Genomic DNA, 57671 nt, shown 5'->3' on the forward strand with positions numbered 1-57671 from the left:
ACGCCATCATGGGGGAATATGATCTCAGCCGCAAACAATTTGATTGACTTCCGTAAGAGACCGTGGCTCTGGATACCGCCAGGCATGTGCATTCTTGTAACGGTTGTAGCAATCAACTTGATTGGTGACGGGCTTCGCGACGCACTTGACCCGAAAATGAAGAAGTAGGAGATGCGAATATGGCAAAAGAATTAGTTGAATTCCGTAATTTAAAAACGCATTTTCAAACCTCCGCAGGTACTGTAAAAGCCGTCGACGATGTCAGCTTCAAAATCCGTGAAGGCGAAACACTGTGCGTGGTAGGTGAATCGGGCTGTGGTAAAAGCGTGACAGCCATGTCACTCATGCGTTTAATTGATACACCTCCAGTAGGGGGCGAGATTTTTTATGATGGCAAGGACCTTCTGAAGATGAGCAAGCGCGAAATGAGCTTGATTCGTGGTAATGATATCGCCATGATCTTCCAGGAACCGATGACCTCACTCAACCCGGTATTGACGATCGGGGAACAAATTGTTGAACCGATTCTGCTTCATCAGTTGGTTAATCGTAAAGAAGCAAAAAAACGTGCAATTGACCTCATTAATCTCGTTGGGATTCCGCGTGCGGAGAAGATTTTCGACTCTTATCCGCATGAACTTAGTGGCGGTATGCGCCAGCGGATCATGATTGCCATTGCACTCAGCTGTAATCCGAAGCTCTTGATCGCTGATGAGCCAACAACAGCACTCGACGTTACGATTCAGGCCCAGATTCTGGATCTGATGCGCGATATTAAAGGGAAGCTGAACACATCCATTATGTTAATTACGCATGACCTGGGTGTGGTCGCCGAGATGGCGGATTATGTTGTAGTTATGTATGCAGGCAAAGTCATTGAAGAAGCGCCTGTAATCGAGCTCTTCAAGCATCCGAAGCATCCTTATACCAAAGGACTTCTGAAAGCTAAACCGATTATTAACCAGACGCAGGAACGTCTGTACTCAATTCCGGGACAGGTTCCAAACCCGGTGGATCTTGGAGACAACTGTCATTTCCATGATCGCTGTGAATCGTGCATGCAGATATGTACAGAGAAAACACCTCCGCTCGGTACCGATCCGAATGGCCACAAGGTCGCTTGCTGGTTGTATGAAGAGGAGGGGAAAGCACAATGAGTCAGGCACTGGTCGAAATTGATGGTTTGAAGAAATACTTTCCCATTACCGGCGGCATATTGCAGCGGACGGTGGGCAATGTAAAAGCGGTCGATGGCGTCAGCTTTTCCATTAACAAAGGCGAATCATTTGGGCTTGTAGGCGAATCAGGCTGCGGTAAGAGCACCATTGGCCGGACCATTCTTCGCTTGCTGGAAAAAACAGAAGGTAAAGTAATCTTCAATGGTCAGGATATCCATTCATTATCTAAAGAGAAATTGCGTGCACTTCGTCCGAAAATGCAAATCGTGTTTCAGGATCCATTTAGCTCGCTGAACCCAAGAATTAAAGTAGGGGAAGCGATTGGCGAGGCTCTGATTGACCACGGCTTAGTTAATCGCAGAGAACTTAAAGACCGGGTTATTGAAACGCTTGAGATCTGCGGCCTTGCCGCATATCACTATGATCGTTATCCGCATGAATTCTCTGGCGGACAACGACAACGGATCGGGATTGCCCGTGCGTTGATTCTAAATCCCGACTTTATCGTAGCGGATGAGCCCGTATCGGCATTGGATGTTTCAATCCAAGCGCAAATCATCAACTTGCTTAGTGACTTGCAGCGTGAGAAGCAGTTGACCTATCTGTTCATTTCTCATGATCTCAGCGTTGTAGAGCATTTGTGCAATCGAATTGGGGTAATGTATCTGGGATCGATGGTAGAAATGGCCAGCAAGGAAGAGCTGTTCCGCAATCCGCTGCATCCTTATACCAAAGCGTTGCTGTCAGCCGTACCCGTACCGGATCCAACGCTGAAGCGCGATCGGATCGTACTGAAAGGCGACATTCCAAGCCCGGCGAATCCGCCATCCGGCTGTAAGTTCCACACTCGCTGTCCGCTGGCTTCGGATCTGTGCAAACAGGAGATTCCAGAATACCGCAATATGGGCGATAATCATTTTGTAGCTTGTCACTACGCTTAATATGACTCTTCTTATCTAAATTTTCTGACAATTAACTTCATATGGATAAGAAGTTTAACAGAGTTACTGAAGGATTTCCTCCGTCTATGGGCGGATGGGGGTCCTTTTTTCCGTTAAACCAGTGAATGAACTTACAAATATTCCTAAATATTTTTTTTGAAAAAAAGCAGACCAAATGCCCGTTTCATCCGTCTAATAGTATGGAGGGCTAAATTCTATGAAAAAACGGTGGCTTTGGCTGGTGATGGTATTGTTAATAACCGTACCCATTGGGGCGGTGGTCATAGGAAATATAGAACGAGCGGGGTTTAGGCCCAAGGTGGACGCGCGAGCGGTTGTCTTGATGGATCTGAACACCGGGCGTATTTTGCTCAGCGAGAACGGCGATATCCCCTTACCGCCTGCAAGCATGTCCAAGCTGATGACAGAATTGGTGATACTGGATGATATCAAAACAGGAAAAAAATCCTGGGATGATGAAGTTCAGATCAGCGATACGGCAAGCGGCGTAAGTGGAATTAAGATTGCCTTAAAGTCCGGTGAATTCCTTACGGTGCGCGAGTTGTTCCAGAGCATAACGGTTTATTCGGCCAATGATGCCGCCGTCGCTCTTGCGGAGCATTTTGCAGGTTCCGAGGAGGCGTTTGTCCAGAAGATGAATGCCAAGGCTAAAGAGATCGGGATGTCCAGTTCTACGCATTTCGTGAATGCTTCGGGCGTAGAGAGCCATACGGACAACGACCAGGAATGGTCTTCGGAGAGAGAAACCGTGATGACAGCCGAAGACACTGCCAAGCTTGCCGCGCATTTGATTAAAAGCCACCCCGATATTCTCAGCACCTCCAGCAAGACTCAAACGAAAATAAGTGGACGAAATTTATATTTAAGCAACACCAACTGGATGCTGCCGTCACTGGGAGGCCCCTACTCTTATGAAGGTACAGACGGCTTAAAGACAGGATACACGGTCAACGCAGGGTACTGTTTCACGGGTACAGCCGAGAAGCAAGGCAGCCGGCTTATCGCGGTTGTCATGGGAACTGAATCCAAAGAAGCAAGATTTGAGGAGACCCGAAAGCTATTTGACTACGGATTTGCCAAAACGTTAACATGGAAAGAGCGGCTGGATGACTGGTTTCAATATTCGGGAATCGCAGCTGCTCTTTCGCATGATAAGCTTGCTCTTTCACATGATAAGCTTGCTGTTTAGCTGATAGATGAAGATTTGGTAGATTTATAGAACTGCCCGTGAAGGGTTCACAATTGATAATCATCTGGTTTACAATAGATGATGTGCTGAAGCTGGTCTTCTAAATAAAAGTGAGTCAACGGGAGGATATCCCGTTTAATAAGGAAAGGAGGGTGAGCCAAGTAGCTTTGGGTGCAATTAAGGGCCTTTAACGATCTGACTTATCCATTAATTTATTTTATAATAAAGAAGGAATCGAACTCATGAAGAGGAAATCAATATATATTACTCTCGCTGTTGTCATACTGCTGGGATCATCCGCATTTTTGTTCAGAACACAGCTTGCGGTTGTAGCCTTTGATTTGTTTATGGCAAAGGATGTAGAGGAATCATTGCAGAAATCGTATAAACCGCTGCAGAGCGACAAGACACCCGAGCCTGTAGTACTTCAAAGCGAACCGTTCTCTGTCATGCTGCTGGGCAGTGACCAGCGGGAGGATGAGCCTGCGCGTTCGGACACGTTGATCTATGCAGTTGTGCGTCCACTGGATTCCAAGGTGCTGCTCATTTCAGTTCCAAGGGACACGTATGTCGATATTATCGGTAAGGACAAGAAGGATAAGATTAACCACGCATTTGCCTTTGGTGGTCATCAGATGGCCAAAGATACGATGGAAGCATTTTTTGAGGAGGACCTCAACTATTATGCCTCCATTAATTTTCAGGGATTGAAGGACGTGGTTGACGCCATTGGCGGGGTTGAACTGCCGATTGGCAAGGATATCGTCAATAAAGGCAAAGACCACGAGAAATTTACAATCGAGGCAAACAAGCCGATTTACAACGGTGAGGAAGCCTTGAATTATGTGCGTTACCGTGAAGATAGCGACTTTAATCGGGCGAAGAGACAACAGGTGTTTCTGGATGTCGCTGCCAAGCGGGTCATGAAGCTTGATCAGATCGGCAAGGTGCCGGAGCTGATTGAGATCATGGGTGATAATTTCCAAACCGACATGCAGCCAAAGTTCATTATTGATCTGGCCAAGCAGATGCTGACTGGAGGCAAGGTGGATATGACCAGCTATACGATTATGGGCGAAGGCATGAAAATAGGCGGTGTTTATTATAATGAACCCGATATGGAAGATGTGCAGGAAGCCCGCGATCTGATTGACAGCTGGATGAATCCGAACACACCGGCCAACCAACTGCTGCAGCCAAAAGATGCAGAGAAGCAAAAACTGAAATAAATAAACACCGGTACTTCCGGATGATGGTCATAGTGCGTTGCTTCACCTCAATCAGCAGTCCGGGTTGTCTGGCTGCTGATTTTCTGCCCTATACAAGGGAATCAGAACGATGAAGCTAACGTATGTATGAGTATGGATAGGGGAAGGAGTAACCTGCATACCTAGGCTTCATAAGAGAAGGTTACTTAACATGGCTTCATGATGTTGAAGTCATAAGGAGGATAATGTTTTATGAATATCGCTTTTTTTCTATTGCCGAAGCAGGAAGTAATCTGTTTAACGCTGGATTCCACACTCAGACAGACGCTGGAACGCATGGAGTTTCATCGATATACGGCTGTGCCCGTACTCGGTAAGAACGGCGAGTATGCTGGAACGGTGACCGAAGGGGATCTGTTGTGGCATATGAAGAACTCGGATGGCAAAATCACATTTGAGAACGCTTCGAAATTTTTGCTAAAGGATGTTCCTTTCCGCATGGACATGAAGCCGGTGTCCATCGATGCCCGGATGGAGGATCTGATTAATCTAGCAAAAGTGCAGAACTTCGTGCCAGTTGTGGATGATATGAATCGCTTTATCGGGATTGTGCGCAGAAGCCTCATTATTGAGTACTGTGAACGGTTTGTTTCCAAGGAGACGATGGAGTCCCAAGGGGCGCCTCAATCCATCTAGGATTGTAAATAACAAGGGTGTGGGACCGCGATGATGACGTGGGTAACACGCCCTGTTTTTTCATAGTTATCCAAAAGATCAGAAGTCGGGGGAATAAGCTGGGCCTAATTGGAGTACAAAGAGAAGGTAGGTTATCTCTTTCCCATGGGACTAAAGGATGGACAGGGTGCCCTGGGCCTTTGTGTGGGTGGCTTTTTTTTATGCTATAATGGAGAATAAAGCTGTTTTCAGGGAGAGATGGATATGCCAAATATGCCGAAGGACTTGGATGTAGCTAAACGCGCTAAAGTGATTGAATGGCTCAAAACCGAAGTAATCGATAATGTATCCCGGTTATTCAAAGCTCTATGGGAAGGCAGCACTACAAAGGTTGGAGATAGTTTGGCAAGCCTGATGATGAGCTCGTACATACTGGGCCGAAGGCTCGGCTTGACCTATCGGGATATGGATGATCTCTTGTTAGAAAAATTGAAAAAGCATAAGCAGGAAGGACATCAGCTGGAAGATTGGTACCAGGATATTTCCGCACTCGAAGAACATTTGCGTAAGAGGTGAACATATTGAAACTGCGCTGGACTACGGCGGTATGGAGCGTTATTTATTTGCTTCTGCTGCTATCATTACTCACACCCTTTTCGATCGTAACGGCTTTCTTGTTAGTTCTGCCGGTTGCGATTCTATTTACGGCTTTGAATACAAAATCTTTTTTTATGCATGTGGTGCCGGTGTGGCTTATTGCGCTTCTGATTGATCCCATCTATCTGTTATTCGCGATTTATTTTGCGGTTCCGGGAATTATTATGGGGTATTTGTACAGGAAGCGGAAGTCGGCAATGCAAGTATTGAAGTATGGCATGGCTGTCATGCTGGTGGAGATGCTTCTGCTGCTGATGATCAGCACAGCTTTCTTCCAGTTAAACCTGTCGGATTATGTGGATGAGATCGTGAAAATGACGACCGCTCCGCTTTCGGAGATGGGCGTTGAAGGCGGGATCGGTGGTCAGTTCCTGGGAACGGAGCTTGATACGCAGCTGATTAAGGATCAGACGATGCGCTTGGTTCCATTTGCGATGATCATCAGCTCGTTTCTCATGACCGTGGTAACCCACGCGCTGGCTCGCCCTACACTCCATAGCATGGGATTGTCTGTGCCTCGGCTGAAGCCGGCTAGAGAATGGATGCTGCCGCGCTCCCTGATCTGGTACTACCTGCTTATTTTCTTCATCAATATTGCAACCATCGATTCGGACAATACCTTCATGAAGATGATTGTGGCCAATGCTACGCCATTGCTGCAGATCTGTTTCATGATTCAAGCGCTGGGGTTCTTCTATTACCTCGCTCACGAGCGGAAATGGCATCCGATTGTGCCGCTCTTGACGGCTATCCCGATTGTTCTGTTCCCGCCGGCTATGATTATCGGAATCCTGGATCTGGCGTTTCCACTTCGTCAGGCCTTTAGTAAAAACAAAAGATAGGGTGATGAGTCATGCCTAAATTTCTGCAGAAGCGCTGGCACGGCTATCATACCGTCTGGGCGTTTGCGCTAGTGCTTTTGCTTGTTATTTTCCTGTCGTTCTACAACACGATCCTGGGCCTGGTCGGGCTGCTGCTTGCGGTAACAGGCGGATACGCCATGCTGAAGACGGAGATGAAGTTCCGCCGCGAGCTGGTAGATTACATCGGTGACCTCTCATTCCGGATTCAGCGGGTAGAGGGTGAAGCCGTCAGTGTGCTGCCATTTGGCATTGTGCTGTACAGCGAGGACAGGACCTTGGAATGGCATAATCAATTCGTGGTCAACATGTTTCCGAATCAGACTCTGGTTGGCGTATCCTTGCAGGAGCTGTTTCCCCAGCTGGTGGTAGCGTTGCAGGAGTCCCAAGAGAAGAAGGAACACAAGGAGAAAATGCCGAAGGAAATCAGGCTGGAGATCTCTCACGAGGATAAGTTCTACGGAGCCACGGTCATTCCGGATGAACGACTGATTTATCTGGATGAGATCACCGAGCTGGCGGTGCTAAGGCAGCGTTATGAGGATGAGCGTCTGGCCCTGGGCATCATCATGTTGGATAACATCGATGAGGCTTCGCAGGGCATGGATGATCAGCAGCGGACCGCGCTGATTGCAAAGGTAACCAGCGAGATCACGGATTGGGCACGTGAATTTAACGTTTATCTGCGGAGACTTTCGTCGGATCGTTATCTAATGATGCTGAACCACAGATCTCTGGAAGCACTGGAGAACAGCCGGTTTCTGATCCTGGATGAAGTCCGGGAGATGACGGCTGATTTGAAGGTGCCATTAACCTTAAGTGTCGGCCTTGCCTTCGGCTCTGATGACATCACGGAGCTCGGTCAGCTGGCGCAATCCAGTCTGGATATGGCTCTTGGCCGTGGCGGAGACCAGGCCGCAGTCAAAGCGGGCCAGCGTCTTTCCTTCTACGGCGGTAAATCCAATGCGGTGGAGAAGCGGACGCGGGTAAGAGCGCGCGTCATCTCCCATGCGCTGCGTGATTTGATGCAGGAGAGCGACAAAGTCATCATTATGGGGCATAAGCTGCCGGATATGGATGTGATCGGAGCAGCCATCGGCGTGCTGAAAGCTGCCCAGATGTACAAGGTTGAGGCTTACATTGTCCTAGAGGGATTGAACCCATCCATTTCACGGATTATGGAAGAGGTCCGGAAGGATGAGGCGTTGATGAGCCGATTCGTTTCGACAGAACAAGCGATGCAGATGATGACGGAGCATACGCTGCTGGTTGTCGTTGATACACATAAAGCCTCCATGACGATGGAACCGCGTCTGGTGCATCGTGCCAGCCGGGTCGTTGTCATGGATCACCATCGGCGCGGTGAAGAGTTCATCAACGACGCTGTGTTAATCTATCTTGAGCCGTATGCTTCATCGACCTGCGAGCTGGTCACGGAGGTGCTTCAGTATATTCACGAGCGGGTATCCCTTACCCCGGTTGAAGCCACCGCGTTATTAGCCGGGATTACGGTGGACACGAAGCATTTTGCGCTGCACACGGGATCGAGAACATTCGAGGCCGCCGGATTCCTGCGGCGTCACGGTGCCGATACGATGATGATTCAGCGGGTGCTCAAGGAAGATCTGACAGAATTTATAGCGAAGGCAGAAATCGTAAAACATGCTAGAATGGTATATGACCATATCGCTATTGCGGTATCGAAGAACGGGGAGCCCATGCCGCAGCTGCTGATCGCTCAAGTAGCGGATATGCTGCTTAATATGACGGATGTGCAGGCATCGTTTGTTATTAGCGAACGCACCGACGGCAAGATTGGTATTAGCGCCCGTTCGATGGGCAAGATGAATGTTCAGATGATTATGGAACGTCTCGGGGGAGGCGGACACTTAACGAACGCCGCAGTACAGCTGGATACGACGCCTGAGAAGGCAGAGGAGAAGTTGATGGAGGTACTGGCGGACATCGAAGCGAAAGAGGGGTTATTTGAATGAAAGTCATTTTCATAAAAGATATGAAGGGCCAAGGCAAGAAAGGTGAAGTGAAGGAAGTATCCGAAGGATACGCTACCAACTTTCTGATTCCGCGCGGCGTTGCTCGCCCGGCAACCGATGGCAACATGAAGAACCTGGAGCAGCAGCAAGCTTCCGAGGAGAAGCGTAAAGCTCAGGAGAAGGAAGATGCACAGGCACTTGGCAAGAAGCTGGAAGAGATGACGGTTGTCCTGAAAGCCAAAGCAGGCGAAGGCGGCCGGCTGTTCGGAGCAATCACAAGCAAACAAATCGCTGAGGCGCTGGCAGGACAGAAGATCAAAATCGACAAACGCAAAATTGAACTTAGCGATCCGATCCGCAGTCTGGGTGTAACCCAGGTTCCGGTGAAGCTGCATCCTGACGTCAAGGCGACGGTCAAGGTTCAAATCACGGAGGAGTAATATGGGAGGAGAACTCTATTTCGATCGGGTCCCTCCGCAGAACCTTGAGGCAGAGCAGGCGGTGCTGGGTGCCATTCTGCTGCAGAGTGAAGCGCTGATCACAGCGATGGAGCGGGTGCAGTCCGAGGACTTCTACGATAAAACGCACCAGATGATTTACGAAGTTATGGTGCAGCTTGGAGAAGGCAATCAACCGATCGATCTGGTGACCCTTACATCTCTTCTTCAGGATAAAGGCCAACTGGAGGAAATCGGAGGAGTCAGTTATTTAGCGAAGCTGGCCCATGCGGTTCCGACGGCGGCCAACGTGGATTATTACGCTCAGATTATCGAAGAGAAATCGATGCTGCGGCGGTTGATTCGAACAGCAACACAGATTGTCAGCGAGGGATACACCGGAGGCGAAGATGTATCCGGCATGCTGAGTGAAGCAGAGCGCCGCATTCTGGAGATTTCCAACCGACGCACAGGCAGCGGGTTCATTGCGATTCGCGATGTGCTGATGGAAGTATTTGAGAAGGTGGAGGTCCTCCACCAGAACCGTGGGAATACAACGGGGATTCCGTCCGGCTTCGTTGATCTGGATAAAATGACGAGTGGATTCCAGCGAAATGACTTGATTATTGTGGCGGCCCGTCCGTCCGTAGGTAAGACGGCCTTCGCACTGAATATTGCCCAGAACGTGGCTATCCGGGCTAAGGAAACCGTCGCCATCTTCAGTCTGGAGATGTCTGCGCCACAATTGGTTCAGCGTATGATTTGCGCCGAGGCCAATCTGGATGCAAATGTCATGCGGAACGGGGATTTTAAGGGTGACGACGATTGGTCCAAGCTGACCATGGGCATTGCGGCACTGTCGGAAGCGGAAATTTACATTGATGATACACCCGGCGTAACGGTTGCCGATATCCGTGCAAAATGCCGCCGTTTGAAGAAAGAGAAGGGGCTCGGCATGATACTGATCGATTATCTGCAGCTCATTCATGGACGCGGCAAGGCGGGCGAGAACCGGCAGCAGGAGGTATCTGAGATCTCACGTACGCTCAAGCAGATTGCCCGGGAGCTTGAGGTGCCGGTTATTGCGCTGTCACAGCTCAGCCGGGGCGTGGAGCAGCGTCAGGACAAGCGTCCGATGATGAGTGACCTTCGGGAATCCGGTTCAATTGAGCAGGATGCCGATATCGTGGCCTTCTTATACCGGGATGATTATTACAATCAGGAAACGGAGAAGAAGAACATCATCGAGATCATCATTGCCAAACAGCGTAATGGTCCCGTAGGCACAGTAGAGCTGGTGTTCCTCAAGAACTTTAACAAGTTCGTTAATTACGAGCGAACGCATGCGGATGCCTTTGCAGCCGGGTGACGACAGAGGCAGCTTGTTAGCAAGGATTCTATTGGTTTCTTAATGGCGCATGTGGCCTTTGTCGTAAAGTTCGGGAAAATCTCTAATACCTGCCGCAACCTGTAAGTTCAGGGCGTTTCTTATTGCACATTCCCGAATAAAGCAGAAATCATTCCATAATCTCGTCCTAATTCCGAACAATCGTACACACTGATGTGCGATTGTTCGTTTTTGTATTTGACTTTAAAAAATGGGGCTGTTACACTGTTATTGCTGCTTTAATGCAGTGAGGTTGTTTTTTAATCATAATGAAATGCTTATTACATCAGTGTTTTGTGAAATAATAAGGGTGTAACAGCCCGGGCGGAGGAATGATTATGTCAACGGTAGTCGTTGTGGGAACACAATGGGGAGATGAAGGGAAAGGGAAGATCACGGATTATTTAGCGGAAAGCGCTGACGTGGTAGCCCGTTACCAAGGCGGCAATAATGCTGGCCACACCATTCTGATTGACGGTAAAAAATTCAAGCTTAGCTTGATTCCATCCGGAGTATTCTATAAAGATAAAACCTGTGTGATCGGAAACGGTATGGTGGTTAACCCGGCTGCACTTATTGAAGAGATTAATTATATTCATGATAATGGATTCAGCACGGATAATCTGGTAATCAGCGATCGTGCTCATGTTATCATGCCTTATCATATGGTATTGGACGCTCTGGAAGAGGATCGCAAAGGTCCCAACAAAATTGGCACGACTCGCAAGGGAATCGGCCCTTGTTACATGGATAAAGCCGCACGTAACGGCATCCGGATCGCGGATCTGATGGATGCGGAAGAGTTTGAATTGAAGCTTCGCCATATGGTGAAGGAGAAGAACCAAGTGATTACCCAAGTGTATGGTGGGGAAGGACTTGAGGTTGAAGAAATCCTGATTCAATACCTGCAATACGCTGAAATCATTCGTAAATATGTGCGTGACACTTCCGTTGTCCTGAACGATGCCATTGACGGTAATCAAAAAGTATTGTTCGAAGGCGCACAGGGGGTCATGCTGGACATCGACCAAGGCACGTATCCGTTCGTAACCTCTTCGAACCCTTCTGCTGGCGGTGTATGTATCGGTTCCGGCGTAGGACCATCGAAGATTCAACAAGTGATTGGGGTCGCTAAATCGTATACGACGCGTGTAGGGGACGGACCCTTCCCGACGGAGCTCGACAATGAGATCGGCCATTATATCCGTGAAAAAGGACATGAATACGGCACCGTCACCGGACGCGCCCGCCGCGTAGGCTGGTTTGACAGCGTGGTTGTGCGCCACGCCCGTCGCGTAAGCGGCATTACCGGCTTGTCCCTGAACTCCCTGGACGTGCTTAGCGGACTTGAGACCGTTAAGATCTGTACCGCTTATAAATTCCGCGGTGAGGAAATCACACATTACCCAGCAAGTTTGAAGATGCTGGCTGAATGTGAAGCGATTTATGAAGAACTGCCAGGCTGGAGCGAGGACATTACCGGAGCGAAGACGCTGGAGGATCTGCCAGAGAATACTCGCCGCTATGTAGAACGTGTATCGGAGTTGACTGGTATTCCGATTTCCATCTTCTCCGTAGGGCGCAACCGGGAACAGACAAATCAAGTGCTTCCGATTTATGAGAAATAATATCGAGTTGGAACAAGAGTAGAATCCATTCCAATTTGGAAAAGAAGATATATTGCGAAACCTGCTAATGGCGATGCCATGCGGGTTTTTCTTTTTATTTGGAATGAAATCTATGATTGTACCTCGGAAATAACATACAAGACCCAAAAGTGGAAGGATTTGTCCCTTTGTCTGAGGATATTATCCCCTAGCAGCATGTCCATCAACCCTATAATGGAGAGAGACATAGAGGACAGCACGCTGATTATTTGGAATTGGGGCTAAAGGCAGCGGATATATGCAGTCATTTCGATTTAGGGGGGACAGAAGCCATACGGCCAATTGGGCATGTGGCCTTCTTCGAGAGCTGGAATGTGTTTGCACATTCAGCATAATAAAGACCGGATTCATCCTCAGGTTTGTCGGGATGGATCCGGTCTTTTCATTCTACAGCAGAATCGGCTGCGGCTGCTCGGACAGCTTGCCGTCCTCGATATATACAATCCGGTCACACAGATCCAGCATACGCTTGTCATGGGTGACCATCACGGCGGCCTTCTGGCGCAGCTTCACCTCATCGGCCAACATCTGCACGACGGTCCGGCCGCGTTCAGAATCCAGACTGGCGGTGGGCTCATCTGCCAGAATGAGCTCCGGGTCGTTCATCCAGGCCCGGGCAATGGCAACGCGCTGGCGTTCACCGCCTGACAGGCTCTCGGGATAATGATTCTTACGATGGGACAAGCCCAGGCGCTCAAGCAGATGGTCTGCCCGCTGCTTTGGTTCCTGGCCCTGCTGGCCGGCCAACTTGGCAATTAACAGTAGCTGATCACGAACGGTCAAATACGGAATGAGATTCGAGGATTGAAAGACAAATCCGATATGGCTCAGCCGCAGCTGATTCATTTTTTTGGCCGACAGCTTGGTGACTTCATGATCACCCATCCAGATTCGCCCCTGCGTAGGAGATAGCAGTGCCCCTGCTATGGACAGGAAGGTACTCTTGCCGGACCCGGAAGGACCGACCACCGCTACGAACTCACCGCTCTTGATATCCAGTGAAATGCGGTCCAGCACTTTAACGGACGTATCCCCGTCGCCGAATTCCTTACTCACCTGATCCAGCATCAGTTTGGATTGTTTCATTATGCAGCCCTCCCGATAGCTTCGATTGCATCAATCTTGATAACACGATAGAGCGACAGCAGAGACCCCATCAGGGAAACCGCCAGGAACAGCAAGGAACAGAGCAGAACAACGGAAGGAGTTAAGGAAAAAGGAACGGCGCCGGCTATCAGGAGGGATACCCCGTAAGTTAGACCGATACTGATGGCAAGACTGACCACGGTCAGTGTCAGCACTTGAAAGATCAGATTCCTTACGAGATAGCCGGTTCCAGCTCCAATGGCCTTCAGGACGCCGAACTGGTTCATTTTTTGAATCGTGATAACGTAGAAGAACACAGCCAGTACGAAAGCCGCGATGACAAACAAGAACACAATCATCATTACGAGTGAGCCCTGCTCCTCCTGAAAACCGGGAATCCCCTGCAGTGCCTCGCTTTTCGTTATGATCTCGATGCCGGATATGTCCTGAGCCAAGGCGTCTATCTGCTCCTGACTACCATTCAGAGCGACCGCATTATAGATGGTCCCTTGCTGTGAACCGCTGGGCTGAAGCGCCTTCCATCCCTCAAAATTCAAGTGAATGACCGGGGCATGGCTGAAGGACTGTCCTTCTGTAAAGGCTGCGATCGTAAATGCAGCACCTCTTGCCTGATCAACGATCCGGTCACCAAGCCGGTATCCGTCATCCTTCAGGGAGCGGTCAGCCATCACATGTTCCGCATCCGTATTGTTTATCATGGTTCCTTCCACAACCTTGGGAGCCATCATACTCGCCATATCGATGGCAAAGAAAGCCGCGTCGAATTTGGCGGTGGAGCCTTCCTTGGTCAAGGTGTTCATGTGGACCCCCAGCGGGGAGGCATGGTCTCCAGCCGGATGCCGCTGGATCTCTCTCCAGATCTCATCGGTCAGAATGGAACGGTTGATCCGATGGTCGGACTCTTCCTGAAGTATCAGATAGTCGGCATTCATGTTTTGTATGGATGAGGCATTATCGGAAGAGAGCCCCTGAGCCAATCCGGTGACGAACAGGACAAGCCAGGATATCAGTACCATAATGAAGCCGATCAGCAAATAACGCAGCTTCGCGTGTTGAAGTTCGCGCAGTGCAAGAAACATGTTTCTCATCTCCATTCCTGTAATGGGTAGCATCTTCTCCCTGTATGATCACTACGGGATATGCCACAAGTATAGGAATGGAATATGAACAGCGCATGAACTGGAATCAGGCTTAAGCTACAGGGTGGGCAGGGTCACCGTAAAGGTGGTTCCTTCTCCAGGCTGACTCGTTACTTCAATGCGTCCGCCGTGCATCTGCACAATCTTCTGGGTTATGGCCAGACCTAGTCCGCTGCTGCCCTCGGAGCGGTCGCGTGCCTCATCCACACGATAGAACCGGTCAAAGATGTGAGGGAGATGTTCTGGCGGAATGCCAATGCCCGTATCGGAAATCTCGATGCTGCATGATGGGTTGTCCTGTCCTGTGATACGCAGCGAGATGATGCCTTCCGGAGCGGTGAATTTAATGCTGTTGGTCATGAGATTGGTCCATACCTGATGCAGCAGCTGTTGATCGCCGTGGATATAGGTAGATGGCAGTGACATATCCATGGTCAATTCCTTGCTGCGCCAGCTCCATTCGGTGTGGAACAACACCTGCTTGATTTGCTCGGCAACGTCGAAGGTGGATTTCTCCAGGATATTCTCTTCTTTATCCAGGGAAGCCAGCATGAGGAGCTGTTTGCTAAGCTGGGACATCCGGCGGCTCTCCGCCTCGATAATCGACAAGTAGTGCTGCTGCTGTTCCTCGGACAAGCGCTTGGTTTGCAGCGTCTGCGAAAAACCTTGAATAGAGGCAAGCGGTGACTGAATTTCATGGGATACATTGGACACAAACTCCTGGCGCATCTGCTCCAGCTGCGCTATACCTTTGGCCATCTGGGAAAAATGATCCGCGAGCTGCCCCAGCTCATCTCTTCTCGCGACATTCAGCTGTACGTTATAATTGCCCTTTGCCACATTCTGTGTAGCCTCGGTTAATTTCACGATGGGTTTCACGATATATCGCGTAATGACGCCAACCAACAGAATGCTCAGCAGGATGGCGATAGCCATAATGATCGAGAAGAAGATGCGCATTTCGCCGAACTGTACGGTAATATCGGGTCTGATGAAGAGTGCATGAGGGCTGCCGTCTACCTGCAGCGGAATGCCGATAGAGTTGCTTAATACATTGTCGAAGAAGCCGGTAATGAACAGCTCTGATGGAAACTCTGCGATGCCATGGTACACCGTACCGTTCAGCACTTGCTGCACGGTTTCAGGCGAGAGATCCCGTTCACGGAAGATACCGCCATAAAGCCACTCCTTGCCTTGATCGTTGACCAGATAGAATTGATAGCCGAGCTGCCCGATGTGCTGTAGATAATCATGAATATTGAGTTCCGGGTGGCTGTCATAGAAATCCCCGATGTCCTTGGCCATGGTGGTGACCTTCTGATCGTTATAAGGCTTAAGATTGTACTGGTAGTAGAGATTGGACAGCACAAAAGCAATCAAGCTGCTGGTCACCATAATAGCGATGGTGGTAAGTACGATGCGCGAATAGAGGGTCTTCATTGCGGCGAGGCCTCCAATTTGTATCCTACCCCCCGGATCGTTCGTATTTGAAAATCGCCGCTTCGGTCCGCAAAGCGCTCCCGCAGTCTTTTAATATGAACATCAACGGTGCGGTCATCTCCCTCAAAATCCGTCCCCCAGATGAGCTGAATCAGTTCCTCGCGTGAGAACGTCCGGTCCGGATAGCTTGCAAGCTGAGAGAGCAGCTCAAATTCCTTCATCGGCAGCATCAGCATTTTTCCGTGTCCCTGAACCTCATAACTTTTGCGGTCGATCGTGGTTTCGTTCAGATGAATTTTATCTGCGTTCACCATCTGATACCTCCGCAGCAGCGCCTTGATGCGAAACAATAATTCCTTTGGCTCAAAAGGTTTGGTTAGATAATCATCCGTACCCACAGCAAAACCCTTCTCCTTGTCCACGAGCTGATCCTTTGCCGTCAGCAGAATGACGGGAAAATCATAATACCGCCGAATCTCCTCGCAGAGCTGATAGCCGTCCATATTCGGCATCATGACATCCACAACAGCCAGATGAATCTGTTCTTCCGCCAAGCGAGCAGAGGCTTCCTTCCCATCAGCAGCTGTAAAGACCGTATACCCTTCCGATTGAAGATGATATTGCAGCAGCTCCCGAATATGCGCGTCGTCATCCGCGATTAAGATATGAATCATTACTAGAATAAACCCTCCTTCATATGCAGTTTCCAATTGACTATATATGTATCACAAATACCCCGGTCTGGTCGATTCCTGCCTTCACAACACGGGACTAGTGTGGCCTGAATTTACGTGAATCATGAAATATATCAAATAAGAAGTAGAAAAAATGGATAGAAAACGGTTGAAGCGATTCCGAGCCGTCAATACTGGAAAAAGAAAGCAATCATTGTCATGTCATTTCTGAGCATGCATGAGGAAGGAGGAGATACGGATGAATTGGATGAAATGGCTGCTAAAGGTCAGCCTTACCGCCATACTGGTGAGTACACTGACGATTGTGACAACGGGCATTGTGGTCAATGCTTATCTTCAATCGGTTCTTGCCAGTTTCAATATTCAACTGGAGACGGAGTCGGTGGGGGTTGGAGGCATTATGAAGACGATGCTGGGAATGGGTTCAGGCTCTAAGCCAGATAGCAGCAACGGGGACATTTCGAAGGCACAGGATCCCGCCGGTCAGGGTGCAGCATCTGATGATCAGACAGCAGGGGCGGATCAGAGCGGAGGGGCAGAAGAGGACACCAAGGCGACTACAGGCTCATCGGGGGATTCGGACGAGCCGCCGGTTGATGATCAGGCACCGGAAGATTCTCTGCCAGTGATGGGGGCCACTACGACGGAGTCCGATGATTCCTCCCTGGAGGATCAAGAGATCGTGATGTCTCCGACGGATATCGTGGATCGGAAAGAAAGTCTGTCGACAGCGGATAAGGAAGAGATTTTTACCATGCTGATGAATAAGCTGCCCCAATCCGAAATGCAGAAGATATCCGAGGCCATGGAGGATGGCCTGACGGCAGTGGAGCTTACGGAGATCGAGGAGGGCATATCCAAATATTTGAACCCGGAAGAATTCGATAAATTGATCTCGATGCTCAAAGAATAACGGTATGGCGGGTTTCAGACCCGGTTTGTCACTGTTTTGTCACTGACTGGCGAAAGTTGTATATTGGAAAAAATCAGGAAACCCGTGCTGCGCGCGGGTTTTTCGCTGTTTTCACAAACTTGAAATGATTGTAATGGCTATGTTAAAGTATACGAAGATCGAAAAGGTTAAAATTTTGATACCTTTTGACAGGTAGTGTCATATTCAATGCTAAGTCGGCAGGTTCAGATGAACAGAGTCTTACATATGAACAAGGCTTAAAGGAGAGAGACATGAAAGGTTCTAAGGGGAAACGGTGGATGAACAGCGTCTTGCGCAAGCAGGCGGGCGAACATTCCGCCCACAACAACAACTCGAATAGCGGGTCCTCTGAGCCGTCGAGCCCACACAACCGGGGATGGAAATCACCGCGCAGATGGGTTTGGATATCGGCAGGGGCATTGCTCATAGCAGGATCGATATATACTGGCGGAAAAGCGTATGTGAACGCGAACACGATTCCGTTCTACCATGTGCTTGTAGATGGGAAGGCAGTCGGTACCATTCAAGATGATGCTCAGCTTGACCAGCTTCTGAAAGAGAAGCAGAAGGAATATCAGGAGGAGTATCCCGACGTCCTTATGGTACTTCATACTGAAGGTATCACAACCAAGGCGGACCGTTCCTATAAGCCAATCGTGAACAGCGAGGAAACCCTTGATAAGCTGGACGGCATGCTGAAGGCCTATGCCCGCGGCGTGGAGCTGAAGGTGAACGGAGAGACCGTGGCAATCGTGAAGGATCAGCAGACGGCACAAGCGGCCGTTGAGGCAGCGAAGCTGAAATTCGCTCCGGCTGCTGCCAAGAAGGAGCAGACGCAGAAGGTTGCCTTCACGAAGACCTCCGCATCGGCATCAAGCAAGAAGAACGATAACGGCAGCGGGCTCCAGTCGGTTGATATTAAAGAAAACATCTCGCTGGCCAACACGAAGGCCGATCCGAACAAGGTGCTGGACGTGGAAGAGGCGATGAAGGTGCTTACGGGCACCAAGGACAAGCCGGTGGTTTACACGGTAAAAGAGGGAGATACCATATCCTCGATTGCGCAGCAGTTCGGCATGAAGTCAGCTGACGTGATGGCATTGAATCCCCAGCTGGAGGAGAAATATGTGCAGATCGGCGCCGAGCTGCAAGTGACGAAGCCGGAAGCGCCGCTTACTGTAAGAACGGTTGAGACGGTATCGGTGAAGCAGCCAAGCAAACCGGAAACGATTGTTCGCAAGAGCAGCGAACTTCCGCTTGGCAAGCGAAAAGTCGTCCGTCCTGGACGCGATGGTGTGAAAACGGTCGATTATATCGTAACCAAAGAGAACGGCAAGGTCATATCCAAGCAATGGACGGGTCAACAGGTGGTGCAGGAATCCCTGCCGGAAGTTGTGTACAAAGGCACCAAGGTGGCTCCTAAGAAAAAGACATCCACCGCAGTCATGAGCCAGAAATCCAGCGGCAGCATGTTTGCTTGGCCAGTGAGCGGAGCACGAATTACGAGTCCCTTCGGACATCGCTGGGGAAGAAGCCATGAGGGTGTGGATATGGTGGGAGGCAGTACTATTATGGCATCCGCCTCCGGAAGAGTTGTGTTTGCCGGTCAGCAGAGCGGCTATGGCAACGTCGTTATTGTCGATCATGGCAACGGATATCGTACCCTTTACGGTCATATGAGCAAGATTTCCGTTAGTAACGGACAATCGGTCGGACAAGGCTCCAAGCTGGGGGTCATGGGCAATACGGGCCGTTCTACGGGAACCCATCTGCATTTTGAAGTGCAAAAAAATGGAGTTGCCCAAAATCCGATGAATTATCTGTAGTTCTGTGTTATACTAGGGAAACCAATGCGACATAAGCCATTATTGGTTCATATATCATAATAGTGAAGATGGCCGCTCCTTAACGGGGGCGGTCATTTTTGCGTCTTGGCAGGTGGGGATGTGGAGGGGGATGTGGGACAGAACGGGAAATATTTGCAGTGGTGTCGCAAGTGGTGTCCTTCTCCGTCGCTGTTGAATTCGGAAAATAGAAATGTGGCTTACGATGAAATTTTCCGAATTCAAAGGCGATCGCTCACGCTCTCCGAATGACCCCACTTGCTGCATTCGAAGGTTTCCCTTATCTGTCGATCCATCCCCGCACCTTCCGGCCATGCTGCCGGAGCAAAGATGGCCATCCCCTGAATCGGGGCGGCCACTTAGCGCGGTGTGGGGGGGAGAGGATGTGGGACAAAGCGGGAATTTGCTGCCGTTTACATTGAGATGGCTGCTCAGGAGCGGTGGGTGTGTAGCGGCGGCAGGTGTGGTAAAATGAAAAGAAGACCGTTTAAGTGAAGGTATGAGGTGAACAGGAAGATGCAGGGAACCATTCTGGTGGTGGATGATGAACAGCCCATCGCCGATATTTTAAAGTTTAACTTGGAAAAAGAGGGCTATGACGTCATCTGTGCTTTTGATGGCATTAGCGCCGTGGAGATTGCGCTCACGAAGCGGCCGGATTTAATGCTGCTTGATTTGATGCTGCCCGGTAAAGATGGAATGGATGTGTGCCGCGAGGTACGTGCCGCTAACCTGCAGATCCCGATCATCATGCTCACGGCAAAGGACGGAGAGATCGACAAGGTGCTTGGACTTGAGCTTGGCGCAGATGATTATGTGACGAAGCCGTTCAGCACGAGAGAAATACTGGCACGCGTGAAGGCGCAAATGCGCCGCCAGCAAAAGCCCGACAACTCAGCGGATAACACAGGCGGCACAAGTGCGGGTGGACAAGGCCTGCGGCTGTTCGAGCTGTTTATAGATACGGATATGTATATGGTATACAAGAGCGGGGAAGCGCTCGATCTGACGCACCGTGAATATGAATTGGTGTATTATTTGGCCCGGAATGCAGGCAAAGTGATGACGCGCGAACATTTGCTGCAGGCCGTATGGGGCTTTGAATACTTTGGCGATGTGCGGACCGTGGACGTTACCATCCGTCGACTGCGCGAGAAAATCGAAGAGAATCCTAGCAAGCCGGAATACATACTGACTCGGCGCGGACTAGGCTACCTGATGCGCAGCGCTAAAAACGGAGGCCTGTAATGAAGTGGCTGTCCTTCTTCCGCACCATTCAGGCGAAGGTCATCATCATTTATGTCCTTCTCATTCTGATCGCGATGCAGCTGATCGGGGTGTATTTTGTGAGTGCGATGAAGAACTCGCTGACCAGCAACTTCACGAAGGATTTGCAGGAGCGCGCCGAGCTGATGTCAGTGCTGGCAGCTAAGACCCTTGGCGGCGAGAATGATTCGGAAGAGGATTCGATCGACAGCCTGCGGATTATGGTGAACAATCTGTTCAATTTGAACGGAGCCGAGATTCAGGTGCTGGATTCCACGGGACGGGTTCTCACCACCTCGCTGCCTTCGCATGCAGACTACGTGAACACCAAGAATACACAAACGGTTGTCAGCCGGGCATTGCAGGGAATACAGGATAATGAGGAATACATTATCGATGATGATAACATCCGCAAGAAAGTGGTGGCCAAGCCGGTCATGTATAACGAGAAAATCGTCGGTGCCATCTACATTGTGGCCAGCATGAGCGAGCTGTACAGCACGATGCAGCGGATCAACAATATTTTTATATCGGGGATTCTGTTGGCGCTTGGCTTAACCGCGGTGCTTGGCGTCATTCTGTCGCATACGATTACCCATCCGATCAAGGAGCTGACCAAGCATGCCCGGGCCGTCGCGGACGGCCGGTTTACCGAGAAAACACCGGTGTTCGGCAGCGATGAGATCGGCCAGCTCAGCCAGGCGTTCAACTATATGACCAGCCGTCTGCGCGAAGCCCTCTCGCAGAACGAAGAAGAGAAGGAGAAGCTTGCTTCGATTCTGACCAATATGAGTGACGGCGTTATCGCAACCGATGAAGCGGGACGTGTCATTCTGATGAACCGGCGCGCCGGGGAAATGTTGGGCGTGGAGGGGGAGGAGCTGGCAGGACATGATATTGTATCCCTGCTGGGCCTAGAGGAATCCGAATCGGAGGCGCTGGCGCGCAGCGAAGGGCATGATTCCAAGCTGCTGGAGATTGTACCGCGCGAGGGCAGCGAGCCGTTCATGATGCGTGTGACCTTTACGCCGATTCACCGGCGGGAGATTGGCATCACCGGTACGATTGCGGTGCTGCAAGACGTTACAGAGCAGGAGAAGCTGGAAGCGTCGCGGCGGGAGTTCGTGGCGAATGTATCCCATGAGCTGCGTACGCCGCTGACCACCATCAAGAGTTATACCGAGGCGCTGGAGGATGGGGCGCTGGAGGATAAACAGATGGGGCCGCGATTTGTCGGCGTCATCCAGAACGAGACCGGCCGGATGATCCGACTGGTAACGGACCTGCTGCACCTGTCACGGCTTGATTCCAAGGAGGCAGCTCTGCACAAGGAGCCGACGGACATTGTGGAGATGTTGGAGGATGTAGAGGATCGCTTCTCTTTCCAAATGAAGCAAAAGCATATCCGCACCATAATTGAGGTTAAACCAGGGGTATCCACAGCTATGCTGGACCGGGACGGCATCGATCAGGTTCTCGACAACCTGATCTCCAATGCCTTGAAATATACGCCAGACGGAGGCACTATCACCATGGATGCAAGCATTACGGAGGAAGGCATGCTGTCTTTATCCGTTAAGGATACCGGGATCGGTATTCCGAAGAAGGATCTGGACCGGATCTTTGAACGCTTCTACCGCGTAGATAAGGCCAGAACACGCAATTTAGGCGGAACGGGACTCGGTTTATCCATTGCCCGGGAAATTGTCAGAGCCCATGGAGGCTTTATTACCCTGCAATCAGAGCTTGAGAAGGGCACAACCGTGACCTTCACCCTGCCCTTGAACAACGAGGGGAGGGCGGTTATGTGAAGGAACGTATGAAGACCGTACTGCTGGTTGTGTTGGTCCTTGGCAGTCTGCTGCAAAGTTATGTTCTGATATTCCGTTTCCCGGGCAGCGATTCCGTTGTTCAATCCAAGGATTCCTATATCCGAACCGAGGAGATGGGACCGGAGGAGAAGCCGGAGAATCTGCTCTTTCCTGATAAAATGGTCATTCATCTGGGAGAAGACAAACATACGGTATTCTATTCGAACGATACGTTTTACAATCTCGTGTATAACCGGCTTAAGGGCCGGACCTTTGATAACTTTCAGCGCCGGATGGTTAGCAATATCGACTGGACCAAGGTTCGTTCGGAGAACCGGGGCATTGAGCTGAGCTTTGATTCGGGCATTCCGGTTACTCTGCTGCAGCGAGTAATGCAGATCGTGCCGGACACGCTGTTTGAAGGGGAAAGCATCAATAAAATATGGCTGTACAGTGTGGAAGGCGAAGCTAAGGTTCACGTCATGTTCTTCAGCACGGAGGGCGATGTCGTCTATGAAGCCGCGCAGGCTGATTTGACGGTACAGGACGTGGATCAACTGGTGGATTTCGGGCTGAGCTGGCCATCGTATAAGATGGTGGATGGGCGCTACTATATACCGGAGAAGGAACTGAATATGGTCAGTGTCGAACTGCCGATTGGCGAATACACGGTGGAGCAAATGCAGCGCAGCTTGTTCTTCGATCCTAGCATCACCCGCAACATTAGGGAAAAAGACGGCTCCGAGATTTATACGGACAGCAAGCGGAGCTTACAGGTTGACCAGGGGCAAAAATGGATCAGTTATACCGATCCGGCTGCGCCGCCATCCGGCGAGAGCAGTCCCGGGAAGGATGTACTGTCCGCCATTGATTTCGTGAATCAGCACGGCGGCTGGAACGGAACGTATCGACTGGGCAAAGCAGGCGAATCCGAGGACCGGACGCTGGTGAAATTCCAGCAGTACTATGGCGGATTTCCCATCCTGAATACACCGGGCTTCCAGTATGGGGTGATGGAACTGGATTTACAGCAGGGTACGGTCACATCCTATGAGCGTTCGCTGTTATATCTGGAGTCTGCCCCGTTGAAGAAGCAAATGGTAAAGCTGACAGGTGGCGAGGCACTGGAGGCGAAGCTGAAGCCTTATGCTGAGGATAACTCCATCGCGAGTCTGGACCCTGCATATCTGCCAGTGCGAACGGAGGAAAACCTGCTGCTTAAGCCGGTATGGGCGGTCGAGCTTCAGAACGGGACAGTCATCACGCTTGAATAAGCGATAGTGTTCAACAATGAAGGAATAAGGAGGGAACATCATGGATTGGGGCCGTGCCAAAAATGTATTGATCTACGCGTTTTTGCTGCTGAATCTGGTGCTGGGCTATCAGCTCTGGATGGATTACCGTGAGCAGGTCGGCTCCAATCTCGATTTCACCTCGCTATCCGAGAGCACCCAGCAGGTGATGGAGGAGAATGGGATTCAATTGCTGAGCCCGATTCCGACGGAGACGCCGCAGCTTCCTAAAATTAATTATATATACAGTGCAGAAGCGCAGGGCGAGCCGGTAGGGCTTGAGGAGCCGGTTGACACCAAGCTGGTGTATGCCGATGAGAAGGAATTGCGAAATGCCTTTGAAGGGAAGGTTGCCGATCTCGGAAACTATCGTCATGATCCGCAGTCAGACAAGGAGAACATATTCATATTCCGTCCGTTGGTGCAAAAGGAATGGCCGCTCTTTAATGTGGAACTGGAGTTCATTTATGAATCCCAGAAGATTCACGCCTATCGCGAACCGGTCTTTGAGATTATGCCAACCGATGATATGGAGGAGCAGAAGGTACTGTCCGCATCGAAGGCGCTTGAGACCCTCATTGAACGTAACTTTATACCGCCGGACACAGCGGTCAGAGAGATTCAGCTCGGTTATTATGGGCAGCTGTTTAATACGGAGGATCAATTGGCAGCGCCAACCTGGCGGTTTACGCTGGACCATGGCGAGATGATTTATGTACAGGGCATCAGCGGGGATGTCCTTACGCCAAAAAGCGATACGACAAAGGAGTAACAAGACTATGGGGATATCATTTTCCGTGCTGTCGAGCGGCTCAACGGGCAATGCGACCATTGTCCGCAATGAGGATACGACACTGCTGATTGATGCGGGATTGAGTGCACGGCGCATTGATGAGCTGCTGAAGGAACGCGAGATGATGGGGGAAGAAATCGACGGCATCCTGGTAACGCATGAGCATTCCGATCACATTCGGGGGCTTGGTGCGGTTGCCCGTAAATACAATCTGCCCATCTATGCGAATGAGAAGACGTGGGAAGCGATGACCAAGTCGCTGGGCAAGATTGCCGAAGAGAACCGGATTGTGCTGGAGAGTCATGAGGTCAAGGATTTTGGCACGCTGCGGGTAGAGCCTTTTGAAATATCCCATGACGCTGCGGCACCGGTCGGTTATTGCTTCTATGATGGCGATGAGAAGCTCGGCGTGGCTACAGATCTCGGTTATGTCAGCGATAAAGTGAAGAAAGCGCTGGATGGATCGGACGTGCTGGTGCTGGAGGCGAACCATGATATCGAGATGCTAAGGATGGGACGGTATCCATGGAATACCAAACGCCGGATTCTCGGCGACATGGGCCATTTGTCGAATATTTCGGCAGGTGATGCCCTGAGCGAGCTGCTGACGGGAGATACCAAACGGACATATCTTGCCCATCTTAGCCTTGATCATAACATGATGGAGCTGGCAAGAATGACCGTCCGTGATACGATGGAGGATCGCGGGTGCTTCTTCAAGGACAGTGAGTTTAAATTGTGTGACACGTATTATGACCGTCCAACCCCTTGGGATAAGGTAAGCGAGTAGACGTAAAAGCCATTATAGATTCATTATATAATCATAAGAAAACAGCCCCACCGTCATATTTATTTATGACATGGAGCTGTTTTTGTTGTTATGGCCTATCCTGAGAACTTCGCCCGCGTTAACGCTTGCTGAGACTCTCCTGCGCCATGCGAACCATTTCCCGAACCATGGAACCGCCAATCGCACCGCCGACTTTTCCGGCCTGCTCCGTGGTCAGATCTCCGTTACTGCCGGGTTTAAGCGGTACCCCCAAAGACTTGGCGACCTCATATTTGACGTCTTCCTGACTCTGCGGGTCTACCTTGTAACCTTCATTCTGCATCACCTTGGTCATGAATTGCTGCATTTCGGGGCTCCGGTGCCGCCTTGATCTTCTTGCCATCCCATAACCCTCCTCACTGCTGTATGGTTTCCCCCTCATAACATTCCCCGTTGAGAACTTACAAATGAATGGATAACCTAACCATTTCAAATACTAGGGGGAGTTTGAGAGCTCTTCTGGTTGTTAATAGGATCATTTCATAGACAAGACTCGGATAGGAGGCTAGCTGCTGGGAAATCGGAAGTATTTTTGCAATGGGAAGCTTATGAAGAATAAGTTGCCGGGAATCCAAATAGGAATGATGTGTAGGTCAACCGGAGCCTACCTCCTGGCCTGTCTGATTTGTATGGATTTGGCAGCTTTTGGCGATCTCCTTTGCCATATTCTTAACACATTTGTTCTGTATAGTTCTTGAAGGGGGAATGCACGATTGAGGGCTGAGACGTTCAGTGCTTGAGGGATGTCGAAAGAATGGAACATGGAATAATATCCTTGAAAATGGAACCTCTTGGTTGTCTCTCACGTATAGAAGGGTATCGTGTTCACCCGTGATTGTTGTTGTTCTGTAATGAAGAATTACGCTGTGTACAGACTTTAGGAATTGCCATCAATTTGGCATTTGTTTTTACAAAAGAAAGCTGACGTGAACCTCTGTTCGTGTGGTACAATAGGAGCACTAGAAGGCTGGATGCTTCTGTCAGAACCCGCATCGAACAAGACATCAGGGCCTCTGTATGGTATAGATCGAGCTGGTCCAGGTATTCCCAGTTTTTTTTACGAAAAACAGATATTTCGCGCTTAAGCCGCCCTGTTTGTGGTAATAGAAAGATACAGGGTTTTTTTTGAACTGTCGGGTGGCAATACATACCTTTTATGGAACTAGATTTCAGCCGAAAGAGCCGGAATATTCGCTAAAGAGCCATATTTCGATAAAAGTTCAAAGAGAGGGTTCAAAAATGCAACTTTTTGAGCCGCTAAAGAGTTAATACAATAGAGAGATATTTAACAGGTGGCACGCTGCCGATTCATAGAAAGCTAGATACACTCGGTGCAGGGCGGTTGTTATGACGACAAGATGATTAAGTCGGTAATGGCGGAAGGTCTGAAGCTGGTAAAGTATCTTGACGTGTAGCAGCCAAGGGGAGAGAGGGATCGCAATGGGATTGTTTGACGATGATTTCTATTCAACTAAAATTTCCAGACAGAGCAAAAATACCAGCGAGGACCCATCTGAGCGAAAAACGAAGTGGCGGACTTCCCGCCGTAAAAAGAGTTTATCCACATTTCAGATATCCGCGATCAGCTCCGTATGCAGCGCATTGATTGCAGTCATGCTGTTCAGCTTCCTTACAGGACATCCTGCGACTTCGTCGCCCATGACCTTAGTTAATGGCAGTCACCAGCTGTCCACGTCCGATGGCGATCCATACGAACGAATTATCAGCGCTGCTCAGAAGGTACGGCCGGCCGTAGTCAGCGTACTGACACATAAAGAGACCGTCTTTCCCGAAGAGGAAGGCCTAGAGGGAGAGGGTCTGGAAGAGGAGTCCGCTGTTCCACCGGAACAAGAAGGAGACTTTGAGCTTCCGGAAGGGTTCGATTTCGGGGAAGATTTTGACTTTGGCAATGATTTCGGGGGCTCGCAAGAGGATGCCTTGGGCTCCGGCGTTATCTTTAAGAAACTGGAAGGGAAAGCCTTCGTTATTACCAATAACCATGTGGTTGAAGGAGCCGATTCCCTGGAGGTTGTATTGGTAGGAGGGGAAAAGAGGAAGGCAACCTTGGTCGGCACAGACAACGTCAGCGATATCGCAGTTCTGTCCATTGATAGCAAAGGTATCGGCGAGGTCGCAGAATTTGGCGATTCCTCCAAGCTTCGTCTAGGCGAAACGGTCATTGCCATCGGCAACCCGCTTGGTCTTGGCGATACACTCACTTCCGGCATTGTCAGTTACACGAACCGTATTATTCCGGTGTCACTGAATCAGGATGGCATCTACGATTGGGAACAGGAGGTCATCCAGACTGATGCCGCTATTAACGAAGGCAACAGCGGCGGTGCGCTGGTGGATCTGAACGGCAAAGTCATTGGCATCAACACGATGAAGATTGCTGACACCGGCGTAGAAGGACTCGGGTTTGCAATTCCGGTCAATGAGATTACGGAGGTTGTGACCGAGTTGATGCTGAAGGGCCACATTGCGCGTCCATATCTGGGCGTCTACACGGTGGATCTAAGTAATCCGTATGCTCCGCTCAGCAAGAAGGAGAAGGAGAACCTCAAGCTGCCGAAGACGGTAACCGAAGGCGTGGTTGTACTGGATGCGCTTGGTCCTGCGCTGGATGCCGGTATGCAGTTGAATGACGTCATCATCAAGCTTGACGGCAAACCGATCACGACGACGCTGGAGCTTCGCAAGCACCTCTATCGTAACACGAAGGTAGGCAGTGACCTGAATGTGGCCTTCTATCGCGATGGCAAGCTGCAGTCGCTGAAGGTGAAGCTGGAAGAGAAGCCTGGAGAATAATACGGGCAGTTCTGAAGAATACGGAATCAGGCCCTTGAAGATTTTTTTTGTGCCACGTGATCGTTCGTTGTTTAATGCAGCAAGTAACGGGTATATATTATCGTTAGTGTTGAATAGAATCCAATATAGAGAGATTTTGAAAAAGGTTAGATTAGAGCCGATGAACGGCCGTGAAAAAAGAGCGTGATCCACGCTCTTTTTTTCATTTACCTGAAAGAGATGTAGAGAGCGAAGGACAAGTCCTGTGAAATCCATGGATGTGGAGGAAGCTTTTGCGGATTGAAATAAAGAGGGAATAGCCATTTGCGGCAAAAAGATTTCTTTTTGTCGTAGAGTGTGGTAGAACAAAAGAGTGGCTATACTTGATTGATGATAAAACACAACATGAGGCGAATGATAGAAAGGATGCATAGAATGTACGTCGTATGCAAGGAACATGTGGAACTAGCGATCGAAAATTTCGTGGATGAATATGAGGATGCCCCGGATATTGTTGATCTGAAGGAGACCGAGTTTTCGGACTGGGACCCACCGGTGAAGTGCGCGGAGTGCGAGAAGCATGCTGAGTTTTTAGTTGTGTAACTTTTGAACATTTGACTTGAATAGATGATACCGATGAGAAAGCGTGATGAATTCACGCTTTTTTTGTTAGAATCGATGGGATTATGTTTTCGCTAAGAGCTTGGGAATGGAGGGGACGTCGATGATACAGAGGAGCATCCGAGGCATCCGAGTGACGGATTATACCGATATCTATCTCCTGAACGTGGAGTTTAACCCGAATCTGCATGCGTTCTCGGAAGATAAAGTCAAAGAGAAAATCGAGACCCTCATCCACCATACGAACGATGTGGTTCTGCTATGCGAATCTGATGATGAGGTTATAGGCTACATTCATGGAAGTCCTTATGAGCTGTTGTTCTCAGAATCTTTAATCAATGTGTTAGGTTTTGTCGTAAAGGAGAGGTACCGGAATCAAGGGACGGGAAGTCTGTTGATCGAGAGTCTGGAGCAGTGGTCCCAGAGCCGCGGTTATTCCGGCATCAAGCTGCTGTCACATCCGAGCCGTGTGCAGGCTCACAGATTTTATGAAAGACGGGGCTACAAGTTTACCAAGGATCAGAAAAACTTTATAAAAAAGTTTGAATAAACTCATGCTATCGTACAGGGACTGCCTTTTCAGCGAGGGGTTGAAGAGGTAATAAAGAGTATGCCTGCATTCCGAACGTACTTGTCAGATGGAGTCATAGGCTTCGATGTACAGACTGTCAATAGTGTATGATGGGTCTATAGATGGAATGTGGCGCGGTAAATACCTATCGTGAATGGAGACGATCACTGTGGATGACTACGGGAAATCATGGGAGAATGAAATCAGGCGGGCCGCAGATGAGGCCTACGATAAGGAAATGGATGCAATCAATCAACAGCTGAAGCAAGAAATCCTCATTGCGCTCATTGGCGATGTGAATACCGGGAAGTCTTCCACCATGAACCGTATCGTCGGTGAAGAGGTGGCAGGCGTAGGGGCTGAGCCGGGAGAGACAACCGAGATTAAACCGCACAAGTACAAAGAGCACATTTATTTTATTGACACACCCGGATTGAATGACGTAAATACGGCCAATTCGGATGTGACCTTGAATTATTATAAACAGGCGGATATCGTACTGTTCTTCCTGAACGCAGCGGGTACCGTCTTCTCCGAGGTGGAGAAAAAGTCCTTTGAGAAGATTCAGAGTATCAACTCAAATATTTTGATTGTGCTGAACAAAATCGATGCCGCAGATGAAATCGACCGGCTGGTGGCGCGCATCAAGAAGGAGACCGGGGGGCGCTACGTTGTTGCGCCGGTATCCTCACGGACGGGTGAGAACATCGACCAGCTGCGGAGCAGCATTCTGGAGCTGCTTAAAAAAAAGTCTAAAGACATTCTCTTTGCCAAAAGTATCAAAGAGAAGTCTGCGACAGCCAATGCCTGGATCATTGGAGCCTCCGTCTCCGCAGGGGCGGTAGGCGCATCGCCTATTCCGGGCTCGGATATCATTCCGATTACCGGCATTCAGGTGAGCCTGCTGACGCGGCTGGCGGTGCTGTACAATAAGCCGATCAGCAAGGAGACAGCGAAGGAGCTGGTCATTGCCACGATATTCGGGAATATCGGCAAGAGTATTTTTCGGCAGATCGTGAAGGTGTTTCCGGGAGCGGGATCTGTCGCCGGAGCGACGGTTGCGGGCGCAACTACGCTGGCACTGGGGTATGCGGTGAAATATGCCTATGAGCACAATATCGAGATCAATACGGCGAATATTACGAAGCTTTACAAGAAGTTCAGGGATAAAGCGGAGTCTGAAGCCAAGAGCGAGTCCAAGTAATCTGATGGAATAGAAAAAGGGGCCATCGGCCCCTTGATCGCAGCTGCTTACGGCAGCCGATACTTCCTTATTTACTTTACCGCAGCATGATCGGATTTTGCCTGCTGCAGCATCGATTTCCAATCCGGGAAATCCGTTTCTCTTGAAACATGCCGGTCAAACAGTTCATCTGGAATGTTATCGATATCTTCGTGAGTTTCCACCTGGAAGTTACCCTTTATCAGAAATTCCCCAAAGCTGCCGTGCGATGAATGTTTACGCATAAACGCTTCATTGAACAGCTTTTCCAGAGAAATGTTATCCGGATCCTCCTGTACCGACTTTTGTCCTTGCAGCTCCTTCAACAGATCGTCAAACGACATAGGCTTTTGCTTTCTCAGAGTACCACTCCTAAAACTTTTATTTGTTTTCAGTATAACATATCAGAAATATCTCATACGCATAACCGATTGGGCAGGGGCTTTTCAGTCAAGTTATCTTTTCAATAATGAAGACCATGTCTGCTCAAGCCAGGCATCAAAGTCAGCGCCCTTGTCACCTTCGTACGTATCGTAGAGGTCGATTCTCATCTTTTTCAACTTCTCTTTGAACTCTTCATACGTATGGTCGCGGGGCAGGCTTTTCTTGATGCGCAGCAGCACCTTCGTAGCGTCCTTCATCAGTTCGCCCTTCTGTCGTACCGGCATTTGCACATCTTCGCCAAAAGCCAGCAGTTTATGATAAGCAGCCTCCCGCACTTGATAAACCGCATCCGTATTCAGTCTATGCTTGAGGATGTCGATGGATTTCTGATTTTTCCAATTTCCTAATTCTTCTACCGCATCCAAACGTTCTCTCCAATTGGCGTTCCGGTTGGCAGAGCTCTTCAGCTCCTCGTAATTCTCGGGCATATCCGTTATTACTTCTTGATTGTCCAATCATTTCATCTCCTCAACATGTTGTATCAGGTGGATCTGTACCATATGTTTAATTATGGGGTATCTTTATGGTTTCCGGCGTCGGCTGTACCGTTCGCCTGCTTGGCCCCTTTACTGGTATAAGGTTTGGGTTTACTCTTGGCTCTTCGAGCGCTTGCATCCCACCGGCTCCAGCCCTTCTTGCCCGTGCCTCTGCCTGTTCCGCCCTTGCCTTTGGATTTACTCAACAAATCACTCCGTTATGGTTTAGTCTTGTCCATATATGCTGATTGTTTACCAGCACTGTTGAAATATACACTGTATTTGCCCATATGTATAGGATACCACGGAATTTAGCATAAGAATCGGATTTTATTGGTGGTTTTCATCAGAAGTCATGTTAGAAGTTGACTAATTTCTTTCGGCATGCTATTTTGTTTTTGAACTGACCAGTCAGAATAAGATTGATGAATCGAAAATTAGCCGTGAAAGGGCAGATCCGATTGTGAGTAAAGATAAAATTATCCAAGCAGCCATTGAAGTATTCTCCGAGAACGGATACCACCGTGCAAGCATGGATGAAATTGCCGCCCGGGCACAGGTTGCCAAGGGGACCCTCTATTACAACTTCCCGGGCAAGTCGCAGCTGTTCAAGACGGTTGTGAAGCAGGGCATCGAAGATATTATGCAGCGGACCGAGGCTGAACTGAACTCGCCTCTGCCTATGAAAGAGAAGATCGAGCGTGTGATCCGCGATCATCTGGATTTGTTTCTGGAATCCCGCCATTTTTCCCACATCGTGTTTAACGAGATTTCTAACGGAATCGAGCAGGAAGTACTGGATGAGCTGAAGGAGCTGAAGCGGAAATATTTAAGCTTCTTGGCAAGCATCATTGAGGAGGGTCAGTGTGAAGAGAACCTGTGCCGAGCCGTCGATGCCAATCTAGCGGCTGCCAGCATTGTTGGTACGCTGGAAAGCACCTGTAATTATTACCTGAACCATCAGGATGCGTATTCCCGCGATGATCTGGAGCAGTTTGCGTTCACGATGATTACCCAAGGCCTGTTTATATCGCTTGAATAAGCGAGGCCTTCTTTTTTTGAGCATGTACAACTGACCAGTCAGTACAAAATTTACGGAGGAAAGCGACGGTGTTGATCATGGATTGGAATACAAACGGTTTACTGGCATTGGACTGGTTCAAACAAATGCGAATGGACTCCCCGATAGCGGCAGTTGAGGGGGATGGAGCCTGGAATGTTTTCAAATACGAGGATGTCAAAGCCGTGTTTACAAATTATGAAGTATTCTCATCCCAAGGCTCGTCTTCTACCGATGATCCCATTGAATCCAGTGTTCTGCGGCAGGACCCGCCGAAGCACCGTCAGCTGCGCAAGCTGGTGTCTCATGCGTTCACGCCGCGCATGATTGAATCGCTTGCTCCCAAGATTCAGGAGATTACGACTTCCCTGCTGGATGAAGCAGAGAAGAAGGGAACGGTGGATATCGTTGAAGATCTCGCAAGCCCGCTTCCGATCACGGTAATCGCGGAGATGCTTGGGGTATCGATGGAGTATCGGGAACGCTTCAAGGCATGGTCGGACGCTCTGGTGGGCAACAATTCGGATGCCTATTATCAGTGTCAGCAAGAGATGAGTGAGTATTTCTCCGAGATTGCCGAGGACCGCCGCCGGCATCCGCAGGATGACCTGATCACGAAGCTGGTGGAGGCGCGCATTGATAATGAGCATCTAACCGATCTGGAGATTATCGGGTTCTGTATTCTCCTACTCGTAGCCGGAAATGAAACGACAACCAATCTGATCTCATCAGCGGTACTCGCCTTTGACAGCCTGCCGGAGGTTCGTGCGGAGGTGCTTGCAGACCCATCGCTGCTTCCGGGGGCATTGGAGGAAGTGTTCCGCTACTTCTCGCCCGTTCAGTTAATGTTCCGCAGCGTGAAGCAGGATACGGTGCTTCGGGGGCAGGAGCTGAAGCAGGGCCAATTCGTCTACATCTGGATGGCCTCTGCCAATCATGATGAGGATGTGTTCGAGAAGCCGGACGTCTTCAACATTCACCGGAATCCGAATCCACATCTTGGGCTGGGAAGCGGCATTCATTACTGCATGGGCTCCCAGTTAGCCCGTATGGAGTCCCGAATTGCCCTTCAGACTCTGCTGGACCGTTATCCCGCATACCGCCGGGACCGCTCCGTTGAGCTGGCACGGATGGACAGCACGATGATGTTCGCGCTGAAAGAGCTGCCGATCATTTTGAAATAGATAGCAAGCGAAGAGTCGATCTCGGAGGAGAGCGGCTCTTTTTTAAATGGTGATGTCATTGCTCAAATAACGGTTGAACATGCATAGAAGCAATTGAAATGGCAATGCCCATAAGTTAAATGTTATGGCGGTCTCCTGTCGATTAGAAATTGAGGGAGGGGCTGTAGGAATGCGGAAGGTATGACCTTTAACTGGGGGCGCTACCATGTTAGAATGAACGTCATAACAGCAGAGATTAAGGAGCGAAAGCGCCATGAATATACAGATGATATGCGTAGGCAAGTTGAAGGAGAAGTACCTGGTGCAGGGCATTGCGGAGTACAGCAAGCGCCTTGCGCCTTACGTGCGCCTCTTTGTGCATGAGGTGCCCGATGAGAAGGCGCCGGAGAACATGAGCGAAGCGGAGATGCGGCAAGTGCAGGAGAAGGAGGGCGTGGGCATCCTCGGCCACATCAAGCCGGACACCCACGTCATCGCCCTTGCGATCGGCGGCCAGCTGTGGTCCAGCGAGGAGCTGGCAGCCCATATCGACAAGCTGGGCACGTATGGCACCAGCAGCGTAGCTTTTGTCATCGGGGGCTCTAACGGCCTCTCCGAGGACGTATTAAAGCGCGCGCAGACGAAGCTCAGCTTCGGGCGCATGACCCTGCCGCACCAGCTGATGCGGCTGGTGCTGGTGGAGCAGGTGTACCGCGCGGTGAAGATTAATCGGGGGGAACCTTATCATAAATGACGGCTAAAAATTGGGTTCTTTACTGCCATCTTCGCGGCTTAGCCTGAAGTTGCCGAGGTCGCGAATGTTGTCTCCCGCTTTGAGAACGACGATGTAGCCCTGCGCGCCTAAGCAAAAATCGATTTCAAATTCATCTTCCAGTTCAACACTTAGTTGGTTGAAATAATCCTCGACCTGATCGAGGAGTGCCGCCGGAAGCGCCCCAACCCGGTGCAGCATGACAAGGTCCCGCTTAGTTTTGATGATTTTCAATCTATTTACCTCCTGAAAAAGAAAATGACCCCTCGAAAAGGGGGCTTGGTACTAGGTCACGAATATTATATATGTATCAAAAATTGCTTGAACCGGTTTTAAGCTAACTGGCAGATTAGCGAAAAAGGAAATTGCAGATCAGTGACGATGTTGTAATCGTTAAAGCTTTGAATCTCATAATTACTCTTTTGTAAGGTGTGGTTAAATGGCCTTGGAAAACACAAAGTTTAAATACTTGGAGACTTTTTAAAATCCCGCCGTGAACGGATTAAGCCGGATCGTATGGTTTGGGCGGCTTTTTGGGACAAGTTGCAAAGCGTTTGGGAGCCGGCAAAGTATTGGGGACCGTTGGAAACCCAGAGAAAGCCAAGCTTGCCGCTTCCTTCGGATATGACGAATTATTTGTCCGGTCCGAATTTGCTGAGAAGACCCTGAAGTCCACCGGACAGAAAGGCGTTCACGCTGTCTTTGATCCGGTGGGGGGAAGCATGCGCAAACAAAGCTTAGGTGCTTTGCCCGCTCGGCCAGTTGGTTGTTGTCGGAAACGCCAGCGGTGAAGAGGATGTCTCGCATTCCTTTAACCAAATATGGTTTTCCAACAAACAGTCCGCTGGTTTTACATTAGGCGGATACGCCGAAAGCAATCCTGCAGAAACCGGGAAAGCGGCGCGGGAAGCGTTAAGCATGCTGGCAAGAAAAGAAATCCATGCTGAGATTCACGGCGTGTATCCTTTGGAAAAAGCGGCAGAAGCTCTTACACTTTTAGAGCAGAAAAACACTGTCGGCAAACTGGTTTCGAAAGTATAAGCTCGAAGCAAAACGAGAGAGCTTCACTGTGAGCCTCTTTCCTAAAATACAGTTATTGAAGTAACGAAGACGATAGTTGAATAAAGCGAGATCTAAGAAAGGGCCATCCCGCGAAGGATGGCCCTATAACTTGCCGTTATAAACAACGCGGAGAACCGTATCATAAATAGTGGTAAAGTGGAGGGTAGAAATTGAATATTGATGCCCAGACATTAATCAAGATGAGAGAGCCTCACACCCAGAAGCTGAACAAAAGCGATCTGCAGGGGCATTTGGGTTCCATAAATATATAGATTCGTGAGTATGTGCCCTGCCGCATTACCGGCTAGGAAGATTCGGCATAAAAAGTGTATGATACGGTGCAGCAGCAACAGCGCCGATATCTGAGGACGGTGAGAAGGAGGGAAGAGCAGGAAACACTCTATCATTGATGTGGACCTATAATATAGATACATAAGTAACAGGGCACTCTTCGAAGTAGAGTGCCCTGTTTATAGTGTTTTAGCCAAATATACCATATTACACCGGTAAAAATGATTAACCTAGTTGTTGCACACCTTTGTACCATACGGCTTGGATAGACAAGGTATCCGAGATATTGGTTGTCGGATCACCAGCTACCAATACAAGGTCAGCGAGCGCCCCTACGGCAATTTGGCCCCGATCGTTAAGACCAAAGCGACGGGCCGGTTTTGAGGTAGCGGACCGAAGTGCTTCTATCGGAGTAAACCCGGCCATAACCAGCAATTGCATTTCATGATGAACGCTGGCACCATGCGCGAGGCCTCCGAGATTCTTAACGGGAACGGGGGAGACATCCGTACCGACCAGAATATCCACTCCGGCACGGTGAAGATCCATCACGTTACTAAAGCTATTCTCCATATGGCCTTGCGGGAAAGTATTGAAGCTAGAGTTCAAAATATCGATCCATTCCGGACTTAATTTGGAATAAACACGCGGATCATTCGCCAATTCCGATGCCGGATTCCCAAGAATGGACGAGTTCAATACCAAACATGGTGTCACGAACGCGCCTGAATCGGCTATGGATTTCACCAATTTGGCCGTGTGTTCGGGCCTGTCGATAAACAAGTGACCCAATCCGTCCACCCCAATATCAATGGCGCTCTGTGAGGAATCAGCAGTCAAGACGTGAGCTATGACGATTTTATCGAACTTATGGGCTTCTTCCACGGCTGCTTTTAGAATCTCATCGCTCAAAACAGGCAGGCCAGGAGCAGCCATGACCGTCCCTTCTTCGATCATGATTTTAATATAATCGGCTCCATTCTCCACTTGGGTATGCACATGTTTGATCGCTTCCTCCACAGTCGTTACTTGGGGCACTTCTTCGTGATCGTGAGCGTAAGCGGCTAGCATAGCTTCCCGGTCTTCTTTCGATAACTTCTCCAATTCCTTTAATATGAAATCAGGGATTTCATCCCCATCCGGAAGCAGTTCATCCGGATGACCGCCTGGAGCGGTGATCGCTGTACCGGCAGAACGGACATCGGCGACGTCATTCACATTTTTCAACTGGATCGCCCGCCCTCTTTTCGTAAAATCGCCGTTCATTTCGAGTTCTGTCGTAACGCCGAATTTTAAGGCATCCCTTAGTCCACCAATGGAAGTGTGAACATGCGCATCAATCAAGCCTGGCAATAATGTCGCGTTTTTCGCATCAATGATGGTTGCGTTTGCCGGAAGATCTCCACTTACCGCAATAATGGTTTCCCCTTTGATGACAACATTTCTTGAATCGATAACCTTTTCCCCGTCGAAAATACGTGCATTTGTAATCGCCGTAACTCTTTCTAAAGGAGAGCTTTGGGCAGCATTCTTCATTTTGTTATTCCTCCTTGGAGTTGTACGTGAATCACTTCGGAGTATAACTGTTAGATAACTAACTGTCAACAAACTAATATTTATTTGACATGCAAGCTGGATCTCTGTATAGTTTATTTACTTACAGTTAGCTTTCTAACAATTTGAGGAGGTACGATCATGAAGCCTCGCAAGGATACGCCTTATCTGGATTTGTTTCAGATTATTGGCCTTAAGTTAAAGAAAAAAGCAGACGAGAGCATAAAAGAGTTGGGGTTAAACGCTCAACAAGGAAAAATAATTGGTTATATCTACGAGAACCAAGAAACTGAATTAATTCAGAGGGATCTTGCCGATCGGTTTCATCTGCGCGGGGCTAGCATTACAAGTATGCTTCAAGGTCTTGAGCAAAGAGGATTCATCGAGCGAAAAATCCCAGCCAATAATGAACGGCAAAAAAATATTTATGTTTTACCAAAGGCCGTTGAATTGATTGAAGACTTTAATGACTCCTTCCAAAAGGTGGAGGACGAAATCGTTCAAGTCCTTTCCGAAGAGGAGAAGCAAACCTTAAAGGAATTGTTGATCAAAATAAATGAACGCTTATAATGACTGCGAGGGTGATCTAAGCCTGATGTAAATTAGGCAGCCGATTACTTCGGCGGCTTTGTGTGCATCATTCTGAAGGCTTGATCATGGCCCAGAGATTGAGCAAAAAAGTTGGGAGTTAAGCGCCGAAGTGGAATTTTCGCCGATAGACCCGTTAAGGCTGAACCGTATCATAAGTGACGGCGAAAAATATACTGTACTGTTCTACTGATCTTCTATCTTTTTGTAATTTATGTTATGTTAGAATCTGGATTTAAAGCCAAGTAGCAGAGGTGATTACTCTGAGTGAAGAGTCTATGTTAATTTTAAAACTTCCATTTTATTGGAGAATGATCGATTCAGTAGTGAGTACTTTACATCAATACCCTAATGTTTAATTAGGAGGGGTAGACATGAGAAGAAAAAAGTTAGTAATCTCGCTGACAATCATATTTGTTGTTGCATATGTTTTATTTGGAGTATGGATTGCTAATGACACAAAAGTTGTTTTAGAAAAGGCTATGAGTGGAGCAGCCGATTATCCCGAATATATGAACCAAACGACATATCAAAAAATTAATCCAATCGAACGTGGAGTTGGAAAAGAAAATTTCACGTATGACAAAGAGTTACATCGTATAGGATTTGTTTTTCCCTTGCATTTCTTTTTTGTATCGAAGGTCTATGTAACACAACAGTATGAAAATGATAGTCTCGGATTAAAGGAACCTGTCAATTTAAAACTAAAACTGAAATCTGGTAGATGGTATGCTACCAACGCACATATTAAACCTTAAAGAACAAAGAACAAGGTCCCATTTAAAGTCGCTAAATTAGCGGCTTTTTTTGTTTTATCGGTACAAGTTCTTGTCCCGAGCCAAGGACAACAACTTGTACCGATTGCCATAAAGGACAAGAACTTGAGGGCTGTCTAAGGTGTACAAGTCCATGCGCTAAACAAAAACTTGCGCCGTTACAGACAGCGCGGTGAACCTTATCACAAGTGACGGCTAAATATTTCGGGGAGAAATTCGGGCCTTCGACGCACGACGTGTGTAGGATGCGTTTGAGGGCGCCTCTGGAAATGCTCGCGCCAAAAGCGGCGGATGATGGGTAAATCCAAATCATAGCTGATCCATGGCTGGGAGCATAACCACGCTTCAAAAGACTCCTTGTCGTCAAATGTTGGTTCAACGTAATCAGGAGGTGCCACCAACGCAAACTCCTCCTGCATGTACGGGATATATTCGATTCCAGGGGCAGTAAGCTTTTGCGACATGATGATGATCTCTACCTTTTCCTCAAGCAGCCAGTCAAGTAGCTTGGAAGCGACACCGAGATAGGCAACGACGCGCATCTGGTAGGTGCCGATATAAGGAGCGATCCCGAAAAAACTCATGTGCAGACCCGATTCGAAGTACGGGCAAAGAAGTGATCGCACTTGTCTTGAGGGTTTGTGTGGTTACTTCCAAAGCCTCGATTAGCGGAACCAACTGTGTATATAGTGCTTTGCCTCTCTCAGTCGGAATCATTTTCCGGGGAGCTCGTGTAAATAAAGGTTCACCCACCTCTGCTTCCAGATAAGCCAAATGCTGGCTCATGGCTGGCTGGGTCATCATCCTTGTTCTGGCGGCTTCCGATACGGAACTATGCTTGTAGATACTAATAAAGCTTCGGTACCATTCAAAGTCCGCCATGTTCGCTTTCCTCTCTTACTTGAGACATTTCTGGTGCTGTACTCCTCATATCGTAAACAAAATTCCGATGACTGTCACGAGCGAAGCAACCCAAGGTACGGCAGGGAGCCCTCCTGCAAAGCCCGCATCAATGACGATACCCCGATATAGGCACCAAGTGCATTGCCCAGATTAAAGGCCGCGATGTTCAATGTCGAGGCAAGTCCTCACGTGTATTATTCGCCTAATTTGCTTAATACTGCATTTGTGACAGCGAGCGTAGACTGAGGATTTTGTCCGGTAATCAGATTGCCGTCGACCTCTACATGTGTACTCCAGTTTGGTGCCGCTACAAAAATGGCACCCAGATCACGGATTTTGCTCTCCAAGAGGAACGGCAGGTAAGAGCCCAAGACTGTCGATTCTTCTTCTCTGTCGGTGAAAGCATTCACCCGCTTGCCTGCGACCAGCGGCTGTCCATTGGACAAGGTTGCGCCAACGAGACCGGCAGGACCATGGCAAACAGCGGCGACGATTTTTCCTGCTTCGTAAAATTCACGAAGCAATTGCTGGAGCTTTTGGTTGTCTGGCAGATCGAACATCGTGCCATGACCGCCAGGCAGGAATATCCCCTCGAATCCTTCTGCCATCACATCATCCAGCTTTTTGGTATTTTCCAGATGCTTGGAAGCGTCCAGGATTTCTTGTGGTGTTTGGTCGCCCACGCTGCCCGGGTCAATCGGGCCAGCTCCTCCCTTTGGGCTTGCTACGGTGATTTCATAGCCGTTTTCTTGGAAGGCCATATAAGCCTCCGCGAATTCCGATAGCCAGATTCCTGTCTTTTTGCCTTCCTGCATATCTGTATGATTGGTGACAACCATTAAGATTTTTTTCCCATTTATATTGCCTCCTATACTTTTGAACTCTGCTTACAGGTGTTATTTTACGGCCGCGTTATCAATAAAACAAATTATGTTTTATGTGCATATATATAAATTTATTTATACTTTGTACGTGGTAAGAGCAGTGCCGCCGCGCGGCACACTTAAGCGTATTTTTCGCTGATAGACCCGTTAAGCTGAACCGTACCACAAGTAGGGCGGAAATTTCGCAAGAGGGGGACCTTTATCCTTCTCAAGGGTCTACCCAAGCATTACTTTTTGGTTTGGATAACTGGGTTTTCCATCGAAAATCGAAAATACGAGATGGTGTAAATGAAATGACTTCGCCAGTCTCCAACGGGATTTCAGAGATGACTGGAAAAGTGTCCAAACTGTCCAGCAAACGATGCAAAGAGCGAACGAATTAAAAAAACTGATTAATGGTCCTTTTATGATCATACCTTTGAAAACTGGGAATAAAATTAAGAAATAGATGGAAAAAATGTGGACTTCGTTTTGTCATGACTGATTTCGTCGATTTTAGACCTTTCTTATGAACTGATTATTATTAATTCACAACGATCGTGCGAAAGGATGTGAAGCATGATTAATATTTGGTTTGGTGAAATTCAAATCGGCAAAGTATCAAGCTCATCGGGCGTTTTTTCAGGAAGTAATGAACAGTGGAAGTTTAGGAATACATCCAAGCAAAACCAAGCGTTTGGATCTATTAACGGAGAAGGGTGCTCGATTACCGATATCCTTGTCGTCCTGAATGATGACGATAAGGTGGATTCATCTTCGAGTTCAAAGCCTACTCAAAAGTGATAAACCCCTTTCGTAAAAAACAGCACCCGCGTACAGATGAGCTGATTCATGATATCCGTGGGCGATTGGAAGAGATGGAGTCTCTGTTAAAACGCATGGAGCAACAACTTAGCCAACCGGAATGCCCTCATCCAGGCATTCAGATCGAGACTGTCCACATTCACCAACCTGTTTTGGAGAATCTGGAATTTAGGCTAGATGCTTTGGATATCGACCAGCTCAGCGGATCACTCAACTTGGGCAACAACTTCGGAACTAAGTGGATCCGAAGTCGTAGCACCTCCAAAGCCAAGAGCGGCTCCTCAAGCACTGCTGCCAACTCTGAGCCATCCAAGGAGAAAATTCATCCAACGTCATCAGGCTATCGTTGGAATAATCGGGGGTGATGACTGTGGCTTCTTTTATGTCACCGCAATTCGTGATCGGGTCGATTCGTATTGGATCCGTGGAAAATGCTTCATGCATCAATATGGGGAATAACCGGCCGGCCGGCTTCGAGAACCATCAGAAATTGACCCAAGGTTTCGGAGCGGTCAGCGGAGATCGGAACCTGGTAGCCGGCATCCGCTCTTTGCTCAACGATTCCGATTTCCTGGATATGCTTCATGTCACGGACGGAGACATTCCCGAATGGCTCAACGGTATCATTTCCAAAAACGAGCACATAAAATAGGGAGGAACTTCATTTGGAGAAGGGTAGTGACTGAAGCGATGGATAAAAAAAAAGCCCCTAATAGCATTTGGCAAGGTTTCCTAGATAATTGGTCTGAGCAGATGCTTTTTGCAAACAAGGAATTGAACGCAAAAGGCATCGAAAATTTCGTTCAAGAAACGATGAAAAATTACATGCCCAAAACTATGCTTCAACAGGCAGGCCTTCATCATTTTGCCGACTCACTCGATTACGAGCTGTTCGAAACGCATCAATCCATCTTCATAAGATGGAGTATACCAGCCGATGTTTCGCTGAAGAACATAAGATTTTACGTCAATAGTCGAATTTTAAAAATCGTACATGGCGATTCTTCCGAGGAGATCGCGCTCCCTCACGATGTGGATCCGGACCAGACATCCTCAAAATATGATCAAGGCGTCTTGGAAATCAGTCTTTCCAAGACAGGCGATCCAGAGCCGTTTCGGGAGATTTTTGTTCGCGACGGAGGCAAATGACTAAACGTTAATCCGAAAATGATAGGGCATTTGAAGCAAATTGGCCATTCCTTCAAGCAGAGGCTGTCTGCCCGAAGGAATATCCGTCTTTGCGATGGGAAGCTCGGCGAGTTGAGTCATGCAGCTTGTCGAATGCGGTAGGATATCCACGATCCGGACATTATAGCGGACGGAAGAATAAGGGGATATATCTACGGTCATACAAAATAACCGAATCATTCATGACACCAAGGAGCCTTAGACGGAATATAAATGTAGAGATAGTCTCCTATTGGGGGTGAGCGGGTTGGCTGTAATCATTACGTTGGCAGCGGGAGCTATCAATGTGAATCAAATGAATAGGGGAAGCGGAATTTCGATAGGGGAGAACTCGCTACCCGGCTGGAGCCAGAATGGGAAAGACAATTACGGCAACGGCCAAAATATTGGGGCTAACGTACAAGTGGGATTCGTGGCTACCGTTGTCGATCCAGATGCAATTGATAACCCTATAGGTGAAATTCAACCTTCCGCTTCGTTACAAAATCAAACGATTTAAGAAAAAGGGAGGCGTGACCCATGGGAGATAAGCCGGCTTTAAAACCTTGCATTCGTTGTGGGCGAATACCGGGCGAGGAAGATGAGTATTGCAGCGACTGCGGAGTTCCGATTCTAAACCGTTGTTCGGACGAACCCGGAATATTTGGCAAAGGATGTACTTTTGTGAATCCTCCAACGGCGGTTTATTGCACAAAATGTGGGGAGCCTACCGTTTATCAATTAAATGGTTTGATCCAGCCGAAGTATCCCAATGGAAACAGACCCAAGTCCTCGGATATCAATTAGTTTCTCATATGGGGCCGCCGATGATATAGCTTATGTTTGCCTTCCTTAATCAAGATTCTCGCTTGGAGGGATTAGTATGGAGGAGCGGATAAAGACGAATACACCGAAAGATTTCTACAGCCAGGTGACTGAGGTACTCGGCGATGACTTTTGGAGTGAAATGAGTGAGCTTCTACCTAATTCGGGTCCTCGGATCGACGTCTTTCATACTTCAACAACGGTGGTTGTTTTAGTAGAGCTTCCCGGTTTGGAATCGGTGGAGCAAATAAGACTTCAATTAATCGGGCAGACGCTGGAATTGGAAGGCGACTTGCCTTGTCATTATCCCGTTACCGGTCCTCGGATCACAATAAGTGAGAGGTTCTTTGGCCCGTTCTGTCGGTCGCTGGCTTTGCCGAAGCCTGTGTCCGCTGAAGCAATTTCCGCGAAGTACACCAAAGGTTTGCTGGTCGTGGTGCTGCAAATTATCCAAGATGAAAATCAAACCCCGATCCAAGTCGATTTTGAACGATCCTGATCCAGCTAATGATGTTAATAATGAAGAACCCTGTTTACGAAGTAATTAGACTGGGATAGTTCACGACATTGTTTAAGAGAGAAACGGAAAAGTTTAGAGCATCAGTGTATTCATTACTTCTGATAAAGGAGGTCTAGTCGTTGAACGTATCGGGACAGAAGGCAAGCGTCATATTTCAAAAAATGATCGTTAACCATCTCGAGGATACTTCGGGGATTTTTATTGGGACCAACCAAGCGATTGGGTGGAGTACGATTAAAAAAACAAACCAAGGATTCGGCGAGTTGAGTCATACGGTTTTGTCGAATGCGGTAGGTGTTCTCCATGATGAGGATATTGTAGACTTCACCATTCAGGATTATCATAATATCATCTTAACGGAAGTTCCCAATAACCAGCAGCAATGCGCCATTCATTTCGGCTCCCTCCAGACGAATTCGTTAATCAACTCTTGTGCGATTGACTTGGGCGACAATAAGCAATTGGGATGGAGAACTGCCCGTAAAGATAACTTTGGAGTTGGCAAACCCATTGGAATCAATTCGCTAAAACGGACCATTGGGGTACTTAACGATAACGATGCCGTGGATGCGACGATAATTACAAACCAGCATGACGAAGATATATCTACGGTCATAAAAAATATTCGAATCACTCAGGACACCGAGGAGACTTAGATGGAATGTAATTATAGGAATAGGCTCTTATCGGAGGTGAGTTGGTTGGCTATCAACATATCGTTGGGGGCGGGAGCTATTAGTGTGAATCAATTGAATAAGGGGTGCACGATTGCAGTAGGAGATAATTCTCAGCCCGGTTGGAGCCAGAAAGGGAAACACAATTACGCTAACTGTCAAAATATAGGGATCAACGTACAAACGGAATTCTTCGCTATCGTTTTCGATAAAGATGTGATCGATAACCGGATAAGTGGCATCAAATCTTTCGCTTCGTTGCAAAATCAAATGGCTTAAGAAACATCTTTCTATGACACCTTGGGATCGATTTGATGAGGCTGTAGAATGGTATTAAATGAAAAATGGGATGGAGGCGAAAAGGAACGGTCCTGACGCCAGCAAAAAAGCTTTTCTTTTCATGCTGATATGGGACAGGCTATCCTAAAATCGTAATTAAGGCTTTTTTGGACATGGATACTTTTGGCTTGATGTGGCGATGGCGACTATGGCGATACCGGCTGAGAGTAGAGAGCGGTTGTTGGATGTATATTTGGAAACGGCAAATGGACAGTGAGCGAATTGAGTATTCTTGTGGGTTTTGCTGGAGTCATGTTTGGTTACTTCGCTTTCTAGATTAACGGTAACGACAACGAGAGTTGAATCACTGACAATCAGGCCGCCGATGACTTCGGTGGCCTTCTGTCATGTTAAGTAGGCTTGGATCATAGCCCTTGGAGCGAGTAAGATTGGCAACTATGTGTCGCGGGGGATTTTTCACCGGTAGACCCGTTAAGCTGAACCGTATCATAAGTGATGGCGAAAAATGTTGTGACAAGAGGGATGTAGATGCAGCCTTATCTCTTCTTTGCAATGATGGGGGAGGCTTAGAAAGGAAAATGCCCCCGTACCTTTGGCAAGGATTGACGGGAGCATTCCAATCAATTGTTGAAGTAGTGTGACTGTTGGAGGTCGGGGAGCAGTGCTGGCTGGACGGGCCTCCATCCCAGAAGTTCCTGCGTTGCAGTGCTTGATCTTGGGATATCGGGCCCTGCAAGTGAGTAATACACCAATTGACCTAAAAGGAGCTTGTTAAAATGACAAACACACCCCAATTACGCGGTATGGCAAACATTAGTTTCTGGGCAGAGGATCTCAAAGCGGCAAAAGAATGGTATACGAAGCTACTGGGGGTGGAGTCGTACTTTCAAGATTGGATTACCGCATCGGTAGTTGATCCCTTTGGAAACATTATCGGTTTCATTCATAGTCCGCATTATAAAGAAATTTGGGATTCTTTTCACCAAACATAACCTGAACTTCTAGCTGGTGTCGTTACGCAAACTTACATCAGCTTTTCTGTGAATCCTGCTGCGCTTCGCACCGCACCGTCTTGGTCTGCCAGTTGCTTCTCCAGCATGGCTGGTCTTAACCTTGGGACGATTTTCACGGCGGTTCCCGAAGCGATGTGCTAACCCCATACTCGCTTGACCTCCTCTAATCGCTCTGCATCATGAGCGCTGGATTAACCGTCCGATGGAGTGTACTTCCCAACGTCCAGCTCGAAAGTTGCTTCATTGGACGGGTCCAGCTCTACTTGGATGGTTCCTCGATTGTCGGTCAGCACAAGCATGCGCGAGCCGACGAGAGGAACGCGGTCAGCGCTGGTGCGCATGTGTGCTAATACGACATGAGGGGAACCTTCTGCAATATAAGTTACTTCAACTGTGAACATCGGATAATTGAAGAGCCAGTGGTTATCGAATTTTATGGCGGTCAACGTCCCGGCGAATGACGAGCCCTCCATGCGGAGGCGCTCGATGTCTGCTTGCCGCCGCTTCGCGTGGACGATGGAGCCGGGCAACCGCAGGAGTACGATGACGGCCCAGAGGGCGAAGCCAGCTCCAACGATTGCTCCGAGTTCTGGTGGGATTGTTGGCGATGTAACTATGGCCTCAAGGTCGAAGGGACGCGATGGATTGTTTATAAGCGTCCAGAGCAGAAGGACTCCCGCAACAGCAGAGATTCCACCTGCGATTGATAGCATTGAGTACAGGCCGGCGACCCTGATTTGTCCGAATTGATCGTCCGCTCGCGAGTACAGTCCACCGGTCACACCGATCGCGGCGAGCAGCAGTACCACGGCGGCACCCACCGTTACAGGATGACCGAGGAACTTGCTGATCTCCGGTGTCGGCGCAAGGCCGAGCAGGGCGCCGAACGGTACGGAGCTTGCCAGCGCCCATAGTACAGCAGCAGCGAGCAACCATGACAGCAGCGGAGCCACACGTCCGACAGGGCGTCCCGGTTGGAGCGCAGTCATCCGTCCGTTCTTGTCCGTGGTGGAAAACAGCGGCAGGATCTCAATATGGTCTTGCTGCCCGTGCTTTTGCTGACCTTCCACAGTATTCCTCATTGGTATGTCCCTCCCGAGAAAGGTTCTCGTACCTCGAGCTGCGAAGGTAGAATCCCCACGGCGCAGCCGGGCTGATCAACAATAAAATTCAATTTAATATAGTTGAGAAGCTAAAGGTGAATTTTTGTAGGCATCCATAATTTTTCTATATATTACCACATGAATGTTGCCCACTGTAATACCTTCCACATACATTTTTTTACGAGTTAGAAGGTAATCATAGATTTGCAATATGGTGTGAGCAACTAACAGTCTTCGTAGATGTGAGGTTTGCAAGACTTTGATCGCGAAGGTGTACATATCCCGATGGAAAGTTTAAGCCAGATCATGCCGTGACACGCGCGGAATTTGTAGTCATGCTAATGAATGCGCTGAAGATGCAAGAAGCAGGATCGGAGCTGATATTCACAGATAAGGCTGAGATCGGAGCATGGGCACAGAAAGCAGTCTCACAAGCACTACAACTGGGCATTATTAAGGGCTGTGAAGACGGTACCTTCGGTCCGAATCGAAATATAACGCGCGCTGAGATGGCGATGATGATTGCGAAGACACTCAAGTTACCGAACGAAGAGAACGCGATAACTTCTTTCAGAGATGACAAGGAAATTCCTGTCTGGGTTAAAGGTGCAGTGGCAGCTCTAAAGGATAATGGCATTATACAAGGAACGGGTACTAACCAATTCAACCCTCGTGCCGAAACTACGAGAGCAGAGGCAGCAACCATATTATTAAACATGTTAGATGACTTAAAATAAAGAATGAAAGGCATCCAAGAGGATGCCTTTAAATTTAGCTCTATAGATGCTGTGAACCGTATGTGATCCAGTATGACGATGTCAGAGGTGTGTTCCGCATCCATCCTTGGAGGTAAGAGATTATTTTGGTAAAAAAGCGTACCCTCAACTCTTCAACGATACATTGTATAATGTCTGAAAAGGGATCGAAGGAGAGAAGAAGCATTGGGTTTTATCGAAGACTTTAAGCAACATATCCTCCGCAACGTCATGAAGGATATCGAAAAAGAATTTCAAAAAACATGGAGCATCGATTATAAAGGGCATGTGATCGAAATTCATCACGCGCTGAAAGAAGAGCAGCTCATACTGGACGGGCAAATCGTGGACCGCAAGCAGAAGAATCTGATGTTCTATTTGAAGTTGAAGCCGTATTCAACCTTATCCGGCACACTTGATGTAGGCGATGGCGTGAAGCAGAAGGTGAAGGTCAGGTTTGGAGGTCTTATCCGATTCAAATGCGTTGTCAAAGTGGGTCGGGCCGTCGTATGGAAGGAGTCAATCAAATTAGATTTTCTTCCGTGGAATCATAAGGAAATGCTGGTTCCTTTCATTGAGCAGCAAGTTCAGATCCACCACCGCGTGATGGATGATGCTTTGCCTGATGACGAATACGTGTATAGCGACCATCATCCGCGGGTGGCTGCCGGTTATGCCGATCGGCACTTAGATGATGTGCCTACGCCGTTCTTTTCAAGAAAATTGCTTAATAGATTCGCGAAGCAGCTTCATCATCCTACGATCAAGACGCGAAAGGCCACGTACGAGGACATTATATTTGACCGGTTCGCCAGTTACGGAGGGGAGTTCATCGAACGCTTGGAGAAGGCGAATCTGGATGAAGCGCTTATGCAGCAAGAGGCCGTATGGCTGCTCGAGCATGCCGCCCATCGAGAGGTCGTCAAATTCGCCGTCATGGTTCTAGGTCATACGAATTGTGAACCGTTCAAGGAACGTTTGTACGCGATTGGCATGCATGAGGAATTCACCGAGTACGTTATTTCTGCCTTGCTTCGTGGTACTCGAGAACCCAACCCGCTGATCTGGAAACTTGCTCAGTCCGTTCAGGGATGGGGCAAAATCGAGGCGGTGGTGCAGCTTGAAGCAACCACGCCTGAAATAAAGCGCTGGTTGCTGACCAAGGGCTGCGAAAGCACCGTTCAACATGGTTATTTGGCCTATACTTGCGCGGTGAAAGGAGAACTTGCCTCCGCCTTGATGCAAGAGACGATCTCCAAAGAGCTGTACGACGGGACTGGTCGGATCATCGAGAAGATATTGCAGGAGGCTGATCCGGACCTGGTCGATTATTTGCTTGAACATGCGATCTTTTATCGATTTGTCAGCCATGCTGCCGTTCATTGCAATAACGAAGGAGACTATCATGCTCTGATGCAATTAGCCCGATATTTAGCTGACGAAGAGGCATGGGAAGAATCTTTGGAAGATGTATGGAAACAGGAAGAGCGCAGATTGATCCAGCAGAAGCTGCAGCCCTTGATTGATGAACCAAGATGGCAATTGAGTCCAACTTGAAAAACAAATTACTCAAGGTCTTGGGGGACGGCCCCCGTAATGTAGCTACCCCGTAGAAGTGAAAATGAAGGCAATTAAAATGAGATTAGCAGGTATCCCGGCGAGGGCTCGGAGCTGCGCTTCATCCAGTTCCCGCCTCCCAAAATAAAGGAGAACGCCATTACGGTGTTCTCCTTATCGCTTTAGAAGTATAAAACTTTCCCTATCATTCATAAGGGATAGTATGGATTAAAACGGGAATTTTCGTTCTTCTATTTGAATAGAAACCCATTTGGTTTCTGTGAATTCGTCGATCACCCAAGGGTTACCGAAACGGCCCATACCTGAGCCTTTTACAACACCGAATGGTGTATTTTCAATCGCATTGACGGTTTGGTCATTCACGTGGGTCATACCAAACTCCAAATCAGCTGCCAGCTGATCGCCTTTCTCCAAATCCGCTGTAAAGATGGCTGAGCTCAAACCAAATTCTGTGTTGTTGGCAATTTCGATGGCCTCTTCATCTGATGCTGCTTTAATGATGGATACAATCGGTGAGAAATATTCAGTTTGTGCTAAACGACTGTCAGGGAACACATTTCCGAATATGGCAGGTGTCAAAATATTTCCCTCACGTCTGCTATCCAGCAATACTTCTACACCTGTAGTTTTTGCTTCGGCAATAAATCCTTGTACTCTTATGATTTACTGGTATGCGATGATCTAATTCCGGATATAAATCGAGCATTGCTTCGAGAGTTACAAGATATTTTTCAAAATCGAATGTCCTTTGTAGGTGATCAGCCTTCTGAAATGGCACGACGTATTATTAATCTGCTATATTATCATTCGCCAATTATGGAGCAAATTAGTGAAAATCCCTAACCTCTTTAAAATAAAGGTGAAACGTTTCGGGCCATCGTACAAGGATGGCTCTTTTTTTGCCGTTACGATCTCGGAAGCCCTCAACTTGTACAGTTTTTGTACAGAATAGAATGATACAATTCGCGAGGGGGGGGAGAACCCTCGGGTGAAGATTTTTTTCCGCATAAAAGTATTGCTCCTTAGGGGATGGAGGTCGGCGGTTTGAAGTGGCGAAGTGGACGTAAGGTCTTGTGGATAGGACTTGTTTTATGGTTAGGCGCAGCCTTGGGGATCGGAGAAAGTTTGATCCAAGCCAAGGGGGAAAATGTAACGAAACGGTTTATTACGATGAATATGATCAACCCGAATGGCACGATGGCTACCTATTTACAGGGAGCGGAATCGGTCAATCCTGAATGGGCAGCGGGACGAGAGGCTCTCTCCGAATCCCTTGGGTTCTGGATGCAGGCGGCGCTGGCTAGTCATGACCTTGTTGCATTTGAGAAGAGTTATGACGCATTAACCCGTTATTTTACGGCAGATCGTCAATATATTGTATGGAAACTAGATCCTGAAGGTGGGGCGGAAGTCAGCACAAACGCACTTGGTGACGATTTGCGGATTATAGGGGCTCTGGTGGAAGGTTCCCGGATATGGAAGGGCCACTCCGAATGGACGGCGACTGCCAGCGATCTTGCGGAAACCTTGTTAAGCCGGTCACAAAAGAACGGGTATCTGGTGGATTTCTACGATTTCTCCACGGAGGAACTGCCCGACACCCTGAGTCTTGCTTATGTGGATCTTTCAGCACTGCGCAGGCTCTTGGAAGAAGGCATACTGGATATGAAAACGTACAATCGCTATCATTCCCTGCTGCAGGGGATGCCGGATGACGGCGTGTTTTATCCCAAAGCTTATCATGTGGTAAACGGGGAATATACATATGATGAAAATGTGAATTTAATTGATCAGCTGCTGGTCGCTATGCATGTCGGGGAAACGCAAAGGAGCCAAGAGTCGCTGCTTCAATTCCTCAAGCAGGAATTGAAGCAGACGGGAAAGATCGCGGGACAGTATAGACGCGCCGACCGAAAGGCCGTGGTGAAATACGAGTCTTCCTCGGTTTATGGTCTCGCTATCATGTTTGCTATCCAAATGGAGGACAGGCCCTTTGCCGTCAAGCTGAACAAACGTCTGCAGACCTTAAAAGGGAAAGATACCCGTTATCCTGGGGGGTATGTGTTTGAGAAGAACACGCATGTTTTTGATAACTTGCTTCCTTTATTAGGGGAATATGCTATTGATCGAGGTGGACATGGAAAATAAAAGATGGGTTCAACGCGCAGTCGGGGGATACGCCCTTCTGATCGGTTTAGCGGTGCTGCAGGAGCTGCTGGTCTATATCAATGTCTTTAGAGACCAATCCTTTACCTTACTGGAGCTGGGATTCGCCATTGGCTGCCTTGCGGCTCTGATGCTGGGCTTCCTGGCCCCTGCCGGGGTCTCGGTCGTTTGTATTTTTGTATATATCGTGGCTTATTTTGTATGGCTTACGACTTATGCGAAGGTCGATGTGCTGTCCGTCTCCTGGCTCTGGCTGCTGCCAGCCAATGTAGCCGTTGCCGCATTCATCAAAACCGGGCTGGTTCGCAATAAGCGGCTAATGGAGCGGCTGGAGGAGCTGCAACGAAAGAATCCGGAAGTGGATTTAGCCACCGCGCTAGGCAATAAGGAAGCTTTTAGGGAAACGCTGATCAAGCAGTCTAATCTCGCTAATCGTTATTCAGATACGTATAACTTCTGCCTGGTCATGTTTAAAATTGAATTTCTGCCGATGGTGCAGGAATCCCTAGGTTCACAAGGCTATGCCCAACTTCTCGCCTCCTTATCGGAAGGGATACGGAAGCATATTCGTTACGAGGATTACAAATTCGCCCTGGACCGGGGAAGATTTATTGTGCTGCTCCCTATGACAGACCAGGAGTATTTAATGACATTGACAGACCGGATTAGGCACGCGCTGGTAGACATTCCGTCTCAGGACGGGAAAGGCGGGGAGCTGAATCTGGTGATCCGTACAGGGGCCCTGGTCTTTGCTAAGGAGCAATTCAGTCAATACGAAGATGCGGATGCCGTCATTGCCGCACTTGAACGCAACACGGAGACGGATTTGATCGGAGAATATATATGAATTTTTGCGCATTATTCAATAAGCAGCAGGCAGAGAAGGAGATGTAATAGATGTCTTACACTGCGTGGTTTGTTCCGTTATGCAAGATTGTCAGCCTGATGTTTGCCTTTGCGGTTCTGGGGCTGTTCATTGCAACGCTGAGCCTTCGGGTTCGTGTGAATCGAAGATACGACCGGAGGAAGAACAGTGGCTGACGCATTATTAATGTTTTGTATTATCAGCATATGGGGTGCGGTGTTTCAATCGATCCTGATAATGGGGGGAGCGGTCCGGTTTATTTTCAGACAGAGCCGTAAGGAATGGACCATTCCCGATGTGGATCAGATGGCACATTTCCCCAAAGTCACCGTTCTGGTCCCCGCGCACAATGAAGAATTGGTGATCGCGGCAACGGCGGAGCATATACTGCGGCTGAATTATCCGAAGGATAAGGTGCAGCTCATTGTCATTGCCGATAACTGCAGCGATGGCACCGCTGGAAGACTGAAGGCTCTGAACAGCAAGGCAGCGTATCGGGACCGGGATTTCATGGTATTTGAGCGTTCAGGAACGGGCGGTAAATCGGGGGCGCTTAATGATGCGCTGGCGTTTGCCAAACATGAATGGATTTGTATTTTTGACGCTGACGCGGCGCCGGAGCGGAACGCACTGTACTTTTTGATCGAGAAAGCAATGGAAGACCCCAAAACCTATGGAGCGGTTTTCGGGCGGAACAAGGCCAGAAACCGTGGGCAGAATTTTCTCTCCAAATGCATTAATCTGGAGCTGGTTACAGCTCAGCGAATCTATCATACCGGACTGTGGGAGCTGTTCAAGCTGGGAACCATTCCGGGGACGAATTTTATTGTGAAAACAGATCTGATCCGTGAGATCGGCGGCTGGGATACGGAGGCGATTACGGAGGATACGGCCATATCCTTCGAGATTATGACCCGGGGACAGCTCATCGCGCTGGCTCCCCAGGCAGAAGCTTATCAGCAGGAGCCGGAGCAACTCAGTGTGTACTTGAAGCAGCGGGAACGCTGGGCCAAAGGAAACTTTTCCGTTGTGATGGAGAATATCCATCATTTGTTTGATCGGTCAAGCTGGCGCATTAAGCTTCATGTACTGTACTATGCGGCGAGTTATTTCTGGTTTTTACTGTCCATTATCGTGTCGGATATCATCATCGGCGTCAATCTGGTTTATTGGATGATCGCGCTATTCAAACCGGATGTGGTGTCACCGTTCCAGTTTGCAGATGATGTATATGTTTATCTGATGGTGGCCTGGGGATTGATGTATTACCTTTTTGTACTGCAGATCAATCTGGCGCTGGCAACCGATGTCGGGCAAAGCTCGATACAGAACTTTATTCTTTCCTGCCTATCGTATTTCACGTATGCTCAGCTATTCCTGCTGATCTCCTTGCGGGCCCTCTATTCTTTTGTTGTAGACAAAGTGACGGGGAGAAAAGCCAAGTGGTACAAAACGCAGCGATTTGGATGAGGGGACCGTTGCAGGAGAAGTTCTGATATAATGGGCCGGAGGAGGGGAAGGACATGCACACAATGGAGAGCTTAATGAAGCAGTTGGAGCAGCTTGGCATTGACGGCTCCGGGACGCTGCTGATCCATTCTTCAATGAAAAGCATAGGTCCGGTCGAGGGTGGCGCGGACACCGTATTGGATGCGTTTACATCGCACATGCAAGAGGGGCTGCTGGTGCTGCCCACTCATACGTGGTCTTATATCAATGAGGAACATCCGAAATTTTACGTGGATCAATCACCTGTGTGCGTCGGGATCCTGCCCGAACTTTTTCGCAAACGTCCAGGTGTGGTGCGTTCGCTGCACCCCACGCATTCGGTGGCCGCATTAGGCAGGGATTCCATAGCGTTCACAAGAGACGATCACCATTTCGATACGCCGTGCGCCAGGGGTTCCTCCTGGGGGAAACTGCTCGACCGAAGGGCGACCATTTTGTTGGTGGGGGTCGATTTAAAGCGCAACACCTTTATTCATGGAATCGAAGAGTGGGTGGACATACCGGGCAGGTTAACGGATGGGCATGAGAAGCTGTACACGGTTTTACCCGATGGCACGGAAATTCCGGTACCTTCCCGCAGACATTGCGGGTTGTCGTGGTCGGAGCATTTCTGGAAAGTCGATGAGGTCCTTGAAAGTCAAGGCGCGATGCATAAGGGGCGGTTTGGCGATGCCGTTGTTCGGGTATGCGATGCAGCTGCGGTGACGGATATCCTGACTGAGATGCTCAGGGACAATCCGGATTTATTCTCGGATAATCAGCCCTTGGAGGGTCAGCATGCTGAAGGAAGAGTTCGTTTATAATACATAGGATATATATCCGTTTTCACATTCGAAAGAGGAGATAGCCTGAGTTGTCTGCCGCTATTAAATCGGTTTGGCATAAGGCAAGGATTTCGGGAAATGTAAAAAATCGTCCTTCGAAGATACGACCTATTGGAATGCTATCAATTGACCCTTGAGAAGCATCCAGCGGCTGAAAATAAAGGGAATTTAAGAGCGCTCACCTGTCAGGTAGCGCTCTTATTTAAGGTGAACCCTATCCTAAGGCGTCTGCTTGCAGATCGGTCACCTTAAGTTTGGACTTGGTGCGTCTGGAGAGTTAAGTCCGTCTTTATGGAGAAATTATACCTAATGTTCGTTTAAAAGCCTCCATATTGTCTATCAGATACTTACTATTTTCGAATCCGGTCTGGGCAATGATGTTGTTGATATCCTGGACGAACTCGGGCAAGCTGGCGGTTGAGGCATGCTCGAATCTGTTCTCACCCGCGATGTCCCCGAACTGTCGTGCAGCTTCCTCCCGGTATTCCTCCACCCAATCCTTGCGAGTCGATACGTTCTTGGCAAAGTTCAGCAGGATGCTGTTCCAATCTTTTCCGTTCACTATCGCTTCTTGCAGCTTGTCCAGCGTGCTCGGCTCAAATTTCTTCATCATATAGGTTAGATCTATATAATCATCCGGGGCTCCAACCGGCCTCTGCGGCGGTGTTTCGTAATGGACCTCATTTGTCTTAGGATCCACGGTTCTGGTTTGGGAGATGGCTCCGATTTGACGGATCGTATTCATGAATTCCGCTGCTTCGTCATCTTCCATGTAGTTATCTGCCATATACTGGGCTTGAGTGAGTCCTAATTCCAATAACGCCGCTCGTTCTGTCTCTCCGGTTACGTCTGTAATGAAATTGGACTGAATGATGCCGTAAACGGCTTCCTTCACCTCCGGGGGTTGATCGGTGAGAAGACGATTCAGCGAATCATTGATTTGAGTGGTTCCAAAATAGACAGCCGAATGATTCACAATATCCGATGCCGCCAACTGTCTGGCAGCCGGGCTGATCTCCACGCTGTCGGTGTTATGCGGAATTATGGGCATCATGTCTGTGACCAGGGAAGGCTTCTCCGCATTCTGCTTTGAGTTTATGTATAGGTTTAAGTCTTGTTGGGTCGAGCTATGAATCTTCATCATTAACGCACCCCTATCCTATGTATTCCCATTGCTCTTCTTTCTACCTTATAGTATCGGAATAATCTTCCATATTCTTTATGTTTTAATGGATAGAAAATGGCGATAGCGCTTCATAGAATCCGGGGGAACCGAGCGCAGCATCAGACTGGGCCTATTATAGCTTCATAATATAGACACAAGGATATCTCAATCCTTCTTCCTACCGCGATGTTAGATGTGGTAGATTATGGGTGAGCGCCTATATTAGTGAATGGATTAGGAGAGGAATATTCCTTGGTAAAGGACCCGCCAAGCTACCAAATAAGAAAGAGCCATATCCTGTTATGGATAGGGTTATTCATCATCGTTCTATCGAGCATGCGCATATTGTGGATGGATTGGTTTCCTGATCAACGACAGGTTCCCATAAAGAACGGGCAATTGGATTTGCGTGATTGGAAGGCTGAAGATGGCGGCATTCTGTTGCTTGATGGGGAATGGGAGTTTTACCCTTCACAATGGCTGCAAGGGAGCAGCCGGCAGCATGCAACGGGCGAGCTGGAGCCGAGGCTGATCTCGGTTCCCGGAGGATGGAATGAGGCTTTGCCTGGTGAAGGCGAGAAGCCAACTCCATATGGATTCGCATCCTATCGCCTGCGAATTCTTGTAGATCCGGAAGAGGCTACTAATTATAATATTCGCGTACCCAGCGTGCGTACGTCATCGGAGTTATATGTCAACGGCCGATTGCTTGCCAAATCCGGGCAGGTGGCGGACGTGAAGGAAGAATATACAGCGAAGAACCTACCTTATTCCACAAGCTTTGCGGCAGACGACAACGGCGTCATTGAACTCGTGATTCAGGCCGCAAATTATGTGGATAGTCGAAACAGCGGCATTGTCAGGTCCGTTACATTCGGTTCCGAGGAAGCTCTTGCAAGGGCAATGAAACTTTCCGTTTCGATGCAGACGCTGGGGGCCGTCATATTTCTTATGCACTCTGTCTATGCACTCATTTTGTTTTTGCTGGGAAATCGGGAAAAGAGACTGCTTTATTTTTCTTTACTGGCTCTATGTATAACCATCAGCAACGTATTCAGCAACGATGAGAAGCTGTTTCACCAATTATTTTACATTGGAAGCGATTGGGATTTCCGGCTTTCCAATATGGCATTCATCATCGGATGTTATGCGTTGTTGGAATGCACGAATCATCGGGAGCTTCCTTATTGGAGCAGGATGTATCCTGTTTACACGGCCATCAATCTGGGGACTGCGGGCATTACGATGTTTCTGGCTCCCCATCAGGTGATTATGCTCTTCCCGATTTATTTCTTGTTGGCCGCTGTAGCTGTCGTGATTACAATCATGGCCATCTTTAAAAGAGTCATCCAGGATATCAAACACCATCTGTTATTGCTGTGTTCCATGCTCGTACTGGTTCATCATCTGTTATGGTCGTTATTCTGGCGGGAAAGCGGCTTGAGTATGATCCACTATCCGGTTGATTTGGTGATCTCGATGGGATGCCTGGCCTCGATCTGGTTCAAGGGTTATTTCAACATGCATGCAAATACCAGGGAGCTTGCCGCAACCTTGCAAAGAGTGAATGACCATAAGGATCAGTTCTTGGCAAACACCTCACATGAATTTAAGAACCCGCTCCATAGCATGTTAAACATGTCTCAATCCGTTCTGAAAAGGGAACGCCCTTCGCTGCAAAACAGGAGCATCAAAGAGCTTGAAACGATTCTGGCTGTAGGGCGTCAGCTGACCCTAATCTTAAATGATCTGATTGATGTGATGAGTTTACGGGAAGGCAATCCGCGGCTGCAGAAAAAAACCATATCGATTCAGCCTATCGTGACCGGCGTCATCGATATGCTGCAGCTTAACGCAGAAGT

64 protein-coding genes and 3 pseudogenes (2 of these 67 cut by a window edge) are annotated in these 57671 nt (G+C 48.6%); 49 read left to right on the top strand and 18 right to left on the bottom strand.

Features of this window, described 5'->3' with window-relative positions; translation table 11 throughout:
* The 12 genes from opp4C to M2277_RS21115 all read left to right on the top strand — a co-directional run.
* Positions 1-168: the 3' portion of an oligopeptide ABC transporter permease gene (gene opp4C / locus M2277_RS21060; protein WP_006207327.1), read on the top strand. 756 nt of this gene lie to the left of the window's left edge; only the last 168 of its 924 coding nucleotides appear in the window; the start codon falls outside the window, past its left edge; the stop codon is at positions 166-168.
* 11 nt (positions 169-179) lie between these two features.
* Positions 180-1157, top strand: coding sequence for an ABC transporter ATP-binding protein (locus M2277_RS21065; RefSeq protein WP_006207326.1), 978 nt, complete (start codon positions 180-182; stop codon positions 1155-1157).
* Complete coding sequence (locus M2277_RS21070) at positions 1154-2119, top strand: ABC transporter ATP-binding protein (protein WP_006207325.1); 966 nt, start codon at positions 1154-1156, stop codon at positions 2117-2119. The genes M2277_RS21065 and M2277_RS21070 overlap by 4 nt, the downstream gene beginning before the upstream one ends.
* Positions 2120-2336: 217 nt before the next feature.
* Positions 2337-3329, top strand: coding sequence for a D-alanyl-D-alanine carboxypeptidase family protein (locus M2277_RS21075; RefSeq protein WP_006207324.1), 993 nt, complete (start codon positions 2337-2339; stop codon positions 3327-3329).
* 242 nt (positions 3330-3571) lie between these two features.
* Positions 3572-4558 carry an LCP family protein gene (locus M2277_RS21080; RefSeq protein ID WP_006207323.1) on the top strand — a complete coding sequence of 329 codons (987 nt, stop codon included), beginning with the start codon at positions 3572-3574 and terminating at the stop codon, positions 4556-4558.
* Between the two features lie 231 nt (positions 4559-4789).
* Positions 4790-5233, top strand: a complete 444-nt coding sequence (locus tag M2277_RS21085; RefSeq protein ID WP_006207322.1) for a CBS domain-containing protein — start codon at positions 4790-4792, stop codon at positions 5231-5233.
* 252 nt (positions 5234-5485) lie between these two features.
* The gene (locus M2277_RS21090; protein WP_172964086.1) at positions 5486-5788 is read left to right on the top strand and encodes a MazG-like family protein; all 303 of its coding nucleotides are present in this window, start codon (positions 5486-5488) and stop codon (positions 5786-5788) included.
* Positions 5785-6711: a DUF2232 domain-containing protein gene (locus M2277_RS21095; RefSeq protein ID WP_253806067.1), complete on the top strand. Its 927-nt coding sequence runs from the start codon at positions 5785-5787 to the stop codon at positions 6709-6711. The genes M2277_RS21090 and M2277_RS21095 overlap by 4 nt, the downstream gene beginning before the upstream one ends.
* An 11-nt stretch (positions 6712-6722) precedes the next feature.
* Entirely contained in the window at positions 6723-8723 is a 2001-nt protein-coding gene (locus tag M2277_RS21100; protein WP_036640493.1) for a DHH family phosphoesterase, read from the top strand.
* Complete coding sequence (gene rplI / locus M2277_RS21105) at positions 8720-9163, top strand: 50S ribosomal protein L9 (protein ID WP_006207318.1); 444 nt, start codon at positions 8720-8722, stop codon at positions 9161-9163. The genes M2277_RS21100 and rplI overlap by 4 nt, the downstream gene beginning before the upstream one ends.
* A gap of 1 nt (position 9164) precedes the next feature.
* On the top strand, positions 9165-10529 hold the full coding sequence (dnaB, locus tag M2277_RS21110; RefSeq protein ID WP_036640492.1) for a replicative DNA helicase: 1365 nt from the start codon (positions 9165-9167) through the stop codon (positions 10527-10529).
* Between the two features lie 356 nt (positions 10530-10885).
* On the top strand, positions 10886-12175 hold the full coding sequence (locus tag M2277_RS21115) for an adenylosuccinate synthase (protein WP_006207316.1): 1290 nt from the start codon (positions 10886-10888) through the stop codon (positions 12173-12175).
* Between the two features lie 426 nt (positions 12176-12601).
* On the opposite strand, the gene M2277_RS21120 is transcribed toward M2277_RS21115, so the two are convergent.
* From M2277_RS21120 to M2277_RS21135, 4 genes are all read right to left on the bottom strand, one after another.
* On the bottom strand, positions 12602-13300 hold the full coding sequence (locus M2277_RS21120) for an ABC transporter ATP-binding protein (RefSeq protein ID WP_006207315.1): 699 nt from the start codon (positions 13298-13300) through the stop codon (positions 12602-12604).
* Positions 13300-14400 (bottom strand): ABC transporter permease, encoded by a 1101-nt coding sequence (locus M2277_RS21125; protein WP_006207314.1) that lies wholly within the window; start codon positions 14398-14400, stop codon positions 13300-13302. Before M2277_RS21125 ends, M2277_RS21120 begins: the two co-directional genes overlap by 1 nt.
* A 117-nt stretch (positions 14401-14517) precedes the next feature.
* Complete coding sequence (locus tag M2277_RS21130; protein WP_006207313.1) at positions 14518-15900, bottom strand: sensor histidine kinase; 1383 nt, start codon at positions 15898-15900, stop codon at positions 14518-14520.
* Positions 15897-16574 (bottom strand): response regulator transcription factor, encoded by a 678-nt coding sequence (locus M2277_RS21135; RefSeq protein WP_006207312.1) that lies wholly within the window; start codon positions 16572-16574, stop codon positions 15897-15899. Before M2277_RS21135 ends, M2277_RS21130 begins: the two co-directional genes overlap by 4 nt.
* Before the next feature lie 259 nt (positions 16575-16833).
* On the opposite strand from M2277_RS21135, the gene M2277_RS21140 reads away from it, so the two are divergent.
* The 8 genes from M2277_RS21140 to M2277_RS21175 all read left to right on the top strand — a co-directional run bounded on the left by M2277_RS21140 (position 16834) and on the right by M2277_RS21175 (position 25325).
* A complete protein-coding gene (locus tag M2277_RS21140; protein WP_006207311.1) occupies positions 16834-17508 on the top strand; it encodes a hypothetical protein in 675 nt (224 codons plus the stop codon).
* Between the two features lie 272 nt (positions 17509-17780).
* Positions 17781-19355: a peptidoglycan DD-metalloendopeptidase family protein gene (locus M2277_RS21145; protein ID WP_006207310.1), complete on the top strand. Its 1575-nt coding sequence runs from the start codon at positions 17781-17783 to the stop codon at positions 19353-19355.
* 223 nt (positions 19356-19578) lie between these two features.
* Complete coding sequence (locus M2277_RS21150; protein ID WP_138917764.1) at positions 19579-19848, top strand: hypothetical protein; 270 nt, start codon at positions 19579-19581, stop codon at positions 19846-19848.
* A gap of 41 nt (positions 19849-19889) precedes the next feature.
* Complete coding sequence (gene yycF / locus M2277_RS21155) at positions 19890-20621, top strand: response regulator YycF (RefSeq protein WP_006207308.1); 732 nt, start codon at positions 19890-19892, stop codon at positions 20619-20621.
* A 74-nt stretch (positions 20622-20695) separates the two neighbouring features.
* Entirely contained in the window at positions 20696-22450 is a 1755-nt protein-coding gene (gene walK, locus M2277_RS21160) for a cell wall metabolism sensor histidine kinase WalK (protein ID WP_379431668.1), read from the top strand.
* Positions 22447-23724, top strand: a complete 1278-nt coding sequence (locus M2277_RS21165; protein ID WP_006207306.1) for a YycH family regulatory protein — start codon at positions 22447-22449, stop codon at positions 23722-23724. The genes walK and M2277_RS21165 overlap by 4 nt, the downstream gene beginning before the upstream one ends.
* A gap of 40 nt (positions 23725-23764) precedes the next feature.
* Positions 23765-24514 (top strand): two-component system regulatory protein YycI, encoded by a 750-nt coding sequence (yycI, locus tag M2277_RS21170; protein WP_006207305.1) that lies wholly within the window; start codon positions 23765-23767, stop codon positions 24512-24514.
* Between the two features lie 7 nt (positions 24515-24521).
* Positions 24522-25325, top strand: coding sequence for an MBL fold metallo-hydrolase (locus tag M2277_RS21175; RefSeq protein WP_006207304.1), 804 nt, complete (start codon positions 24522-24524; stop codon positions 25323-25325).
* A gap of 118 nt (positions 25326-25443) precedes the next feature.
* On the opposite strand, the gene M2277_RS21180 is transcribed toward M2277_RS21175, so the two are convergent.
* Positions 25444-25707: an alpha/beta-type small acid-soluble spore protein gene (locus M2277_RS21180; protein ID WP_006207303.1), complete on the bottom strand. Its 264-nt coding sequence runs from the start codon at positions 25705-25707 to the stop codon at positions 25444-25446.
* Positions 25708-26804: 1097 nt separating this feature from the next.
* Between M2277_RS21180 and M2277_RS21185 the strand changes: the two genes are divergently transcribed.
* The 4 genes from M2277_RS21185 to M2277_RS21200 all read left to right on the top strand — a co-directional run bounded on the left by M2277_RS21185 (position 26805) and on the right by M2277_RS21200 (position 30550).
* Complete coding sequence (locus M2277_RS21185) at positions 26805-28175, top strand: S1C family serine protease (protein WP_280755481.1); 1371 nt, start codon at positions 26805-26807, stop codon at positions 28173-28175.
* A 414-nt stretch (positions 28176-28589) separates the two neighbouring features.
* The gene (locus M2277_RS21190) at positions 28590-28757 is read left to right on the top strand and encodes a CxxH/CxxC protein (RefSeq protein WP_006207301.1); all 168 of its coding nucleotides are present in this window, start codon (positions 28590-28592) and stop codon (positions 28755-28757) included.
* A gap of 121 nt (positions 28758-28878) precedes the next feature.
* Positions 28879-29325 carry a GNAT family N-acetyltransferase gene (locus M2277_RS21195; RefSeq protein ID WP_006207300.1) on the top strand — a complete coding sequence of 149 codons (447 nt, stop codon included), beginning with the start codon at positions 28879-28881 and terminating at the stop codon, positions 29323-29325.
* Positions 29326-29515: 190 nt separating this feature from the next.
* On the top strand, positions 29516-30550 hold the full coding sequence (locus tag M2277_RS21200; RefSeq protein ID WP_280755482.1) for a GTPase: 1035 nt from the start codon (positions 29516-29518) through the stop codon (positions 30548-30550).
* Positions 30551-30621: 71 nt separating this feature from the next.
* On the opposite strand, the gene M2277_RS21205 is transcribed toward M2277_RS21200, so the two are convergent.
* The 3 genes from M2277_RS21205 to M2277_RS21215 form a co-directional block, all read right to left on the bottom strand.
* The gene (locus tag M2277_RS21205) at positions 30622-30912 is read right to left on the bottom strand and encodes a hypothetical protein (protein WP_006207299.1); all 291 of its coding nucleotides are present in this window, start codon (positions 30910-30912) and stop codon (positions 30622-30624) included.
* 111 nt (positions 30913-31023) lie between these two features.
* A complete protein-coding gene (locus M2277_RS21210; protein WP_006207298.1) occupies positions 31024-31467 on the bottom strand; it encodes a HEAT repeat domain-containing protein in 444 nt (147 codons plus the stop codon).
* Between the two features lie 53 nt (positions 31468-31520).
* Positions 31521-31694, bottom strand: coding sequence for a DUF3934 family protein (locus tag M2277_RS21215; protein ID WP_006207297.1), 174 nt, complete (start codon positions 31692-31694; stop codon positions 31521-31523).
* Between the two features lie 257 nt (positions 31695-31951).
* Between M2277_RS21215 and M2277_RS21220 the strand changes: the two genes are divergently transcribed.
* The 3 genes from M2277_RS21220 (at position 31952) to rlmH (ending at position 34465) form a co-directional block, all read left to right on the top strand.
* Positions 31952-32530, top strand: coding sequence for a TetR/AcrR family transcriptional regulator (locus tag M2277_RS21220; protein ID WP_006207296.1), 579 nt, complete (start codon positions 31952-31954; stop codon positions 32528-32530).
* Between the two features lie 77 nt (positions 32531-32607).
* Entirely contained in the window at positions 32608-33732 is a 1125-nt protein-coding gene (locus tag M2277_RS21225) for a cytochrome P450 (RefSeq protein ID WP_280755499.1), read from the top strand.
* 253 nt (positions 33733-33985) lie between these two features.
* Positions 33986-34465 carry a 23S rRNA (pseudouridine(1915)-N(3))-methyltransferase RlmH gene (gene rlmH, locus M2277_RS21230; RefSeq protein WP_063478184.1) on the top strand — a complete coding sequence of 160 codons (480 nt, stop codon included), beginning with the start codon at positions 33986-33988 and terminating at the stop codon, positions 34463-34465.
* Positions 34466-34468: 3 nt separating this feature from the next.
* Here rlmH and M2277_RS21235 read toward each other — a convergent pair whose 3' ends face one another.
* Entirely contained in the window at positions 34469-34717 is a 249-nt protein-coding gene (locus M2277_RS21235; RefSeq protein WP_006207259.1) for a hypothetical protein, read from the bottom strand.
* A 338-nt stretch (positions 34718-35055) separates the two neighbouring features.
* Here M2277_RS21235 and M2277_RS21240 point away from each other — a divergent pair, with 338 nt between their 5' ends.
* Both M2277_RS21240 and M2277_RS21245 read left to right on the top strand, forming a co-directional pair.
* Positions 35056-35274 (top strand): zinc-binding dehydrogenase, encoded by a 219-nt coding sequence (locus tag M2277_RS21240; RefSeq protein ID WP_280755483.1) that lies wholly within the window; start codon positions 35056-35058, stop codon positions 35272-35274.
* Positions 35225-35524, top strand: a complete 300-nt coding sequence (locus M2277_RS21245; RefSeq protein ID WP_280755484.1) for a zinc-binding dehydrogenase — start codon at positions 35225-35227, stop codon at positions 35522-35524. Before M2277_RS21240 ends, M2277_RS21245 begins: the two co-directional genes overlap by 50 nt.
* Positions 35525-36061: 537 nt before the next feature.
* Here the strand turns inward: M2277_RS21245 and M2277_RS21250 are convergent.
* Positions 36062-37372 carry an amidohydrolase family protein gene (locus M2277_RS21250; RefSeq protein ID WP_006207257.1) on the bottom strand — a complete coding sequence of 437 codons (1311 nt, stop codon included), beginning with the start codon at positions 37370-37372 and terminating at the stop codon, positions 36062-36064.
* Positions 37373-37531: 159 nt separating this feature from the next.
* Between M2277_RS21250 and M2277_RS21255 the strand changes: the two genes are divergently transcribed.
* Together M2277_RS21255 and M2277_RS21260 are read left to right on the top strand one after the other, a co-directional pair.
* A complete protein-coding gene (locus M2277_RS21255; protein WP_006207256.1) occupies positions 37532-37960 on the top strand; it encodes a MarR family winged helix-turn-helix transcriptional regulator in 429 nt (142 codons plus the stop codon).
* 392 nt (positions 37961-38352) lie between these two features.
* On the top strand, positions 38353-38736 hold the full coding sequence (locus tag M2277_RS21260) for a hypothetical protein (protein ID WP_006207255.1): 384 nt from the start codon (positions 38353-38355) through the stop codon (positions 38734-38736).
* A gap of 200 nt (positions 38737-38936) precedes the next feature.
* Here M2277_RS21260 and M2277_RS21265 read toward each other — a convergent pair whose 3' ends face one another.
* The 4 genes and pseudogenes from M2277_RS21265 to M2277_RS21275 form a co-directional block, all read right to left on the bottom strand.
* Positions 38937-39338: a LysR substrate-binding domain-containing protein gene (locus tag M2277_RS21265; RefSeq protein WP_280755485.1), complete on the bottom strand. Its 402-nt coding sequence runs from the start codon at positions 39336-39338 to the stop codon at positions 38937-38939.
* Complete coding sequence (locus M2277_RS21270; protein WP_006207253.1) at positions 39253-39636, bottom strand: LysR family transcriptional regulator; 384 nt, start codon at positions 39634-39636, stop codon at positions 39253-39255. Before M2277_RS21270 ends, M2277_RS21265 begins: the two co-directional genes overlap by 86 nt.
* Before the next feature lie 45 nt (positions 39637-39681).
* A pseudogene (locus M2277_RS31670) lies at positions 39682-39839 on the bottom strand (MFS transporter); the annotation flags it as partial.
* 12 nt (positions 39840-39851) lie between these two features.
* Positions 39852-40496, bottom strand: coding sequence for a type 1 glutamine amidotransferase domain-containing protein (locus M2277_RS21275; protein ID WP_006207252.1), 645 nt, complete (start codon positions 40494-40496; stop codon positions 39852-39854).
* Between the two features lie 603 nt (positions 40497-41099).
* Between M2277_RS21275 and M2277_RS21280 the strand changes: the two genes are divergently transcribed.
* From M2277_RS21280 to M2277_RS21320, 9 genes are all read left to right on the top strand, one after another.
* Positions 41100-41324, top strand: coding sequence for a hypothetical protein (locus M2277_RS21280; protein WP_006207251.1), 225 nt, complete (start codon positions 41100-41102; stop codon positions 41322-41324).
* Positions 41325-41419: 95 nt separating this feature from the next.
* Positions 41420-41710, top strand: a complete 291-nt coding sequence (locus M2277_RS21285) for a hypothetical protein (RefSeq protein ID WP_006207250.1) — start codon at positions 41420-41422, stop codon at positions 41708-41710.
* Entirely contained in the window at positions 41710-41997 is a 288-nt protein-coding gene (locus M2277_RS21290; protein WP_006207249.1) for a hypothetical protein, read from the top strand. The genes M2277_RS21285 and M2277_RS21290 overlap by 1 nt, the downstream gene beginning before the upstream one ends.
* 26 nt (positions 41998-42023) lie before the next feature.
* Positions 42024-42494 (top strand): Hsp20/alpha crystallin family protein, encoded by a 471-nt coding sequence (locus M2277_RS21295; protein ID WP_040680043.1) that lies wholly within the window; start codon positions 42024-42026, stop codon positions 42492-42494.
* A gap of 277 nt (positions 42495-42771) precedes the next feature.
* Positions 42772-43032: a hypothetical protein gene (locus M2277_RS21300; RefSeq protein WP_231887964.1), complete on the top strand. Its 261-nt coding sequence runs from the start codon at positions 42772-42774 to the stop codon at positions 43030-43032.
* Positions 43033-43395: 363 nt separating this feature from the next.
* Positions 43396-43836, top strand: coding sequence for an Hsp20/alpha crystallin family protein (locus tag M2277_RS21305; RefSeq protein ID WP_006207245.1), 441 nt, complete (start codon positions 43396-43398; stop codon positions 43834-43836).
* Positions 43837-43976: 140 nt separating this feature from the next.
* A complete protein-coding gene (locus M2277_RS21310; RefSeq protein ID WP_006207244.1) occupies positions 43977-44513 on the top strand; it encodes a hypothetical protein in 537 nt (178 codons plus the stop codon).
* A 36-nt stretch (positions 44514-44549) separates the two neighbouring features.
* Complete coding sequence (locus M2277_RS21315) at positions 44550-44810, top strand: hypothetical protein (RefSeq protein ID WP_231887963.1); 261 nt, start codon at positions 44550-44552, stop codon at positions 44808-44810.
* A 797-nt stretch (positions 44811-45607) separates the two neighbouring features.
* The gene (locus M2277_RS21320; RefSeq protein ID WP_006207242.1) at positions 45608-45823 is read left to right on the top strand and encodes a hypothetical protein; all 216 of its coding nucleotides are present in this window, start codon (positions 45608-45610) and stop codon (positions 45821-45823) included.
* Between the two features lie 9 nt (positions 45824-45832).
* Here the strand turns inward: M2277_RS21320 and M2277_RS21325 are convergent, their stop codons facing one another.
* Positions 45833-45991, bottom strand: a complete 159-nt coding sequence (locus M2277_RS21325) for a hypothetical protein (protein WP_156515035.1) — start codon at positions 45989-45991, stop codon at positions 45833-45835.
* A gap of 44 nt (positions 45992-46035) precedes the next feature.
* Positions 46036-46926, bottom strand: coding sequence for a hypothetical protein (locus M2277_RS21330; protein ID WP_006207241.1), 891 nt, complete (start codon positions 46924-46926; stop codon positions 46036-46038).
* Positions 46927-47225: 299 nt separating this feature from the next.
* Here M2277_RS21330 and M2277_RS31775 point away from each other — a divergent pair.
* The 3 genes and pseudogenes from M2277_RS31775 to M2277_RS21340 all read left to right on the top strand — a co-directional run.
* A pseudogene (locus M2277_RS31775) lies at positions 47226-47276 on the top strand (S-layer homology domain-containing protein); the annotation flags it as partial.
* Between the two features lie 6 nt (positions 47277-47282).
* The gene (locus M2277_RS21335) at positions 47283-47684 is read left to right on the top strand and encodes an S-layer homology domain-containing protein (RefSeq protein WP_006207240.1); all 402 of its coding nucleotides are present in this window, start codon (positions 47283-47285) and stop codon (positions 47682-47684) included.
* A gap of 204 nt (positions 47685-47888) precedes the next feature.
* Positions 47889-49259: a hypothetical protein gene (locus M2277_RS21340; protein WP_006207239.1), complete on the top strand. Its 1371-nt coding sequence runs from the start codon at positions 47889-47891 to the stop codon at positions 49257-49259.
* A 228-nt stretch (positions 49260-49487) separates the two neighbouring features.
* On the opposite strand, the pseudogene M2277_RS21345 reads toward M2277_RS21340, so the two are convergent.
* Positions 49488-49925, bottom strand: a pseudogene (locus M2277_RS21345) (aldehyde dehydrogenase family protein); the annotation flags it as partial.
* Between the two features lie 399 nt (positions 49926-50324).
* Between M2277_RS21345 and M2277_RS21350 the strand changes: the two are divergent.
* From M2277_RS21350 to M2277_RS21370, 5 genes are read left to right on the top strand one after another with little or no spacing between them, the layout of a single operon-like run.
* A complete protein-coding gene (locus M2277_RS21350) occupies positions 50325-51428 on the top strand; it encodes a hypothetical protein (RefSeq protein WP_006207236.1) in 1104 nt (367 codons plus the stop codon).
* Entirely contained in the window at positions 51418-52293 is an 876-nt protein-coding gene (locus M2277_RS21355) for a GGDEF domain-containing protein (RefSeq protein WP_040680072.1), read from the top strand. Before M2277_RS21350 ends, M2277_RS21355 begins: the two co-directional genes overlap by 11 nt.
* Positions 52294-52343: 50 nt before the next feature.
* Positions 52344-52487: a hypothetical protein gene (locus tag M2277_RS21360; protein ID WP_006207234.1), complete on the top strand. Its 144-nt coding sequence runs from the start codon at positions 52344-52346 to the stop codon at positions 52485-52487.
* A complete protein-coding gene (locus M2277_RS21365; protein ID WP_006207233.1) occupies positions 52480-53781 on the top strand; it encodes a glycosyltransferase family 2 protein in 1302 nt (433 codons plus the stop codon). The genes M2277_RS21360 and M2277_RS21365 overlap by 8 nt, the downstream gene beginning before the upstream one ends.
* 53 nt (positions 53782-53834) lie before the next feature.
* Positions 53835-54623, top strand: a complete 789-nt coding sequence (locus tag M2277_RS21370) for an AAC(3) family N-acetyltransferase (RefSeq protein ID WP_006207232.1) — start codon at positions 53835-53837, stop codon at positions 54621-54623.
* Between the two features lie 310 nt (positions 54624-54933).
* Here the strand turns inward: M2277_RS21370 and M2277_RS21375 are convergent, their stop codons facing one another.
* Positions 54934-55788 carry a hypothetical protein gene (locus M2277_RS21375; protein ID WP_280755486.1) on the bottom strand — a complete coding sequence of 285 codons (855 nt, stop codon included), beginning with the start codon at positions 55786-55788 and terminating at the stop codon, positions 54934-54936.
* Between the two features lie 273 nt (positions 55789-56061).
* Here M2277_RS21375 and M2277_RS21380 point away from each other — a divergent pair, with 273 nt between their 5' ends.
* A protein-coding gene (locus tag M2277_RS21380; RefSeq protein WP_006207230.1) for a hybrid sensor histidine kinase/response regulator crosses the window boundary here: on the top strand, positions 56062-57671 show its 5' portion. Its footprint extends 1537 nt past the window's final position; 1610 of the gene's 3147 nt are visible here — the first part of the coding sequence; the start codon lies at positions 56062-56064; its stop codon lies off the right edge, out of view.

The organism is Paenibacillus sp. LBL (assembly GCF_029893715.1).
Classification (GTDB): Bacteria; Bacillota; Bacilli; order Paenibacillales; family Paenibacillaceae; genus Paenibacillus_AQ; species Paenibacillus_AQ glucanolyticus.

Bases quoted from the DNA above. Each gene is read 5' to 3' on its own strand.
- M2277_RS21205 (WP_006207299.1), bottom strand. From the start codon at position 30,912: ATGTCGTTTGACGATCTGTTGAAGGAGCTGCAAGGACAAAAGTCGGTA.
- M2277_RS21265 (WP_280755485.1), bottom strand. From the start codon at position 39,338: ATGAGTTTTTTCGGGATCGCTCCTTATATCGGCACCTACCAGATGCGC.
- M2277_RS21255 (WP_006207256.1), top strand. From the start codon at position 37,532: ATGAAGCCTCGCAAGGATACGCCTTATCTGGATTTGTTTCAGATTATT.
- M2277_RS21285 (WP_006207250.1), top strand. From the start codon at position 41,420: ATGGAGCAACAACTTAGCCAACCGGAATGCCCTCATCCAGGCATTCAG.
- M2277_RS21305 (WP_006207245.1), top strand. From the start codon at position 43,396: ATGGAGGAGCGGATAAAGACGAATACACCGAAAGATTTCTACAGCCAG.
- M2277_RS21120 (WP_006207315.1), bottom strand. From the start codon at position 13,300: ATGAAACAATCCAAACTGATGCTGGATCAGGTGAGTAAGGAATTCGGC.
- yycI (WP_006207305.1), top strand. From the start codon at position 23,765: ATGGATTGGGGCCGTGCCAAAAATGTATTGATCTACGCGTTTTTGCTG.
- M2277_RS21225 (WP_280755499.1), top strand. From the start codon at position 32,608: ATGGATTGGAATACAAACGGTTTACTGGCATTGGACTGGTTCAAACAA.
- M2277_RS21360 (WP_006207234.1), top strand. From the start codon at position 52,344: ATGTCTTACACTGCGTGGTTTGTTCCGTTATGCAAGATTGTCAGCCTG.
- M2277_RS21070 (WP_006207325.1), top strand. From the start codon at position 1,154: ATGAGTCAGGCACTGGTCGAAATTGATGGTTTGAAGAAATACTTTCCC.
- M2277_RS21150 (WP_138917764.1), top strand. From the start codon at position 19,579: ATGAAATTTTCCGAATTCAAAGGCGATCGCTCACGCTCTCCGAATGAC.
- M2277_RS21290 (WP_006207249.1), top strand. From the start codon at position 41,710: ATGACTGTGGCTTCTTTTATGTCACCGCAATTCGTGATCGGGTCGATT.
- M2277_RS21190 (WP_006207301.1), top strand. From the start codon at position 28,590: ATGTACGTCGTATGCAAGGAACATGTGGAACTAGCGATCGAAAATTTC.
- M2277_RS21140 (WP_006207311.1), top strand. From the start codon at position 16,834: ATGAATTGGATGAAATGGCTGCTAAAGGTCAGCCTTACCGCCATACTG.
- M2277_RS21370 (WP_006207232.1), top strand. From the start codon at position 53,835: ATGCACACAATGGAGAGCTTAATGAAGCAGTTGGAGCAGCTTGGCATT.
- M2277_RS21125 (WP_006207314.1), bottom strand. From the start codon at position 14,400: ATGTTTCTTGCACTGCGCGAACTTCAACACGCGAAGCTGCGTTATTTG.
- M2277_RS21335 (WP_006207240.1), top strand. From the start codon at position 47,283: ATGCTAATGAATGCGCTGAAGATGCAAGAAGCAGGATCGGAGCTGATA.
- M2277_RS21145 (WP_006207310.1), top strand. From the start codon at position 17,781: ATGAAAGGTTCTAAGGGGAAACGGTGGATGAACAGCGTCTTGCGCAAG.
- M2277_RS21355 (WP_040680072.1), top strand. From the start codon at position 51,418: ATGGAAAATAAAAGATGGGTTCAACGCGCAGTCGGGGGATACGCCCTT.
- M2277_RS21175 (WP_006207304.1), top strand. From the start codon at position 24,522: ATGGGGATATCATTTTCCGTGCTGTCGAGCGGCTCAACGGGCAATGCG.
- M2277_RS21135 (WP_006207312.1), bottom strand. From the start codon at position 16,574: ATGATTCATATCTTAATCGCGGATGACGACGCGCATATTCGGGAGCTG.
- M2277_RS21280 (WP_006207251.1), top strand. From the start codon at position 41,100: ATGATTAATATTTGGTTTGGTGAAATTCAAATCGGCAAAGTATCAAGC.
- M2277_RS21325 (WP_156515035.1), bottom strand. From the start codon at position 45,991: ATGGGGTTAGCACATCGCTTCGGGAACCGCCGTGAAAATCGTCCCAAG.
- M2277_RS21180 (WP_006207303.1), bottom strand. From the start codon at position 25,707: ATGGCAAGAAGATCAAGGCGGCACCGGAGCCCCGAAATGCAGCAATTC.
- M2277_RS21320 (WP_006207242.1), top strand. From the start codon at position 45,608: ATGACAAACACACCCCAATTACGCGGTATGGCAAACATTAGTTTCTGG.
- walK (WP_379431668.1), top strand. From the start codon at position 20,696: ATGCAGCTGATCGGGGTGTATTTTGTGAGTGCGATGAAGAACTCGCTG.
- yycF (WP_006207308.1), top strand. From the start codon at position 19,890: ATGCAGGGAACCATTCTGGTGGTGGATGATGAACAGCCCATCGCCGAT.
- M2277_RS21100 (WP_036640493.1), top strand. From the start codon at position 6,723: ATGCCTAAATTTCTGCAGAAGCGCTGGCACGGCTATCATACCGTCTGG.
- dnaB (WP_036640492.1), top strand. From the start codon at position 9,165: ATGGGAGGAGAACTCTATTTCGATCGGGTCCCTCCGCAGAACCTTGAG.
- M2277_RS21195 (WP_006207300.1), top strand. From the start codon at position 28,879: ATGATACAGAGGAGCATCCGAGGCATCCGAGTGACGGATTATACCGAT.
- M2277_RS21270 (WP_006207253.1), bottom strand. From the start codon at position 39,636: ATGGCGGACTTTGAATGGTACCGAAGCTTTATTAGTATCTACAAGCAT.
- rplI (WP_006207318.1), top strand. From the start codon at position 8,720: ATGAAAGTCATTTTCATAAAAGATATGAAGGGCCAAGGCAAGAAAGGT.
- M2277_RS21330 (WP_006207241.1), bottom strand. From the start codon at position 46,926: ATGAGGAATACTGTGGAAGGTCAGCAAAAGCACGGGCAGCAAGACCAT.
- rlmH (WP_063478184.1), top strand. From the start codon at position 33,986: ATGAATATACAGATGATATGCGTAGGCAAGTTGAAGGAGAAGTACCTG.
- M2277_RS21250 (WP_006207257.1), bottom strand. From the start codon at position 37,372: ATGAAGAATGCTGCCCAAAGCTCTCCTTTAGAAAGAGTTACGGCGATT.
- M2277_RS21375 (WP_280755486.1), bottom strand. From the start codon at position 55,788: ATGATGAAGATTCATAGCTCGACCCAACAAGACTTAAACCTATACATA.
- M2277_RS21080 (WP_006207323.1), top strand. From the start codon at position 3,572: ATGAAGAGGAAATCAATATATATTACTCTCGCTGTTGTCATACTGCTG.
- M2277_RS21130 (WP_006207313.1), bottom strand. From the start codon at position 15,900: ATGAAGACCCTCTATTCGCGCATCGTACTTACCACCATCGCTATTATG.
- M2277_RS21085 (WP_006207322.1), top strand. From the start codon at position 4,790: ATGAATATCGCTTTTTTTCTATTGCCGAAGCAGGAAGTAATCTGTTTA.
- M2277_RS21065 (WP_006207326.1), top strand. From the start codon at position 180: ATGGCAAAAGAATTAGTTGAATTCCGTAATTTAAAAACGCATTTTCAA.
- M2277_RS21275 (WP_006207252.1), bottom strand. From the start codon at position 40,496: ATGGTTGTCACCAATCATACAGATATGCAGGAAGGCAAAAAGACAGGA.
- M2277_RS21115 (WP_006207316.1), top strand. From the start codon at position 10,886: ATGTCAACGGTAGTCGTTGTGGGAACACAATGGGGAGATGAAGGGAAA.
- M2277_RS21090 (WP_172964086.1), top strand. From the start codon at position 5,486: ATGCCGAAGGACTTGGATGTAGCTAAACGCGCTAAAGTGATTGAATGG.
- M2277_RS21185 (WP_280755481.1), top strand. From the start codon at position 26,805: ATGGGATTGTTTGACGATGATTTCTATTCAACTAAAATTTCCAGACAG.
- M2277_RS21260 (WP_006207255.1), top strand. From the start codon at position 38,353: ATGAGAAGAAAAAAGTTAGTAATCTCGCTGACAATCATATTTGTTGTT.
- M2277_RS21075 (WP_006207324.1), top strand. From the start codon at position 2,337: ATGAAAAAACGGTGGCTTTGGCTGGTGATGGTATTGTTAATAACCGTA.